54 protein-coding genes (1 of these 54 cut by a window edge) are annotated in these 56,665 nt (G+C 62.1%); 25 read left to right on the forward strand and 29 right to left on the reverse strand.

Translation table 11 applies throughout. From position 1 onward, the window contains the following. Positions 1–238 precede the first annotated feature (238 nt). Positions 239–1,699 (forward strand): NADP-dependent succinate-semialdehyde dehydrogenase, encoded by a 1,461-nt coding sequence (gene gabD / locus KHO23_RS16100; protein ID WP_211612222.1) that lies wholly within the window; start codon positions 239–241, stop codon positions 1,697–1,699. Between the two features lie 171 nt (positions 1,700–1,870). Here the strand turns inward: gabD and KHO23_RS16105 are convergent, their stop codons facing one another. From KHO23_RS16105 to mdlC, 4 genes are all read right to left on the reverse strand, one after another. After that, a complete protein-coding gene (locus KHO23_RS16105; RefSeq protein WP_211612223.1) occupies positions 1,871–3,007 on the reverse strand; it encodes a porin in 1,137 nt (378 codons plus the stop codon). Positions 3,008–3,217: 210 nt separating this feature from the next. After that, a complete protein-coding gene (locus KHO23_RS16110) occupies positions 3,218–4,636 on the reverse strand; it encodes an MFS transporter (RefSeq protein WP_211612224.1) in 1,419 nt (472 codons plus the stop codon). Positions 4,637–4,844: 208 nt separating this feature from the next. Next, positions 4,845–6,296 (reverse strand): aldehyde dehydrogenase, encoded by a 1,452-nt coding sequence (locus tag KHO23_RS16115; protein WP_211612225.1) that lies wholly within the window; start codon positions 6,294–6,296, stop codon positions 4,845–4,847. Positions 6,297–6,349: 53 nt separating this feature from the next. After that, a complete protein-coding gene (mdlC, locus tag KHO23_RS16120) occupies positions 6,350–7,969 on the reverse strand; it encodes a benzoylformate decarboxylase (RefSeq protein WP_211612226.1) in 1,620 nt (539 codons plus the stop codon). Positions 7,970–8,055: 86 nt separating this feature from the next. Between mdlC and KHO23_RS16125 the strand changes: the two genes are divergently transcribed. Beyond that, a complete protein-coding gene (locus KHO23_RS16125) occupies positions 8,056–8,964 on the forward strand; it encodes a LysR family transcriptional regulator (RefSeq protein ID WP_211612227.1) in 909 nt (302 codons plus the stop codon). Between the two features lie 161 nt (positions 8,965–9,125). Here KHO23_RS16125 and KHO23_RS16130 read toward each other — a convergent pair whose 3' ends face one another. Beyond that, positions 9,126–9,452 (reverse strand): DUF4148 domain-containing protein, encoded by a 327-nt coding sequence (locus KHO23_RS16130; RefSeq protein ID WP_211612436.1) that lies wholly within the window; start codon positions 9,450–9,452, stop codon positions 9,126–9,128. Positions 9,453–9,600: 148 nt separating this feature from the next. After that, positions 9,601–10,641, reverse strand: coding sequence for a GlxA family transcriptional regulator (locus tag KHO23_RS16135; protein ID WP_236066876.1), 1,041 nt, complete (start codon positions 10,639–10,641; stop codon positions 9,601–9,603). 351 nt (positions 10,642–10,992) lie between these two features. Here KHO23_RS16135 and KHO23_RS16140 point away from each other — a divergent pair, with 351 nt between their 5' ends. The 5 genes from KHO23_RS16140 to KHO23_RS16160 all read left to right on the forward strand — a co-directional run bounded on the left by KHO23_RS16140 (position 10,993) and on the right by KHO23_RS16160 (position 15,548). After that, positions 10,993–11,946, forward strand: coding sequence for a choline ABC transporter substrate-binding protein (locus KHO23_RS16140; protein ID WP_211612228.1), 954 nt, complete (start codon positions 10,993–10,995; stop codon positions 11,944–11,946). Positions 11,947–12,018: 72 nt separating this feature from the next. Beyond that, positions 12,019–12,948, forward strand: coding sequence for a BKACE family enzyme (locus tag KHO23_RS16145; RefSeq protein ID WP_211612229.1), 930 nt, complete (start codon positions 12,019–12,021; stop codon positions 12,946–12,948). A 77-nt stretch (positions 12,949–13,025) separates the two neighbouring features. Continuing rightward, positions 13,026–13,991 carry an L-carnitine dehydrogenase gene (locus KHO23_RS16150; RefSeq protein ID WP_120294443.1) on the forward strand — a complete coding sequence of 322 codons (966 nt, stop codon included), beginning with the start codon at positions 13,026–13,028 and terminating at the stop codon, positions 13,989–13,991. Positions 13,992–14,089: 98 nt separating this feature from the next. Next, complete coding sequence (locus KHO23_RS16155) at positions 14,090–14,590, forward strand: thioesterase family protein (protein WP_211612230.1); 501 nt, start codon at positions 14,090–14,092, stop codon at positions 14,588–14,590. Between the two features lie 10 nt (positions 14,591–14,600). Then, positions 14,601–15,548, forward strand: coding sequence for an alpha/beta hydrolase (locus tag KHO23_RS16160; protein WP_211612231.1), 948 nt, complete (start codon positions 14,601–14,603; stop codon positions 15,546–15,548). 9 nt (positions 15,549–15,557) lie between these two features. Here the strand turns inward: KHO23_RS16160 and KHO23_RS16165 are convergent, their stop codons facing one another. Further along, on the reverse strand, positions 15,558–16,400 hold the full coding sequence (locus KHO23_RS16165; RefSeq protein ID WP_211612232.1) for an alpha/beta hydrolase: 843 nt from the start codon (positions 16,398–16,400) through the stop codon (positions 15,558–15,560). Between the two features lie 221 nt (positions 16,401–16,621). Further along, complete coding sequence (locus KHO23_RS16170; RefSeq protein WP_211612233.1) at positions 16,622–17,398, reverse strand: NAD(P)H-dependent oxidoreductase; 777 nt, start codon at positions 17,396–17,398, stop codon at positions 16,622–16,624. Between the two features lie 70 nt (positions 17,399–17,468). Here KHO23_RS16170 and KHO23_RS16175 point away from each other — a divergent pair, with 70 nt between their 5' ends. Continuing rightward, on the forward strand, positions 17,469–18,383 hold the full coding sequence (locus tag KHO23_RS16175) for a LysR family transcriptional regulator (RefSeq protein ID WP_211612234.1): 915 nt from the start codon (positions 17,469–17,471) through the stop codon (positions 18,381–18,383). A 21-nt stretch (positions 18,384–18,404) separates the two neighbouring features. Here the strand turns inward: KHO23_RS16175 and KHO23_RS16180 are convergent, their stop codons facing one another. Further along, a complete protein-coding gene (locus KHO23_RS16180) occupies positions 18,405–19,409 on the reverse strand; it encodes an aldo/keto reductase (RefSeq protein ID WP_211612235.1) in 1,005 nt (334 codons plus the stop codon). A 62-nt stretch (positions 19,410–19,471) separates the two neighbouring features. Then, the gene (locus tag KHO23_RS16185) at positions 19,472–19,816 is read right to left on the reverse strand and encodes a carboxymuconolactone decarboxylase family protein (RefSeq protein WP_211612236.1); all 345 of its coding nucleotides are present in this window, start codon (positions 19,814–19,816) and stop codon (positions 19,472–19,474) included. A 153-nt stretch (positions 19,817–19,969) separates the two neighbouring features. Here KHO23_RS16185 and KHO23_RS16190 point away from each other — a divergent pair, with 153 nt between their 5' ends. Further along, on the forward strand, positions 19,970–20,887 hold the full coding sequence (locus tag KHO23_RS16190) for a LysR family transcriptional regulator (protein ID WP_211612237.1): 918 nt from the start codon (positions 19,970–19,972) through the stop codon (positions 20,885–20,887). A 43-nt stretch (positions 20,888–20,930) separates the two neighbouring features. On the opposite strand, the gene KHO23_RS16195 is transcribed toward KHO23_RS16190, so the two are convergent. Then, a complete protein-coding gene (locus tag KHO23_RS16195; RefSeq protein WP_211612238.1) occupies positions 20,931–21,800 on the reverse strand; it encodes an aldo/keto reductase family oxidoreductase in 870 nt (289 codons plus the stop codon). Between the two features lie 106 nt (positions 21,801–21,906). Here KHO23_RS16195 and KHO23_RS16200 point away from each other — a divergent pair, with 106 nt between their 5' ends. From KHO23_RS16200 to KHO23_RS16210, 3 genes are all read left to right on the forward strand, one after another. Further along, positions 21,907–22,800, forward strand: a complete 894-nt coding sequence (locus KHO23_RS16200; RefSeq protein WP_211612239.1) for a LysR family transcriptional regulator — start codon at positions 21,907–21,909, stop codon at positions 22,798–22,800. A gap of 541 nt (positions 22,801–23,341) precedes the next feature. After that, positions 23,342–25,177, forward strand: coding sequence for a S10 family serine carboxypeptidase-like protein (locus KHO23_RS16205; RefSeq protein WP_211612240.1), 1,836 nt, complete (start codon positions 23,342–23,344; stop codon positions 25,175–25,177). A 61-nt stretch (positions 25,178–25,238) separates the two neighbouring features. Beyond that, positions 25,239–25,631 carry a 2-oxoglutarate dehydrogenase gene (locus tag KHO23_RS16210; protein ID WP_236066877.1) on the forward strand — a complete coding sequence of 131 codons (393 nt, stop codon included), beginning with the start codon at positions 25,239–25,241 and terminating at the stop codon, positions 25,629–25,631. 97 nt (positions 25,632–25,728) lie between these two features. Here KHO23_RS16210 and KHO23_RS16215 read toward each other — a convergent pair whose 3' ends face one another. Beyond that, entirely contained in the window at positions 25,729–26,136 is a 408-nt protein-coding gene (locus tag KHO23_RS16215) for a hypothetical protein (RefSeq protein ID WP_211612454.1), read from the reverse strand. Next, complete coding sequence (locus KHO23_RS16220; protein WP_211612242.1) at positions 26,133–27,074, reverse strand: hypothetical protein; 942 nt, start codon at positions 27,072–27,074, stop codon at positions 26,133–26,135. Before KHO23_RS16220 ends, KHO23_RS16215 begins: the two co-directional genes overlap by 4 nt. Positions 27,075–27,428: 354 nt before the next feature. Between KHO23_RS16220 and KHO23_RS16225 the strand changes: the two genes are divergently transcribed. Beyond that, on the forward strand, positions 27,429–28,895 hold the full coding sequence (locus KHO23_RS16225) for a metallophosphoesterase family protein (protein WP_211612243.1): 1,467 nt from the start codon (positions 27,429–27,431) through the stop codon (positions 28,893–28,895). Positions 28,896–29,082: 187 nt separating this feature from the next. Then, on the forward strand, positions 29,083–31,413 hold the full coding sequence (locus KHO23_RS16230; protein ID WP_211612244.1) for a patatin-like phospholipase family protein: 2,331 nt from the start codon (positions 29,083–29,085) through the stop codon (positions 31,411–31,413). A gap of 22 nt (positions 31,414–31,435) precedes the next feature. Here the strand turns inward: KHO23_RS16230 and KHO23_RS16235 are convergent, their stop codons facing one another. From KHO23_RS16235 to KHO23_RS16245, 3 genes are all read right to left on the reverse strand, one after another. Then, a complete protein-coding gene (locus KHO23_RS16235) occupies positions 31,436–32,566 on the reverse strand; it encodes an ATP-binding protein (protein ID WP_211612245.1) in 1,131 nt (376 codons plus the stop codon). A 334-nt stretch (positions 32,567–32,900) separates the two neighbouring features. Beyond that, positions 32,901–33,686: an alpha/beta hydrolase gene (locus tag KHO23_RS16240; protein WP_211612246.1), complete on the reverse strand. Its 786-nt coding sequence runs from the start codon at positions 33,684–33,686 to the stop codon at positions 32,901–32,903. A 173-nt stretch (positions 33,687–33,859) separates the two neighbouring features. After that, complete coding sequence (locus KHO23_RS16245; RefSeq protein ID WP_211612247.1) at positions 33,860–34,564, reverse strand: response regulator; 705 nt, start codon at positions 34,562–34,564, stop codon at positions 33,860–33,862. A gap of 277 nt (positions 34,565–34,841) precedes the next feature. On the opposite strand from KHO23_RS16245, the gene KHO23_RS16250 reads away from it, so the two are divergent. Further along, positions 34,842–35,846, forward strand: a complete 1,005-nt coding sequence (locus tag KHO23_RS16250; RefSeq protein WP_211612248.1) for a DUF535 family protein — start codon at positions 34,842–34,844, stop codon at positions 35,844–35,846. Positions 35,847–36,093: 247 nt separating this feature from the next. Beyond that, complete coding sequence (locus KHO23_RS16255; RefSeq protein ID WP_211612249.1) at positions 36,094–36,474, forward strand: DUF2917 domain-containing protein; 381 nt, start codon at positions 36,094–36,096, stop codon at positions 36,472–36,474. A 123-nt stretch (positions 36,475–36,597) separates the two neighbouring features. Here the strand turns inward: KHO23_RS16255 and KHO23_RS16260 are convergent, their stop codons facing one another. The 8 genes from KHO23_RS16260 to KHO23_RS16295 all read right to left on the reverse strand — a co-directional run bounded on the left by KHO23_RS16260 (position 36,598) and on the right by KHO23_RS16295 (position 44,937). Next, positions 36,598–37,170, reverse strand: a complete 573-nt coding sequence (locus KHO23_RS16260) for a hypothetical protein (RefSeq protein WP_211612250.1) — start codon at positions 37,168–37,170, stop codon at positions 36,598–36,600. Between the two features lie 557 nt (positions 37,171–37,727). Further along, the gene (gene pcaF / locus KHO23_RS16265) at positions 37,728–38,930 is read right to left on the reverse strand and encodes a 3-oxoadipyl-CoA thiolase (RefSeq protein WP_211612251.1); all 1,203 of its coding nucleotides are present in this window, start codon (positions 38,928–38,930) and stop codon (positions 37,728–37,730) included. A gap of 465 nt (positions 38,931–39,395) precedes the next feature. Continuing rightward, positions 39,396–40,376: a D-erythronate dehydrogenase gene (gene denD / locus KHO23_RS16270; RefSeq protein ID WP_211612252.1), complete on the reverse strand. Its 981-nt coding sequence runs from the start codon at positions 40,374–40,376 to the stop codon at positions 39,396–39,398. Beyond that, the gene (otnI, locus tag KHO23_RS16275) at positions 40,373–41,182 is read right to left on the reverse strand and encodes a 2-oxo-tetronate isomerase (RefSeq protein ID WP_211612253.1); all 810 of its coding nucleotides are present in this window, start codon (positions 41,180–41,182) and stop codon (positions 40,373–40,375) included. The genes denD and otnI overlap by 4 nt, the downstream gene beginning before the upstream one ends. Before the next feature lie 102 nt (positions 41,183–41,284). Next, on the reverse strand, positions 41,285–41,947 hold the full coding sequence (gene otnC, locus KHO23_RS16280) for a 3-oxo-tetronate 4-phosphate decarboxylase (RefSeq protein WP_211612254.1): 663 nt from the start codon (positions 41,945–41,947) through the stop codon (positions 41,285–41,287). Continuing rightward, positions 41,944–43,254 (reverse strand): 3-oxo-tetronate kinase, encoded by a 1,311-nt coding sequence (gene otnK, locus KHO23_RS16285; protein ID WP_211612255.1) that lies wholly within the window; start codon positions 43,252–43,254, stop codon positions 41,944–41,946. The genes otnC and otnK overlap by 4 nt, the downstream gene beginning before the upstream one ends. A gap of 14 nt (positions 43,255–43,268) precedes the next feature. Continuing rightward, positions 43,269–44,159 (reverse strand): L-threonate dehydrogenase, encoded by an 891-nt coding sequence (ltnD, locus tag KHO23_RS16290; RefSeq protein WP_211612256.1) that lies wholly within the window; start codon positions 44,157–44,159, stop codon positions 43,269–43,271. 73 nt (positions 44,160–44,232) lie between these two features. After that, positions 44,233–44,937: a FadR/GntR family transcriptional regulator gene (locus KHO23_RS16295; RefSeq protein WP_211612257.1), complete on the reverse strand. Its 705-nt coding sequence runs from the start codon at positions 44,935–44,937 to the stop codon at positions 44,233–44,235. Positions 44,938–45,142: 205 nt separating this feature from the next. On the opposite strand from KHO23_RS16295, the gene KHO23_RS16300 reads away from it, so the two are divergent. Beyond that, complete coding sequence (locus tag KHO23_RS16300) at positions 45,143–45,967, forward strand: IclR family transcriptional regulator (protein WP_211612258.1); 825 nt, start codon at positions 45,143–45,145, stop codon at positions 45,965–45,967. 62 nt (positions 45,968–46,029) lie between these two features. Here KHO23_RS16300 and KHO23_RS16305 read toward each other — a convergent pair whose 3' ends face one another. Beyond that, positions 46,030–47,220: a M20 aminoacylase family protein gene (locus KHO23_RS16305; RefSeq protein WP_211612259.1), complete on the reverse strand. Its 1,191-nt coding sequence runs from the start codon at positions 47,218–47,220 to the stop codon at positions 46,030–46,032. A gap of 130 nt (positions 47,221–47,350) precedes the next feature. Between KHO23_RS16305 and KHO23_RS16310 the strand changes: the two genes are divergently transcribed. Continuing rightward, positions 47,351–48,259 (forward strand): LysR family transcriptional regulator, encoded by a 909-nt coding sequence (locus KHO23_RS16310; RefSeq protein ID WP_211612260.1) that lies wholly within the window; start codon positions 47,351–47,353, stop codon positions 48,257–48,259. 17 nt (positions 48,260–48,276) lie between these two features. On the opposite strand, the gene phnN is transcribed toward KHO23_RS16310, so the two are convergent. From phnN to phnF, 3 genes are read right to left on the reverse strand one after another with little or no spacing between them, the layout of a single operon-like run. Beyond that, on the reverse strand, positions 48,277–48,831 hold the full coding sequence (gene phnN, locus KHO23_RS16315; protein ID WP_211612261.1) for a phosphonate metabolism protein/1,5-bisphosphokinase (PRPP-forming) PhnN: 555 nt from the start codon (positions 48,829–48,831) through the stop codon (positions 48,277–48,279). A gap of 2 nt (positions 48,832–48,833) precedes the next feature. After that, positions 48,834–49,556: a DUF1045 domain-containing protein gene (locus KHO23_RS16320; RefSeq protein WP_211612262.1), complete on the reverse strand. Its 723-nt coding sequence runs from the start codon at positions 49,554–49,556 to the stop codon at positions 48,834–48,836. Next, positions 49,553–50,311 (reverse strand): phosphonate metabolism transcriptional regulator PhnF, encoded by a 759-nt coding sequence (gene phnF / locus KHO23_RS16325; protein WP_211612263.1) that lies wholly within the window; start codon positions 50,309–50,311, stop codon positions 49,553–49,555. Before phnF ends, KHO23_RS16320 begins: the two co-directional genes overlap by 4 nt. A 181-nt stretch (positions 50,312–50,492) precedes the next feature. Here phnF and phnG point away from each other — a divergent pair, with 181 nt between their 5' ends. The 7 genes from phnG to KHO23_RS16360 all read left to right on the forward strand — a co-directional run bounded on the left by phnG (position 50,493) and on the right by KHO23_RS16360 (position 56,535). After that, complete coding sequence (gene phnG / locus KHO23_RS16330) at positions 50,493–50,978, forward strand: phosphonate C-P lyase system protein PhnG (protein WP_211612264.1); 486 nt, start codon at positions 50,493–50,495, stop codon at positions 50,976–50,978. Next, positions 50,978–51,649, forward strand: coding sequence for a phosphonate C-P lyase system protein PhnH (phnH, locus tag KHO23_RS16335; protein WP_211612265.1), 672 nt, complete (start codon positions 50,978–50,980; stop codon positions 51,647–51,649). Before phnG ends, phnH begins: the two co-directional genes overlap by 1 nt. Beyond that, positions 51,649–52,812 carry a carbon-phosphorus lyase complex subunit PhnI gene (locus KHO23_RS16340; RefSeq protein ID WP_211612266.1) on the forward strand — a complete coding sequence of 388 codons (1,164 nt, stop codon included), beginning with the start codon at positions 51,649–51,651 and terminating at the stop codon, positions 52,810–52,812. Before phnH ends, KHO23_RS16340 begins: the two co-directional genes overlap by 1 nt. After that, complete coding sequence (locus KHO23_RS16345) at positions 52,809–53,732, forward strand: alpha-D-ribose 1-methylphosphonate 5-phosphate C-P-lyase PhnJ (protein ID WP_211612267.1); 924 nt, start codon at positions 52,809–52,811, stop codon at positions 53,730–53,732. Before KHO23_RS16340 ends, KHO23_RS16345 begins: the two co-directional genes overlap by 4 nt. Continuing rightward, positions 53,729–54,499: a phosphonate C-P lyase system protein PhnK gene (phnK, locus tag KHO23_RS16350; RefSeq protein WP_211612268.1), complete on the forward strand. Its 771-nt coding sequence runs from the start codon at positions 53,729–53,731 to the stop codon at positions 54,497–54,499. Before KHO23_RS16345 ends, phnK begins: the two co-directional genes overlap by 4 nt. An 8-nt stretch (positions 54,500–54,507) precedes the next feature. After that, the gene (gene phnL / locus KHO23_RS16355) at positions 54,508–55,299 is read left to right on the forward strand and encodes a phosphonate C-P lyase system protein PhnL (protein WP_211612269.1); all 792 of its coding nucleotides are present in this window, start codon (positions 54,508–54,510) and stop codon (positions 55,297–55,299) included. 102 nt (positions 55,300–55,401) lie between these two features. Beyond that, the gene (locus KHO23_RS16360; protein ID WP_211612270.1) at positions 55,402–56,535 is read left to right on the forward strand and encodes an alpha-D-ribose 1-methylphosphonate 5-triphosphate diphosphatase; all 1,134 of its coding nucleotides are present in this window, start codon (positions 55,402–55,404) and stop codon (positions 56,533–56,535) included. 8 nt (positions 56,536–56,543) lie between these two features. Here the strand turns inward: KHO23_RS16360 and KHO23_RS16365 are convergent, their stop codons facing one another. After that, positions 56,544–56,665 carry the final stretch of a hypothetical protein gene (locus KHO23_RS16365; RefSeq protein WP_211612271.1) on the reverse strand. The gene runs 169 nt beyond the window's last position, so the window shows 122 of its 291 coding nt (coding positions 170–291); the start codon falls outside the window, past its right edge — the gene reads right to left on this strand; it ends in the stop codon at positions 56,544–56,546.

The following is a 56,665-nucleotide window of genomic DNA, read 5'->3' on the forward strand; positions in this document are numbered from 1 at the left end:
ATGCGCGCAAAATGCTCCCTGCCTCTGACACTTGCTACCTTGAGCACCTGTTCGCCGCTTGACTTCCAATACGGTTGCTTTTCTTTGCGGCAGGCAAAGAAAAGTAGGTGCCGCCCCGCACAGGGGCGACGCTAATAGACCAATAAGAAAACAAGGAAAGGCCAACGCCAAAGGCACACAGCCAACAAGCGCCGCGCAGGCAAAACCCCTACATTTAAAAACCAGGAGCAAACCCAAAATGCCGACGCCGATCCTAAAAGACCCCTCCTTACTAAAAACAAAAGCCTACATAGCAGGCGAATGGCAATCCGCCGACGACACCTCAACATTCGAAGTAAAAAACCCAGCCACAGGCGAGACAATCGCCACAGTGCCCCGCATGGGCACAACCGAAACCCGCCGTGCAATCGACACAGCCAACGCCGCATGGCCAGCATGGCGAGCCACCACTGCCAAACACCGCGCCACGATCCTGCGAAAATGGCATGACCTGATGCTGGAAAACGCCGACGATCTGGCCAAAATCCTGACCACAGAACAAGGCAAACCCCTAGCCGAAGCCAAAGGCGAAATCCTGTATGCCGCCTCGTTCCTGGAATGGTTCGCGGAAGAAGGCAAACGCGTCAACGGCGACACCATCCCCACGCCGGCAGGCGACAAACGCATCGTCGTGACGAAAGAGCCGATCGGTGTCTGCGCGGCCATCACGCCGTGGAATTTCCCGGCGGCCATGATCACGCGTAAAGTCGGCCCGGCACTCGCAGCAGGCTGCCCGATCATCGTCAAACCGGCCGAAGCCACGCCGCTCTCGGCGCTCGCCCTCGCCGTGCTGGCCGAACGCGCCGGTGTGCCGCGCGGCGTCTTCAACGTCGTCACCGGCGAGCCGAAAGCGATCGGCGCGGAAATGACCGGCAATCCGATCGTGCGCAAACTGTCCTTCACCGGCTCGACGCCGGTAGGCCGTCTGCTGATGGCGCAGTGCGCACCGACGGTCAAAAAAGTGTCGCTCGAACTCGGCGGCAACGCGCCGTTCATCGTCTTCGAAGACGCGGATCTGGATGCGGCCGTCGCCGGTGCCATCGCATCGAAATATCGCAATAGCGGCCAGACCTGCGTCTGCACGAACCGCTTCTACGTACACGATAAAGTCTACGACGCATTCGCCGAAAAACTGCGCGTCGCCGTCGAACAACTCAAGGTCGGCCGCGGCACCGAAGATGGTGTCACCCAAGGTCCGCTGATCAACGAAGCCGCCGTGCTCAAGGTCGAATCGCATATCGAAGACGCCCTCGCCAAAGGTGCGCGCATCGTTACCGGCGGCAAGCGCCATGCGCTCGGTCACGGCTTCTTCGAGCCGACCGTGCTCGCGGATGTCACGCCCGCCATGAAGGTCGCGCGCGACGAAACCTTCGGGCCGCTCGCGCCGCTGTTCCGCTTCTCGTCAGACGAAGAAGTGATCCGCCTCGCCAACGATACGGAATTCGGCCTCGCCTCGTACTTCTATAGCCGCGATATCGGCCGCGTCTGGCGTGTCGCGGAAGCGCTCGAATACGGCATGGTGGGTATCAACACCGGGCTGATTTCCAACGAAGTCGCGCCGTTCGGCGGCGTCAAGCAATCCGGTCTCGGCCGCGAAGGCTCGCACTACGGTATCGACGATTACGTCGTCATCAAGTACATGTGCGTCGGCGGTATCTAAGCAAAAAAGGCCACGTCGGAATGTCCGGCGTGGCCTTTTTGTCTTGAGCATGAACGAAACGACTGGTACTTAACTTGCGCTATAGCATGCAGCACGTCGCCCAGAACACGTGACGAATGCCGAATATCCGCCCCACGTCTGCCGCAGGTCTGCCCCAGATTACTGCATCGCTCAGAACGAATGGCGAATACCCGCCATCACACCGAGTTGCCCGATGCCCGGCGCCGGTGTCGTACCCCCGCCGCCCTGGCTCACCGTATAAGCGGCATGCGGACTGTTGAACAGATACGCGCCTTGCAGATAAACCGCGGAACGCTTCGATAACAGATACGTGGTGCGTAGCGCGGCGATTGTGCCGCGGGTGTCGTCAGCACGATTGATGATGCGGTACACGCCGCCGTCGAAGATGAACGCAGGCGTCACGTTATAGGACGCGGTCACGTAGTACAGATTCGAGCGCACGTCCGGCAACGCCGGGGACACCGTTTCGACGTGACGACCCAGCCACCCCGCCCCGAGTTTCACCGGCCCGATGTGTCCGTAGCCGTTCAACTGCATCCGCACGTCCTTGTCGCCAGGTTGGGTCAGCGCAAAAGGCGCCGTGCCATCGAACATATTCGCGGCCGCGCCCGGGCCACCGCGTTGTTCGTCGTAGGCGCCCGCCACGCCGTAGCCGTTCATGTCATAGCGCAGCATCGCCGACCATTCGCGGCAACTCTGCGAACTGCCCGGAATCGACCCAACACAGGTGCCCTGCCCCGGCGAATTGCCCGTACCGGCTGAATCGCGGCCGAATGAATACGTCGCGCCGAACGTGACGCCCGAGAACGTGCCCTTGTAGGCAATCGTGTTGTCGCTGCGCGCGCTCGGCATGTACTGATCGAACGACCCCGTACCGCCGTATATATCAGGGCCGAGCAAATCGGAATCGAGTATCGCCCAGTACGTCATCGTGTACTGGCGGCCGAATGTCAACGTCCCATAGGGGCTCTCGAACCCTACATAGGCTTGTCGCCCAAACAACCGGCCACCTTGATTGAGCGTGCCGCCCTTGGTGTTAAAGCCGCTTTCCAGCACAAATACCGCGGACAGCCCACCACCCAGGCCTTCCTTGCCGCGAATCCCCCAACGCGACGGAAATTCACCCGTAATGCCCGGCATGCGCACAACGCGATCACCTGCCGCGTTTGCATGCGTCACCAGTTCGATGCCGGTATCGATGATCCCGTACAACGTTACGCTGCTCTGCGCAAATGACGAAGCGCTGAGTCCGAGCAACATGCCGCCCAAAGCGAGTTTGATTTTCATTATCTCTGTGTCTCCATGACCTGTGCTTTGTGTGAGCGCACACCAATCTACATGCAACTCAAACGCGGCATTTTTATGTAGTGATACTAATGACAGGCGTGACGATGCGGACCGCTGTTCAAGCCGCCCCGCACACTCACAATTGACTGCTTCAGATAGCGGCGATCAACGTCTCGCGCCCAATCGCCGTGATTCAGGACATGGCGCCCCTCAAACACTCGGCTTCGGAATATGACGCTTGACCACCATCAGCGCGACCATCACGACCAGCATCGCGATCCCGAGCATCCACAGATACGACGATGCGCCGCCGGCCGTAATCACCACCGCGCCCGCGAATGCGCTGGCAATCGCGCCAAGCCGGCCGAACGCAAGCGCCGATGCGGTGCCGGTTGCACGCACACGGGTCGGATAGACGTAAGCGCACAGCGCAAACATCGTCGACTGGACCGCGTTGACGAACAGGCCGTGCACGCCGAGACCGAAGATCAGCAAGCCAGTGTGCTCGGAGATGTTCACGCCGAGCAGCAGCAATGCGCTCGCGGCACCACCCGCGCTGCAGAGAATCAACGGCCAGCGCGAACCCGTGCGAGCAATCACCACGGCGCACAGCAACGCGCCGACCACGCCCCCGAGGTTGTATGCGGTGAGCCCCGCACCCGCCACCGACACCGACAAACCCTGCGTGCTCAGCATGGTCGGCAGCCAGCTGAACGCGCTATAGACGGCCAGCAGGCATAGGCAGAACGCGCACCAGATCGCCACCGTATCGAGCGCCAGGCCCTCGCGGAACAACGCGGTAAAGCCCGTATGTTTTTCAACGGCCTGTTCGCGCGAGTCGGTGAATACGCAGCCGCTCGCCACCGGACGCGACATCCGGCCAAGCAGGCGTTTGAGTTCGGGCCAGCGCTGCGGCCGACGAGCGAGAAAGCGCGGCGACTCGGGCAACGTGAACAGCAGCAACACGCCGAGCACGAGAGGCATCACGCCGCCGATCATGAACAAGCCGCGCCATCCGTACGTCGGCAGAATTTCATGCGCGAACAGCCCCGCCACCATGCCGCCAAGCGGCACGCAGACGATCGTCGCGGTGACCGCCAAGGTGCGGCGGCGAGCCGGTGTGAATTCGGCGGTCATGGTCGTCGAACTCGGCAACGCGCCACCGATGCCGAGACCGGCGATAAAACGCAGCACGGCAATCGTCACGATGTCGGGCGCGAAGCAGATGCCGCAGGTGGCGGCGCCGAACACCAGCACGCTGCCGATCACCGCCCAGCGGCGGCCGAAGCGATCGGCCAGCAGCCCGGCACACGCACTGCCGATGCCCATGCCGATCAAACCGGCCGCGACCACCGGCGCAAAAGCCGCGCGCGTGACGCCCCATTCCTTGATCAACACTGGAATCGCGAAACCGATCAACTGGCTGTCGAAACCGTCCAGAACGATCGACAACGCCGCGAGAAACACCACAAGCTTCTGCATGGTGGTGTAAGGGCCTTCGTCGAGCGTGCGGCCGATGTCGACTGTGTGACGTCCCTCATCGATTCCTGCCTGATGGCCGGCGAGCGGCGCACCGGTCGCACCGGTTGCCACGTTGGCCGGGCCGGCCGGTGGTACATAACTGGTCATGAAGCTGTCTCCTGGTTTGTGTGCGCGATCTGAGCGCCGCGCTTTCTGTGTCACGCTTTTGAGTTCAGTATGTGAGCGAGCGACCGCCTACTGACATTGCCGTTTCGCGCAAAAGCCATGACATGTAGGCATGGCTTGAACGACGCGCGTATCGCCGCCATGAATCAACGTGCAGCGATATGCAGCGAACGGAACGACACTCGCCCCTTCAGAACGGATAATGACGCGGCGTGGTTTGCACGGTAATCCAGCGCAAATCCGTGAATTCAGCGATTCCCGCCTGACCGCCGAAGCGTCCAAAGCCGCTGCCCTTCACGCCGCCGAACGGCATTTGCGCTTCGTCGTGAACGGTCGGCCCGTTGACGTGACAGATGCCCGATTCGATACGCCTTGCAACATTCATCCCGCGCGCCACGTCGCGGCTGAACACCGCCGACGAAAGCCCATACTCGTTGTCGTTCGCGCAGTCGACGGCTTCCTCTTCGTCGTTGACGCGCACAATGCCCTTCACGGGACCGAACGATTCTTCGCCGTAGATCCGCATGGCGGGTGTCACATGGTCAAGCAGCGTGGCGGGCATCAAGGTGCTGTCCGCTTTTCCGCCGCAGACGAGCGTGGCGCCTTTGGCGAGCGCGTCGTCAATCAGCGCGTTGCAGCGTTCCACCGTGGCCATATCGACGACCGACCCCAACACCACAGGCCCTTTGCGCGGATCGCCGAGCGGCAAGCCGCGCGCTTTCTGCGCGAGCCTGGCAACGAACGCGTCGGCGATACGCTGATCGACGATGATCCGTTCCGTCGACATGCAAATCTGCCCCGAGTTAGCGAACGCGCCGAATGCAGCAGCATTGACGGCCGCATCGAGATCCGCATCGTCGAGCACGATCAACGGCGCCTTGCCGCCGAGTTCCAGCACCGACGGCTTCAGATAGCGCGCGCACGTGGCCGCGATGATCTTGCCCACGTGCGTGGAGCCGGTGAAATTGACACGCCGGACTTTCGGATGCGCGATCAGTGCCTCGACCACCGCGCCTGCATCGGCCGGTGCGTTGGTGACGAAGTTCACCACGCCCTTCGGCAAGCCCGCTTCCTGCAAGACTTCGATAATCAGGCCGTGCGTGCCGGGGCAAACTTCCGAACCCTTCAGCACGACCGTGTTTCCGCATGCGAGCGGTAACGCAATCGCACGCACCGCGAGAATCACCGGCGCATTCCATGGCGCGATGCCGAGCACGACGCCGGCCGGCTGACGCACGCCCATCGCGAGACTGCCGGGCACGTCGGACGGAATCAGCTCGCCGCCGATCTGCGTCGTGAGCGCTGCCGCCTCCATCAAACCACCGGCGGCGAGATGCACATTGAACCCCGCCCACATTGCCGATGCGCCTGTCTCCGCCGCCATCACCGCCGCGAACTCGGCGCTACGCGCTTCCAACGCATGTGCTGCTTTCATCAACAGCGCGCGGCGCTCGCTCGGCCCCAGCGCGGACCATGCCGGAAACGCCGCTGCCGCGGCATCGGCGGCAGCGACCGCGTCGGCGACCGTCGCCGCGGGGGCACGCGTCGCGACTTCGCCATCGAGCGGATTGCGGCGTTCGAAGGTGGCGCCATTGCTCGCTTGCACTGCCGCGCCATTGATCAGCATCGAAATACTCTGCATCGGGTTGTCTCCTGCGGAAAATTTATGAATGCGGGCGTGGCGCTCGCTTGAGGTCAAGCCACGATAACTTCGACGAGCATCGGTCCGGACGACGCTAACGCATCGCGCAGTACGTCATGCAAGCGTTCAGCATCGGTCACGCGCGTGCCGGGGCAACCCATCCCCGCAGCAAGCGCCACGAAGTCGAGTCCCGGCAGATCGGTGCCCTGCACAGGATCGCCCGGACCAAAGCCGAATTCCGGTGCAAAATCCTGCAATGCGGCATAGCGTGAATTGTTCAGGATGACGAATGTGATCGGCAACTTCATCTGCACGGCGCTATAGATGGCCTGGATCGAGTACATGCTGGAGCCGTCGCCGATCAGGCCGATCACGCGCGTGCCGGGCTTCGCCAACGCCACGCCGACAGCAGCCGGCATGCCATAACCGAGGCCGCCGCTATCCATCGTGTAGAAAGTGCCGCTGCGCGTGAACGGCAGGTAGTTCTGCATCACCGGCCGTGAACTCGGTGCTTCCTCGACCACGATGTCGTCCGCATGGCGCACCTCGGCGAGGGTCTGCAACGCGAACGCCACCGACATCGATGGCGACGGTTCCGCGCGCGGACGTGCCGCGCGTGGCGCGGGCAAGGGACGGGATTTCGGCGCGGGCCGCGACAACAGATCGACTACGCCGAGGCGAATATTGCCGACCACCGCGGTCCCCACCGGCGCCCACGCAGCGATAGCCGGGTCGTCGATCAACTGGCACAGCGTTGCGCCGGCAGGCAGATGCGGGCCGTGCCCTTCGACGTGATACGTAAAGGCCGGCGCGCCGATCACAAAGATCAGGTCATGCCCGCCGAGCAGTTCGACGATCTTCTCGCGCATGGCCGGCAAGAATCCGGCGAACAGGCGATGGTCTTCCGGGAACGCGCAGCGGCCTGTCATCGGCGCGACGAACACGCGGGCGTTGTGGCGTTCGGCGAGATTGACGACTTCGTCCCAGGCGCCGGCCCGGTCGACCGCGCCGCCCACCACGAAAGCCGGCCGTTCGCACGCATCAAGTGCAGCGCCGATCTGCTCCAGCACGAACGGCTCCGGCCGCATCTCCGTGCTAACTACGCGTGCCGGCACCGGCTCCGCAGCGCGGTCCCAATCGTCGACGGGAATCGACACCAGCACCGGCCCGCGCGGCTCCTGCATCGCCACGTGATAGGCGCGCGCGATTGCGAGCGGCACGTCTTCGGCGCGCGCCGGTTCGATGCTCCATTTGACGTATGGCTTCGGCAATTCGGTAGCCTGGGTCGACGCGAGGAAAGGGTCGAACGGCAGAATCGAGCGGGCCTGCTGGCCGGCGGTGATTACGATCGGCGTGCGGTTACGGAAGGCGGTGAAGATATTGCCCATTGCATTGCCCACGCCCGCGGCCGAATGCAGATTGACGAATGACGCGTTGCGGGTGGCCTGCGCATAACCGTCGGCCATGCCAACCACCACTGCTTCCTGCAGACCTAGCACGTAACGGAAATCTTGCGGGAAATCGCGAAACAAGGGCAATTCCGTCGAGCCCGGGTTGGCGAACACCGAGGTCATGCCGAGGCGACGCATGAGATCGATGACGGCGTGGCGCACGGTGAACGATGCGTGTTGAGAGGATCCCAATGTGTCTGAGCGGGGCGCGTTGCTGGTCATCCATGTCTCCTGTCGATGGACACATTATCGGAAGCTCGAGGTTGATTGAAAATTGCCTTTTTTGAGAAAAGGCATTACTTTTGCGCATGACTTTCAATCTTCAACAATTGCATGCGTTCGCAACCATCGTCGCGAGCGGCAGCCTGGGCCGTGCCGCCGAAGTGCTGCACGTCACGCAGCCCGCGCTGAGCCGCACCATCAAGCGGCTCGAGGATCAGGTCGGCGCACCGCTGTTCGAACGGCACTCGAAGGGTATGCAGCTTACTGCGATCGGCAGTGCGCTGCTGCCGCACGCCACCCTGCTGCAACGCGAAGCCGATCACGCGCGCGAGGAGATCGACGCGATGCGCGGCCTCGCGAAAGGGACGATTCGCGTCGGCGCGGTGGCGAGTATCGCAACACTCGTGCTGCCGCTCGCGGTGAGTGGCGTGCTCGCGCGCTGGCCGAATCTGCGTGTGGAGATCATGGAGGGGGTGTGGGACCGGCTTGCGGATAGTCTGATGAAACACGAGATCGATCTCGCGCTCAGCATGGCAGTGCCCGACACGGACGAGATCGCCGCGATTGCCGATTGCAGGTGGGAAGACACGAGCTATGTGGTCGCCGCGCTCGATCATCCGCTGCGAAACAAAACGGATTTAACGCTTGTCGACACGCTCGATCAGCAATGGTGTGTGCCCCCGCGCGGGACGGGTCCGTTCGAGCATATGCAGCACGTATTTGCCGAGCACGGGCTCGGCATGCCGCAGATTGCCGTCGAGACGCGCTCAATTACAGTGCTGAAAAGCCTGGTGACGCGTGCGGGATTTCTGAGCTGGATGGCTACGCCCATGTACGACACCGAAAGCGCGGCCGGCGTGTTCGATACGCTGCCGATTCCGGGTTTGGTCGGGCGCCGCACGTTGACGGCGTTTCGGCGCCGCCAGGGGATTTTGCCGAGTCCGGCGGTGAAGCTGCTGGAGCAACTCAGGCAGCTAACCGCCGTCAACGAATAAAAGCGCCGGTTGCCCCGTCCGGTGTTCAATCGTATAGCGGCCCTGCTTTCACTTCGAAGTGAAAGCAGGGCCGCTCTACAACGATACGAACGATGCGAATCAGGCGGGCGCGAGACTTCGACTCACCAACTCACCAACTCACGCCGCTACCTCGTTGCCTATTAGTGACCGAAGTTCGCAACCGGAGCCGAATAGGAGCTCGGCGTCGTTTCGGTGCGGCTGCCTGCTTGCGAAGAACCGTTCGTCGCCGTGCCATAACCGCTGGCTTGAGCGGCGCCGTTTTGTGCAGCCACACGCGCTTCGGCTGCCTGAATGTTTGACGGGTAGTCGTCGGCGTTCGAGATCGACGGGTTGTAGCCGGCCTTTTCCAGTTGCACAAGCTCAGCGCGCACCTGGGCGCGGGTCACCGGCTGGTTGGATTGAGCAAAAGCAGCGAGCGGCGCAGTGATGAGAGCAGCGATAGCAACAGCTTCGATCAGGGATTTCATGACGACTACCTCCAGAGATTGTTTTTTGCCGTGCTGCAAACCTGTTTGTTTGCAGCCAGTGATGACAGTCTAGGAGTCAGGCGATATAGGGTAAACCCCTAATTAACGAATTCACTGTTGCTAGAAACGGCCCAATCGTCGTGAAAGTTTATTGGAAGCTCGGCGATGGAGCCAATGCCCGCGTTACCTCGCCCTCGCCTCCGCCCTCGTCCTCGCTCGACGACACCCCCGCATCGCCATTTCTGCCGCCCGTCACCTGCCGGTCGCTTCTCGGACTCACGCCGAACCGCGCGCGATACGTCCGCGAAAAATGCGAAGGCGACTCGAATCCGCAGGCGACGCAAATCGACGTGATCGACATGTCGGTCTGTTGCAGCAACTCGCGCGCACGGGTGAGGCGCAGTTGCAGATAGAAATGCGTCGGCGTGTCCTTCAGCGACGCGCAGAACAGCCGCTCCAGTTGCCGCCGCGTCACGCTGATTTCACTGGCGAGTTGGTCGGGTGTGAGCGGCTCTTCCATATGCTGCTCCATCGCGCCGATCACCTGAATCAGCTTGCGGTTATGCACGCCGTACCGCGCCGCGATTTCCATACGCTGATGGTCCGAACGCTGCCGGATCCGGCTCACCACAAACTGTTCCGATACCGCCGAGGCCAACGCCGCGCCGTGCTTGCGGCCGATCAGGTCGAGCATCATGTCGATCGACGCCGTGCCGCCCGCACACGTGATGCGTCGCGCGCCGATTTCGAATAGTTCCTGGCTTGCGTTCAGCGAGCCATAGCGCTCGCGAAACGCCGACAATGCTTCCCAATGGACAGTCACGCTATCCGACGCGCTGAGGAGCCCGGCTTCCGCGAGGATGAAGCTGCCCGTATCGATGCCGCCGAGCGTCGCGCCGGCGCGCTCGAGCCGCTTCAGGCAGTCGCCGAGCACGCGCGTATAGCAGGCGAGCGGCTCGAAGCCCGCGACGACGAACACAGTCTGCGCCTCACGGACATCGGCGATGGCTGCCTCCGCGTTGATCGAAATGCCGTTGCTCGCCGCGACCGGCGCGCCGTCGAGACTGAGAATGCGCCAACGGTAGAGGTCGCCGCGAAAGCGGTTCGCCACGCGCAACGGCTCGACCGCCGACATGAAGCCGATCGCCGAAAAGCCCGGCAGCAGCAGGAACGACATATCTTCGGGCATCTGGCACTGACTCGATCAGGAACACAAACCGCAAGCGGACGCGGGATTCCGGGCGAGCGTAGCAAGCAGCGCGCAAGCCGGCAAGGCGCACCAAAATTCGCCGCGCATATCAATGCTGCACTGCAATGCGAACGATGCTGGTTTTCCCTCGTTGTCGCGTGGAAGCAAGAACGGGTCGCTGACGGTCGCTTTGGAAGGAATATGGGGCATTAACGTTGCGTCATTCGTTACGTCATTCGTGCAGTTCAGGCATCACTCAAGCCGTATCGCGCATGTCCGGGAACCGCTCTGCCAGTTCAGCCGCGGCCCGGTTCAAAACACGCTGTTCAACGTGTCCGAAGGGGGAACGTCATGAAGTTACGCGTCAAATCCTTGTTTGCCCACCTTGCCTGTCTGACGGCCGTCGTGGCTGCATCGCCGGTGTTTGCACAGGATCCCGCCGCCTGCCGCGCGGTGCATTTTGCCGACATTGGCTGGACAGACATCACCTCGACCACGGCGCTCGCCTCGACCGTATTCGAGGGACTCGGCTATCAGCCGGTGACGACCGTGGCCTCGGTGCCGATTTCGTTCGCCGGCCTGAAGAGCAAACAACTCGACGTGTCGCTTGGTTACTGGTGGCCCGTGCAAGAGAAGGCGATTGCACCGTTCGTCGATTCGAAATCGATCCAGGTGCTGCAACCGCCTAACCTGACCGGTGCCAAAGCGACCTTCGCCGTGCCGGGTTACGAATATGACGCAGGCCTCAAGACATTCGCCGACATCGCCAAACATCGCGATGAGCTCGACGGCAAGATCTATGGCATCGAACCGGGCAGCAGCGCGAATGCGGCGATTCAGAAAATGATCGCCAACAATCAGTTTGGCCTCGGCGGTTTCAAGCTGATCGAATCGAGTGAAGCGGGCATGCTGGTTTCGGTGGATCGCGCCATTCGCGCGAAAAAATGGGTGGTATTTCTCGGCTGGGAACCGCATCCGATGAATATCCAGATCGATATGAAATACCTCACCGGCAGCGAGGGCGTATTCGGCCCGAACGACGGCGAGGCACGCGTTTATACGCTGACGTCCCCCGATTTTCTGACGCGTTGCCCGAACGCGGGCAAGCTCGTGAGCAATCTGCGCTTCTCGACGCAACTGGAGAACGTGGTGATGCAATCGGTGATGAACAAGGAGAAGCCCGCCGATGCCGCCAAAGCGTATCTGAAGAAAAACCCGCAAGTACTGGATGCGTGGCTCGCAGGCGTGAAAACCTATGACGGTAAGGACGGCTTGCCCGCGGTGAAAGCCTATCTTGGGCTTTGATGCGGTTGACCTAAACGCGGTCCGCTTTGCATCCATTCAGTTGCGCATTTCAATCCACAGGAACTAGCACGCATGAATCATGAAGTCATCGTGACCTGCGCGGTCACCGGCGCGGGCGATACGGTCGGCAGGCATCCGGCCATTCCCGTCACGCCCAAGCAGATCGCCGAAGCCGCTATCGAAGCCGCGAAAGCCGGCGCCACCGTGGCGCATTGCCATGTACGCGACCCGAAGACCGGCCGAGGCAGCCGCGATCCGCAGTTGTATCGCGAGGTCGTCGACCGGATCCGCTCCTCAGGCACCGACGTCATCATCAATCTGACGGCGGGCATGGGCGGCGATCTCGAGATCGGCGCCGGCGAAGACCCGATGCGCTTCGGCGCGGGAACGGACCTCGTCGGCGGTTTGACGCGGCTCGCGCACGTCGAGGAACTGCTGCCGGAAATCTGCACGCTCGATTGCGGCACGCTCAATTTCGGCGACGGCGACTACATCTATGTGTCGACGCCCGCGCAATTGCGCGCCGGCGCGCAGCGTATCCAGGAACTCGGCGTGAAGCCGGAACTGGAGATCTTCGATACCGGCCATCTATGGTTCGCGAAGCAATTGCTCGCGGAAGGCCTGCTCGACGCACCACCGCTGTTTCAGATCTGCCTCGGCATTCCATGGGGTGCGCCGGCCGATACCACGACGATGAAAGCGATGGCCGACAACTTGCCGCCCGGCGCGCAATGGGCCGGATTCGGCATCGGCCGCATGCAGATGCCGATGGTCGCGCAGGCGATGCTGCTCGGCGGCCACGTGCGTGTCGGCCTCGAAGACAACATCTGGCTCGACAAAGGTGTGCATGCAACGAACGGCACGCTGGTGCAACGCGCGGTCGAGATCATCGAACGGCTCGGCGGGCGGGCGCTGACGCCCGCCGAAGGTCGCCGCAAACTCGGTTTGCCCGCGCGTGGCGAGCGGCAGTTAGAGCGGCGCGCGGCTGGACAGTACGCTTAACTATTTGGTGTATCCGATGCGCTTGATAACGCGCGCTTCGGAACCTGAGAACTCATCGGCAAAAGGAAACATCAGCAATGGCAGTGATCGTCGATATCAAAACATTTGCGGCAATCGGCGTGGGCGTGATCGGCAGCGGCTGGATAGCGCGCGCGCTCGCGCATGGGCTCGACGTCGTCGCGTGGGACCCCGCTCCCGGCGCGGAAAAACAGTTGCGCGAGAACATCGCGAATGCGTGGCCGGCTTTGGAGCGCGTCGGTCTCGCCGAGGGCGCCTCTCCCGACAGATTACGTTTCGTCGATACGATCGAAGCCTGTGTCGAACACGCGGATTTCATTCAGGAGAGCGCGCCCGAACGCGAAGAATTGAAGCTCGCCTTGCATGAACAGATCAGTCGTGCGGCGAAAGCGGATGCGATCATCGCTTCGTCCACTTCCGGCCTGCTGCCGAGCGATTTCTACGCACGGGCGGTGAATCCGCAGCGTTGCATCGTCGGGCATCCGTTCAATCCGGTGTATCTGCTGCCGCTCGTCGAAGTGCTCGGCGGTGAACGCACCGCACCGGCAACCATCGACGCCGCGATGCAGATTTATCGTTCGCTGTCGATGCGACCGCTTCTCGTGCGCAAGGAAGTACCCGGTTTTATCGCCGACCGATTGCTCGAAGCGTTGTGGCGCGAGGCGCTGCATCTGGTCAACGAAGGCGTGGCAACCACGGGCGAAATCGACGACGCCATCCGCTTTGGCGCCGGCATCCGCTGGTCGTTCATGGGCACGTTCCTGACGTACACGCTGGCGGGCGGCGATGCGGGAATGCGGCACTTCATGCAACAGTTTGGACCGGCTTTGGAGCTGCCGTGGACTAAACTGGTAGCACCGCAGCTTACTGACGAACTGATCGATCGCGTGGTGGACGGAACGTCTGAACAGGTCGGACCGCGCTCGATCAAACAGCTTGAACGCTATCGGGACGATTGCATTACGAGTGTGCTGGCGGCGATTGGAGAAGCCAAGGCGCGGCACGGCCTGCTTCCCACTGAGTGAGTGATGCGGCTACGTGCCGACAGACGCACTGCGGCGTGAGTCCAGTGCGTCCCCGCAGCGGCCGGTGCGGCCCAAACTGACCAAGGAGACAATTGCATATGCCGGACCCCGCTTCGCTGCCCTGCTATCGCGATACCGTGCGTGCCGAGTGGGTCGACTACAACGGCCACTTGCGCGACGCGTTCTACATGCTGATTTTTAGCTTTGCGACCGACGCGTTGATTGACGAAATCGGGTTGCCTGATCCGGTGCGCAAAGAACGTGGCCGCTCGATCTATACGCTCGAAGCGCATATCAACTACCTGCATGAAATCAAGGAAGGCGCTTCGGTTCGCGTCGATATGCGCGTGCTTGGGCATGACGCGAAGCGGCTGCATCTTTACCTCGAGATGTTTGCCGATGATGGCGTCGAACCGGTTGCAGCGGGCGAACAGATGCTGCTGCACGTCGATACCAGCGGCCCGCGCGCTGTTGCCTTCGATCTCGATGTCGCGACGCGCGTTCGAGCATTGGCGGACGCGCATGCCGTGTTGCCGGCGGCCGGCTTCGCGGGCCGCGTGATCGGATTGCCGCGCAAGGCGCCGCGTAGTGAAGGTTAAGGGAGCGAGCATGCTTGAACCGGAGATCGCCGCATTCATCGAACGGACCGCTGCCATCTATGCGGGGCATTCGACTGCATTGCCGCCGAGCGAGCAGCGCGCGATTTACGAGCGCTATGCAGCTGCACTTACGCCGCCTTTACCGCCCGATGTGATAACCGAAGACGCTGTATTCGGGGCAAGCGCCGGGCATCCGATCAAGTTGCGGTTGTATCGGAATCGTAGAAAGCCAAACGGGACAACCGGTGGCGCCGTCCTGTACTTTCATGGTGGCGGATTCGTACTCGGCTCATTAGAGAGCCATCAGATCGTGACGGCGCGTATTGCCGCGGATACCGGCCTCGATGTGATTGCGGTCGATTACCGGCTTGCGCCTGAACACCGCGCGCCGGCCGCTCATGACGATTGTCTGGAGGTCACGCTCGCGGCATTGGAAGGCCGGCTGCCGTTTGATCGGCTAGCGGACAACGCGTTGCAATTGGCGGGCGACAGTGCCGGCGCCAATCTCGCTGCCAGCGTTGCGATGCGGTTGCGCGACGACGGCGTTCAGGGCGTACACGGACTTGTGCTGGTTTATCCGATGCTCGGTACCGAGCCACAAATGCCCGCGCGCGAAAGCGAAGCGCACGCGCCAATGCTGACGCTTGCCGATGTCCTTGCGTTTCGCGATCTGTATTGGGGCAAACGCGAGGACGAAGACGCGCGCTATCCTGCGTGGACGATTCCGCTCGAGGCTACGCGCTTCGACGGACTCCCGCCCACACTTGCCATCGGTGTTGAACACGATCCGCTACGGGACGACGCGAGAGTGTTTGCCGAACGCGTCAATGCGGCCGGCGGACAAGCCCGGTTGTGGATTGGAACCGGGCTCGTGCATGGGTGCTGGCGTGCGCTCGAATCGAGTCCCGGTGTAAAGGCCTTGCATCGCACGGTCTGCGGGTTTCTAGACGCGAACTGAATTCACGTCTCACGTCTGCGCCGCGCCCCCACTTCGCTTGAACGAACTCGCAAAAAAGAGCACCTGGTATTGCACGGCATTCGCCCAATACTTCCACGTATGCCCGCCAGGACGCTCCGCATAATCGTGCGGCACGCCCAACTCGACAAGCCGGGCATGCAGCATCCGGTTCGACTGAACGAGCGAGTCATTCACCCCACAGTCGATCGTCAGCGCAATATGCGCGCTTGCCAGACTACGGGCGTTTTCAACAATCGCCTCGTTGTTCCAGAAGTCTGCGTGACGAGTCGGATCTCCGAACACCTGATCGATTCCCGGCTCATCCTCGCACCCGCGCGGATCGACTGCTCCGCTAATACTTCCCGCGGCGCCGAATTCGTCCGGCCGGTCCAGCGCGATATGCAACGCTCCGAACCCGCCCATACTCAAGCCGGTAATCGCACGCGCCTGGCGCGTCGCAATGGTGCGGAAATGCGTGTCGATATAGCCGACAACTTCTGTACCGACATAGGTTTCATAACGACTGTGCGAATCGACAGGGCTATCGATATACCAGCTCTCATGCCCACCGTCCGGCATGACGAGGATCACGTGATAGCGATCGGCGAGTTTGCCGATAGGTGAATTCGCGGTCCAGTCGGTGTAGTCGCCGCCTGAGCCGTGAAGCAAGTAGACGACGGGGTACCGATCGGCTGCTTTGCCGTGCGCATATTGATCAGGCAGCACCACAGTCGCCCCAAGCGACTTATGCATGGCCGCGCTGGGAATGGTGACGACCCTGGACTGAAACGCCCAGACCGGGTTCGTGAACAACAACGTCAGAATGAGCCAGAACGCACGATGCATTTTCATGGTTTGTCGCTCTCCCCTTTCTATGTGCCCGAAGGACACTGTCTGGCATCTGGCGGCAAAATTCTGACAACGACTCTAACAACGGCGACTTACAACCAAATTTCAACGAAGCATACGGTCCCGTCAGCTTGGCGCCGCTCCGCAGGGAGCCTGGAGCGGCCCAAACCGAACGTCGGTTCAACGGATATGCCCGGCATGCGAATGCAGGGAAGGCGATGCGTCTATTCAATATGTGCTGAAAAGCCGATCCGATCGGGCACAACCTCAGGCCGCAAGGTGAGCGCCGGGATGTCATACGCTCCAGCGTTCTGCCGGCGAAACGGGATCGGCGCAGTCGTCCACAGATCGTCGAGACGTTGTCCGAGCGTGTCGCAAACCTCCGAGTACCGTGCTTCGTCGACCCGGCTGGTCCGATGAATAACGAACGGTGGCAGCACGTCGAAACCGGGGTAATACAGAACGCCATGCTGAATCGGGAACAACACGTCGTCGATCGGGCCGTTGATACCGCGCGGGCCGTAATGAGACGCCCATCCCCCTGTTGTCACGATCAGCATTGCCCGCTTGCCTGCCATCGTGCCTTCCCCGTAACGGTCACCCCAACGCGCGTCGGAGTGCTCGCCTACGCCATACGCGAACCCATAGGCATAGACGCGCTCCACCCAGCCCTTCAGGATCGCCGGCATCGAGAACCACCACAGCGGAAACTGCAGAATCACGGCATCCGCCCACTTCAGCTTCTCCTGTTCAAGCGCGATGTCCGGACTTTGCCGACCGTCCGTGAAAGCACGCTTCGAGTCGAGAGAGGGGTCGAAACGCGCGCCGGCTTGCCTGTCCAGGTTGTCGTTTGCGTCGAGCGATGCTTTCCAGTTCATTGCGTACAGATCGGATACCTGCACGACGTGCCCGGCGTCTTGAAGACGCTTTACCGAAAAGTTCTTGAGAGACCCGTTCAACGACCGGGGTTCCGGGTGTGCATAGACGAGAAGAACATTCATGACCTGACCTCCATTGCGAGAAAGAAACACAATAGGTTTCCATCCGGTATATTGGAAATGAATTGCCAATATGTCAGGTATAGCCATGAATAATCTCAGAAGACTGGACCTCAACCTGCTGGTGACACTCGATGTTCTGCTGTCCGAACACAATGTGACCCGTGCCGCGGAACGTTTGAACTTCTCTCAACCCTCGGTGAGCGTGCATCTTGCCAAGCTGCGCGATGTCTTTGGCGACCCCTTGTTGCTGCCGGGGCCACGAGGTATGCGGCCCACCGCAAGGGCCGAAGAATTGCGCGAACCTTTGCGCCAGGCGCTCGATGCGCTTGAAAACGCGGTGGCGCCGGCCAGCCCGTTTAATCCGGCCGAAGCGAACCATACGTGGCGCGTGGCCGCTACCGACTATGCCGAATCGACGATCCTGCTGCCCACGCTCGCCGGTTTGCGCGCGGCGGCGCCCGGCACCCGGCTCGCAATCGTGGAAGCTGTGCCGCCACGCATCGCGAGGCAAGCGGAACGAGGCGACATCGATCTGGCCTTTCATACCAGCGAAGGCGCGCCGCCCGAGTTGCGCGGGCGCCTGCTTTTCAAGGAACGATATGTGCTGGCAGGCCGCGCGGATCATCCGCGCCTGAAGCGGCGGCCAACGCTTGCGCAGTTCTGCAAACTGGAGCACGTGATCGTTTCGCCGGATGGCGGCGGATTTAGCGGCGTCACAGACAACGCGCTGGCCGAGGTAGGTCTTACGCGCAGGGTTGTGCTCTCGGTTCCGCACTTCCTGTTCATGATGTCAGTTCTCGCGAACACCGACCTTGTAGCGATGCTGCCTGCGCGGCTGGTGCGTGGCAACAACGCGCTCAGGGTCGTCGAGGCGCCGGTTGAAGTGCCGGGCTACGAAATGACGATGCTCTGGCATGAACGCTCTCATCGCGACCCAGCGCATCAATGGCTGCGGGAATGCATCGTGGACTCGGTGGCGACGTGAAAACGCGTGCTCAGCGCGTGTTCAAATGACGCGCCGCCCTTCAACCGGGTATCCAGGATCGGTATAACCCAGCGTCGAAGCATGACCCGGCGCAACGAGGCTATCCACCAGTTTCTCGTCGTCCGGTCCGAGCTGCAATTTCAACGCATCGACGTAGCTGTCCCACTGCGCTTCGGTACGCGGTCCGGCAATGGTGCTGCTAACGAGCCGATTCTTGAGGACCCACGCCAGCGCGAATGCAATCGAAGTCGTGCCGCGCTCCGCCGCATGCCGGGCAATCGTCTGCGCGATCCTGAGCGACTCCGGCCGCCATTCGGTCTGCTGGATTCGCTTATCGCCGCGACCTGCGCGCGAATCGGCCGGGGGCGTTCCATCTACCGCATATTTGCCGCTGAGCACTCCGCGTGCGAGCGGGCTATACGAGACGACACCCAGACCGTAGTGATGCGCCGCGGGCAATTGTTCGACTTCCGCCGTGCGGTCGACAATGTTGTAAAGCGGCTCGCTTGCAACCGGCCGGTCGATACCGATCTGATCGGCAAGACGCGCGATTTCGGCAATGCGCCAGCCCTTGAAGTTGGATACGCCAAAGTAGCGGATCTTCCCCTGGCGGATCAGATCGGCGATGGCGCGCACGCCCTCTTCCATCGGCGCATCGGTCAACGAGCGGTGAAAGTAGAGGATGTCGATGTAGTCGGTACCAAGCCGCTTCAGGCTTGCTTCGACAGACTGGATGATCCACTTGCGCGACTGGCCTTGTTCGTTCGGACCCTGTGAGGTCGGAAAACCGAACTTCGTGGCCACGACCCAGTTGTCCCGGCGTTCCGCGATGGCCCGCCCGACGATTTCTTCCGAACGGCCCGCGTGATAGACGTCAGCCGTGTCGATGAAATTGACACCCTGCTCGTAGGCTTTGTCGATGATCCGCTGCGAGCTCGCCTCGTCAGTCTCGCCGCCGAACATCATGGCGCCGAGACACAAAGGCGAAACCTTCAGGGCGCTGCGGCCGAGATACCGATAATCCATTATGTGTGCTCCGTTCAGGCTGCGCCTGAGATAAAAATGCTGAAAGACTCAAAACCGGCCGGTCAGGCGTCGCGGCTTTCGAACACTCGCCTCGCGATCGGCAGCGCTGTGCTGGCCGTCGGCCAGCCCGAGTAAAAAGCAAGATGAGTGATCAACTCGATCAATTCGTCACGGGACACACCGTTGTCCAGTGCCTTGCCGATGTGAAAGGGAAGTTCGTTGTTGCGGTAAAGGGCAACGAGGGTTGCGACGGTGATCAGACTACGGTCGCGCGGCGAGAGCCCCGGACGTGCCCACACGTCGCCGAACAGCACCTTATCGGTGTAGTCCGCGAGTGCGGGCGCCAAATCGCCAAATGCCTTGCGTGCAACGGTGGGTTCAGTGGGTTCGGTGGGTTCATTAGCCATGAAGTCATCTCCGGGTCAGATCCAGATCACGATCTGCCGGACGGACGCCGCGCGCCCATGCCGGCTCAATCGCCTACGACGCTCAATTTACTGGCTGCGCGGGCAGGTGACTAGACGGTAGAATCGGCAAACACCTATGAGTGAAATTCATGAATGGCACGCGAAAACCTGAACGATCTGCTTGCATTCCTCGCGGTCGCGCGCGAGCGCAGCTTTACCAAAGCCGCGGCAAAACTGGGCGTATCGCAGTCGGCACTGAGCCACACCATTCGCGGGCTGGAATCGAGGCTCGGCATCCGTCTGCTGACCCGGACAACGCGAAGCGTTGCGCCTACGCCTGCCGGCGAGCGACTGCTGGCCACCGTGGGACCGCGATTCGATGAGATCGACGAAGAAATCGCCGCATTGAGCGAGCTTCGGGACAAGCCCGCCGGCACCATCCGCGTGACGACCGACGAACACGCGGCGAACTCGATCCTTCAGCCGAAGCTGACACAACTTCTGTCCGAGTATCCGGACATCAAGGTCGAGGTTATCGTCGATTTTGGCTTGACCGATATCGTCGCGCAGCAATATGACGTTGGCGTGCGTCTCGGCGATCAGGTGGCGAAAGACATGATCGCGGTACGCATTGCGCCTGACATGCGCATGGCGGTCGTCGGCGCGCCCTCCTACTTCGCGAAACGCTCGCGGCCCAGGACACCTCAGGACCTGACCGATCACAATTGCATCAATCTTCGGCTTCCGACCCACGGTGGCCTCTATGCCTGGGAGTTCGAAAAGTCCGGTCACGAACTGAAAGTGCGCGTGGAAGGCCAGCTCGTGTTCAACGGAACAAACCAGATGCTCAACGCCGCGCTGGCCGGTTGCGGTCTTGCCTATGTTCCGGAGGATCTGGCGCGACCGTACATCGCCGACGGGCAGCTCAGGCAGGTTCTCAAAGACTGGAGCCCGACCTTTCCGGGCTACCACCTTTATTACCCGAGCCGCCGTCAATCATCACGAGCCCTGGCTGTACTGGTCGATGCGCTACGTTACCGGGCTAGCCCGTCCGCGCGAGCACATCGATAGCACCGGGCCGATGCGAATGCCATGCGCAATTGCCTATGCGCGATCACGCTGCACCAATCGCATCCAGTTCAGCGCGTACCTCATCGGTCAGGATCAAGCGTGAAGCCTGCATATTTTCACGCAGATGCCCAGGCGACGAGGTACCCGGAATGAGCAGGATGTTAGGCGCGCGATGCAGGAGCCAGGCGAGCGCCACCTGCATCGGCGTCGCACCGATCGCTTGCGCGACCGTGGACAGCGCTGACGACTGGATCGGCGTGAATCCGCCAAGCGGGAAGAACGGAACATAAGCGATCCCCTTCTGCGCAAGTTCATCGACCAGCGCATCGTCTTCCCGGTGAACCAGGTTGTAATGATTCTGTACGCAGACGATCTCCGCGATACTCTGTGCCTCGGCGATCTGGGTCGCGGTCACGTTGCTCAAACCGACATGGCGAACCAGGCCGCGCTGTTGAAGTTCGGCAAGCGCCGCGACCTGCTTTTCAATCGACCCTTCGGCAGGAGCATGCACACTGCCCATGATCCGCATATTGACGACGTCGAGCGCGTCGACCCCAAGATTGCGCAGGTTGTCGTGAACGCCGCGCTCGATATCTTCGGGCTCGAGCGCCGGCAGCCACGAACCGTCGTTGCCGCGTACGGCACCGACTTTGGTGACGATGACGAGATCATCCGCATAAGGATGCAGTGCTTCGCGAATCAACTGGTTGGTGATGTGGGGCCCGTAAAAGTCGCTCGTATCTATGTGATTGACACCCGACGCCACCGCTTCGCGCAGTACGGCGATCGCTGCGTCACGATCTTTCGGCGGCCCGAATACGCCGGGCCCGGCCAGTTGCATGGCGCCATAGCCCATGCGTCGCACAGGGTGGCCAGCCAGCGAAAATGTGTCCACGGGGGTGAAGTTCGACATAGCGCTCTCCTTGATGTGAGGGGTTGAGCGGCAGTATGACGGGGATTGCATTGTTCGATAATCCGGCCTAGATTGCACGGGTTGTTAAACATTTTGAACAACGGCCATGGAATTCAACGATCTTGCCGCCTTCGTTTCGGTCGCTCGAGCAGGCGGCTTTCGCGACGCTGCGCGCGTCAGTGGCGTCTCCGCTTCCAGTCTAAGCATTGCCGTGCGGCGTCTCGAGTCGAAGCTCGGGTTGCGCCTGCTCAACAGAACCACGCGCAGCGTCGCCCCGACCGAGGCCGGACTGCGTTTGATCGAAAAGCTAACGCCCTTGTTCAGCGAAATGGAAGCCGCGCTGGATGTCCTGAACAGGTTCAGGGACAAACCGAGCGGCACACTCAAACTCAACGTGCCGTCGAGCGCCGCGCGCATCGTGTTGCCGACCATCATTCCCCGGTTCCTGAAGGCCTATCCCGACATACGTGTGGAGGTGGTGGTCGAGGATGGCTTTGTCGATGTGCTGTCAATCGGCTGCGATGCAGGCATTCGCTACGATGAGCGGCTTGAGCAGGACATGATCGCGATTCCGATCGGGCCACGTGCGCAGCGTTTTGCCACGGCCGCGGCGCCGGCGTATCTCGACACCCATGGCCGACCCGAGCATCCGCGCGACCTGCTCTTTCACGCGTGCTTACGTGGACAATTCGCCGGCGGCGCTACGCCGACCTGGTATTTCGAGCGCGACGGCGAGGTGATCCAGTTGAATCCGTCGGGACCGCTCCTCGTGAGGCCCGGTGCGGCAATCGACCTTGCAGTCAGTACAGCAGTCGCGGGCGTGGGCGTGATTCACCTTTTCGAGGATATGCTGCGCCCGCATCTCGATAGCGGCGCGCTGGAGCCGATCCTGGAGCCGTGGTGGCAGCCCTTTTCAGGGCCCTTTCTTTACTATCCGGGCCGCCGCCATTTGCCGGCACCGTTACGTGTGTTTGTGGATTTCCTGAAGGCGGGTGGTTAGGCGGATACGGCGGTCGCTTGAACGGTCTGCAACGAAACTAGCGAATGAACAGGCAACGCATTCGCACGCCGGTGCCGCGCGCATTGCGTAAACATTCGAGATCGTTTTCTGACATTCAATTATTACGATTAACAAACAAAAACATTTTATTTAGTAATAAATAACCGATTAACTCACACCGGTCCCGCTCCCGGACCGATCGACTCACACACGAATTCAATCGCAACTTTCCGAAGTTGCAATTACGGAAATTCGGCACGTCCTTGACAAACCTTGTTGGTGTCACCTATTTTTCATCTGCCGCCAATATACGAATATCCGACTAAGGAATGCGTATCCCGAAAGAACCGGAATATCCAATCCAGATATTTAGTTATTCTACGCATACTGCATAGAGATGCAGTTCTATGCTCTTTGAAGCAGGTTGGTCTCAACCGTTGCGCGCCGAAAATGCACCATTAATATTTCGAACTCCGATACATCCTGATCGGCGGCAGCGGCCTTTGTGAAACGGTATCTGAACCCACCACCAAGGATAGAGATGAAACGAGACGAGCGTCTTACCGGCCATAGCCACTATCGCCATAGCAGGCTGCCGGGCATGGGAACCTTAGCGGTCGCGATCATGCTTCTCGGCGGTTGCGGCGGAGGGGACGGCGGTTCTTCCTCAGGCACGGCTGTGAGCATGAAGCAGACTGCAGCGAATCAGCAACTCACCGCACAACAAGCCGCACAATCGCAAACACCCGCAGGCAATCAAACCTATATCGACCCGGTCGCCTATTCGGGCAACGCCACGGACGGCCTCGCGCCGGCTCAGGCCTCCGAGAAGGCCGCGGTCATGCACTACCAGTGGACGCAAGGCAGAACGCCGATCAACTACACCACGACGACCGGCCACTTGACCGCCGCCGATTCGAGCGGCAACCCCGAAGCCACGATGTCCTACGTCGCGTACACCGTGCCGAGTACGAACGGCTCGCCGCGGCCTGTCACGTTCGTCTACAACGGCGGCCCGGGCTCCTCTTCCATCTGGCTGCGGCTCGGATCGTTCGCGCCGACGCGGGTCGCCACGCCCGATCCGGTATTCGGGAACTGGCCGAACTATCCACTCGTCGACAATAAGGAAAGCCTGATCGACACCACGGATATGGTCTTCATCGACCCGCCGGGAACCGGTCTTTCAGAGGCGATTCTGCCGAATACGAACCAGAAGTACTGGACGACCGACGCGGACGTCAACATCATGCGCGACTTCATCCAGCGCTATCTGACGGTCAATAGTCGCAGTACTTCGCCGATCTATCTGTATGGCGAGTCGTACGGCACGCCTCGCACCGATATGCTCGCATTGGCGCTCGAATCGGCCGGCGTGCATCTGACCGGCATCGTTCTTCAGTCTGCAATCCTGAACTATTTCGCGGATGCGATCGAAGCCGTCGCCATTACCAACTCGACAAGCGCGCTGGCATTGGATACGGATACGTTGGCCGGCTATTTCCCCGGCTACGCCATGGTTGCGGCTTACTACAACCAGGTGTCGCCGGCCCCGCTCAATCAGGACCTGTATGCATACCAGGCGGGCCTGTTCGTCACGGCGGAGTACAACCGGTTCAGGCGGTATTCGCAATCGTGGGTGCTCAGTCAGCTAGGCATACCGGATGCTTTGGGCACGCCGGTGTTTCCCAACGCCAAAACGCTTCAGTCCTGGACCTTGCCATCCAGTCTGACCGTGCAGGCGCTGCAGGGCTATTTCGGCGCCAACCCGTTCTCGACAAGCCTTCTGCCCGGCACGACGATCGGCCGGTACGACGGACGCGTGTCATTACCGAATTCGGACCCCCGTCTGCAAAACGACGGTGACCCGTCCGACATCCTGATCTCCCAGCCGTTCACCACGGCGCTGGCAACGCAGATGCCTGACTACCTGGGGTACACGGCGCCGAACGCGACCTATTTGCCGCTGAACGACAACATCATTCAGGTATGGGATTTCTCGCATGACGGGCAGCCCTTGCCCGACACGATCCCGGATCTGCTCGGCGCGCTGACGCTTAACCCGCAACTCAAGGTGCTCGCGGAAAACGGCTTTCATGATCTGGCCACACCGTTCTTCAATACCGAGAAACAACTGGCGCGGTTGCAAACGGTGCCGGGTCTGAATCCGGACTTGCAGGTGAATTTCTTCCAGGGCGGACATATGATCTATCTGGATGACGTCGCCCGTCCGCTGATGAAACGGGATCTGGTGCGCTTCTATCGCGGCACGCCGCTTCCGGATGCGCTCGCGCTCTGGACGCTGCCGGCACCGTGGCGCGACGAGAGCCCCGCCAGTCAGCCGACCGCTACCGCCACGGCGCAAGCCACGGCGCCCTGACTGAACTGACGCGATGTGCTTCCTTCGCGATACTCTATTCACTCAAACAATGCGAGTCATCATGTCTCTTTTCGATATGTTGCGGCGTGTTTCCCCGTTGATCGTCCTCAGTTGCCTGATTGGCAGCGCGCATGCGTTACCGCCGCAAGCGGTCGCGCCGGCGACGCCGCCAAACGGGGCCAGAGGCGTCGACGGTCCGTTCTTCCCTCAAAACCGCGCGGCTCCCGTCGCGCCGTCGACCGGCACTGCCCTGCAGCAGGAAGCCCAGCAGCGGCTTGAAGCGCGGCTGGGAGCGAATACGGCTCTTAGCAATGGCGCGGCGGTCACGAAAACTCAGGCTCAGACCGCGGGGCTCGGCTATGTCGCCAAGCACTTCGATCAGATCGATACAAGCCATAAGGGAAGTGTGACCATGAGCGACGTCAGGCAGTATCTTCAGCAGCAGGGCCGCTAGCGGCCGGTCATTGCTCATTGGCGAGGGCATCCCTTCCTTGCAGGACCGCCTTTGACAAGCGCGAATGGCCGCTCCGGCCATTCGCGCTTCTACCCGACTACCCGGCCCCGGCGTTCCTGCCGGCCGGCAAACATTCACTCATTGCGCCACCGCGATCGCTCAGCCCCCGCACCACAACCTCGGACGATTTGCCGTCACGTCTGGCCAATTCGGCGAGGTCGAGCAAGGCGACGTATTTCGCCGAACAGTCCTGTTGGGGTTCAATCGCTCGCTGCACCGCAGGCGTGTCAGTGTTGATGACGCCCTCACCCAGCGCAATCACTACACCTGCGGCAACGATCATCGTTGCCAACGCGCCGACCTTGCATAACGTCCGCGTGCGAATCGCGTTGAAACCCGACCGGACCACCTGCGCACTTGCCTGTGCACTTGCCTGCCCGCTCATCCACGACGGACTTCGCTGCCCGGCCTTGTCGCCGGTTCCAGTTCGCAGGTTTTCACTCATGACCAGTGCGCCGGCACCCAGACATTGCCCACCCAGTGCCCCGGCACCCACACGACCGGGCGCGGCGCAGGCGCGACATAGACAACACGCGGTGCAACATACACGGCAGGCGGCGGGGGCGGCGGAACATAAACAACCGGAGGCGGCGGCACATACACTGCCGGCGGCGGTACGACAACAACCGGCTTCGGCGCAACCACTACCGTCGTGCTGCCTGTCGTGACAACGCCGGTGGTCGTGACCGTCCCGCTTGTCGTCACCGTGTGGCCGTACGTACCCGTCGCGCTCGTCGACGTCGTCACAACGCCCGGTGCAACGCGCGTGGCCGTACCGGAGTGATTGACGGTGCCACCATCAGACCCCGTCACCGTGCCCGAACGTGAACACGAAGCACCCGCGCAGTTGGTCGAGGCCGAGTGGTTGACCGTGTTGCCGTTCGAGCCGGTGATCGACCCGGACGACGAATACTGGCCAGGCGCGGTCTTAGTCACATCGCCGGAGGTCGTGGCTGTTTTGCCGTCCGGTCCGGTGAGGTTGCCGGTATGCGAGCAGGTGCCGCCCGCGCAATTGGTGTCGCCCGAATGCTGGACCTGGTTGCCGTAGCGTCCCGTCGCGGTGCCTGAATTCGAGAACTGACCGGGGGCGTTACGGGTCACCGTGCCGGTGTTGGTTGCCACGCCACCGTAGGGGCCAGCCACGCCGCCGGCATGCGAGCAACTGCCGCCGCCACACGAGCCGTAACGCGCGCCGTTGTAAGTGCCACGTGACGTGTAGGCGGTGCCATGTTGCGACCAGGCGAAAGCCGACGCGCTGCCAAGCGCGAGTACGGCGACGGTTGCGCTCAGCGCGAGCTTGCGAAGCGCGCTGCGTACAGATACGACGGTCGTCACGGAGGCAGGGGAAGCGGCGGCACGGACGATGAACGAACGGTTTTTCACGGTATGTCCTTCTTGATTTCGGGCCACTTTTGCGCACTGCGGCGTGGCGACAAACGGACTATAGAAGGACACCAGGATTTAATCAGCAGCGAAGATATGTCACCCTGTTTCACCGTGGCAGAGTCCCGCTGGATAAGGGTTTGCGGACGATTCGAACGGTCCGCGACATAGGGCGACATAAGTTGTTACGGGCTGCGCCCCATCCGGGCTGCGCGTGGGGTCAAACGCGGCAGCGAGACCTGTTCGACACCGCCGTGACACTTTTCTGAAAAACGCCTGTCGTAGGGTTCGATGAATGCAGCGGCGCAAGCCGCTTACTTGTCACCCCGCTTACTCTTCCTTCAAGAGGCGCTCATGTCGACAAAACGCGAGTCGAAACCCAAAGCCAGGACGAAAGAAAGCACGGCGAAAGCAGAAGCCAAACGAAAGCCTGCCGCCAAAGCCGCGGCATCCGGCAAAAAAACAACCGCGCTCGCCAGCGGCGCGAACCAGCCTGCGGGCACGGCCACCGCGGCAGCGTTCAGTCCGCGGATACTAGACACGCCCGTTTTCGCGCAGCCTCAGCCAACCGCGGACCCAACGGTGTTCCGTGTACCCCATCCATCGGACGATGCGGCCTATAAGGAAATCGACAAGCTCAATGCGGAGCACAAACTGTTTCCGTTGCCGTTTCCCGCGCCGAGAGGCGGCGTGGAGCCCCGGCTCACCCTGGCCGAGGTCATGGGCGGCAATGCAGCGGCCATCGACAGAATCACGGCCGCCGGACAACTGGTCTTTCACGCACTAGGCGATTGCGGCAGTACGAAAGGCCCGGTGACCCAAAACGAAGTAGCCGACAAATTGACCGCCGACTTCAACGAAGCCGAAGCCAGCGAGGTGCCGCAGTTCGCGCTGCTGCTCGGTGATGTCGTCTATAGCTTTGGCGAGAGCCAGTACTATTACGATCAGTTTTACGAACCCTATCGGGACTATCCGGCACCGATCCTCGCCTGCGCCGGCAATCATGACGGCATGGTTTCACCGGAAGCGCACGCCACGAGTCTCGCTGCGTTCCTCCGGAATTTTTGTGCGGAGACCTTCGTCGTGACGCCCGAAGCCGGCGGATTGTCGCGTACCGCGCAAATTCAGCCCGGCGTGTTCTTCACATTCGAGGCACCGTTCGTGCGCGTGCTGGCGATTTACAGCAATACGCTTGAAGATCCCGGTGTGATTTCAAATCCCACGATCGGCAGTACCCAGCTCGATTTTCTCGACGCCGCACTCAAGCGTGTCAAAGCGGAGCAGTTCAACGGCGCACTGCTGATCGCGGATCATCATCCGCCGTACTCCGCGGGCGGACACGGATCGAGCGTCGATATGCTGGCGCAGATCGACAAGGTCTGCGAAGCGAACGGCGTGTGGCCGCACGCGTTTCTTTCCGGCCATGCCCACAATTATCAGCGCTTCACGCGCACACGAAATGCGGACGGCACGCAGATTCCCTACCTCGTGTGCGGCAACGGCGGACACGGTTTGATCAAGCTCGCCTCAAAGGGGGCGGCTGCCATCCGTGCGCCGCAAGTCATGCAGGCGGCCTCGGCCACCGCCGATCAGGTCGTGCTGGAAAACTACGATGACACCAACTATGGCTATCTGCGTGTCGTCGTCACCGCGTCGCAATTGCGTATCGAGTATCACTCGGCATCCGACGGTCTCAACACGAAGGCGCCGAACGACTACGTGACGATCGACCTTGCCGCGCGCAAAGTGGCTCATTTCGTTGCGCAGGATATGGGGCATCCGCTGGCGGCGAGGGCCGTGCGTGCTTTGGTGCGCAGCTAGCGATGGCGACGCGGGACGTCGCGCCGTCCGCTCAGCGCCGGCACACTTCGTCCGGACACCACGCATTGAAGCGAGGCTCGAGGCGTTAGGACTACGCTTTTCCGTAAACCCGCGTTTACACGAAATCACCTGTTTTTGCCGGGGCAAAACCATGTAATCTCTCGTCTTTCTTCCTGCATCAAAACAGATGAGTCGAGCGTTGGCGGACGAACAACTACAACAAACAGCGGCGCGCACTCGGCGCCGGCCTATCGTTCTTCGCTTGCGGTGCACGGCAGTGCTGCTGGCGTGGGGGATCGCCACCTTCGCACGATCCGCTCACGCCGCCGAATCCGCGTGCAGCGCCGAAGCCGGCCCGGCGGGCCGGCCCTCGGTCGGCCTCGTGCTGTCAGGCGGCGGTGCGCGCGGCTATGCACATCTCGGCGTGTTGAAGGTGCTCGAGGAAAACCGCATTCCGGTCGACTGCATCGCAGCCACCAGCATGGGCTCGGTGGTCGGCGGCCTGTACGCGAGCGGTATGACGGCGCAGGACATGCAAAACCGCCTCACCGGGATCAACCTCGCGGACATCGCCTTCGACGTCACCGACCGCGCAGACCTGCCCCAATCGCGCCGCGAAGACGAGCGGCTGTATGTGAACAGCCTCTCGCTCGGTTATGGCGCCAATGGCTTCCGCTTGCCGGTCGGGCTCGTTCAGGGCAATCGCCTGCAAGCGTTGCTGCAGGACTGGACCTCCGCCGTGCCGGGCAACGTTTCGTTCGACCGGTTGCCGATTCCCTATCGCGCGATCGCCACCGATCTGAGCACCGGCCAGAAGGTGGTGCTCGACCACGGTTCGCTGCCCCAGGCGATTCGCGCCAGCATGGCGTTGCCCGGCCTGTTCGCGCCGGCCGATATCGACGGGCGCACCCTGGTGGACGGCGGCATCGTCAGCAATCTGCCGATCGAAACGGCGCGCGACATGGGTGCGAACGTCGTCATCGCCGTGGATATCGGCTCACCGCTGCGGCCGCTGGATGCGCTCGCTTCGCCCGCCGACGTGATGCAGCAGATGATCGGCATTCTGATTCACCAGAACGTTGCGCGCCAGCGTGAACAGTTGCAAACCGGCGACGTACTGATTGAACCGGCGCTCGGCTCGCTGAGCTTCACCGATTTCGCCAACGCGAGCCAGGCGATCGCGGCCGGTGCCGCCGCCACGCGCGCAGCCATGCCGCAGCTTCAGCATCTCGCGCTCTCGCCCGCCGACTACGCCGCGTGGCGCGCCCGGCACGGTGCACCCGCAATGCGTCCGGTGCGGATCACGCAGATCGAGATCGCCTCGCCAGGCGCGGTGCCCGAGGCACGCATCCGCGCCGCGTTGCACGTCAAATCCGGTGACGTGTACGATCCAGCCACGCTCAACAAGGACTTGCTGGCGCTCTCCACCACGGGCGACTTCGACAGCGTGAGCCAGCAACTCGTCAACGAGGGCGACGAACACAAGCTCGTCGTCTCCGCGCAGCAGAAACAATGGGGACCCAATTTCCTGCTGTTCGGGCTCGGTTTATCGAGTAGTTCGACGGATGAAGGCGGCTTCCGGCTGCATCTCGGTTATCGCCGGCCGTGGCTTACTTCGTCAGGACTCGAAGGGCGAGTGGACGCGACCGTCGGCAGCGATCTGCTTAACCTGCATGCGGAGCTGCGACAGCCGCTGTCGAGTTCTTTTGGCTATTACGTCGCGCCCTATCTCGAGTTTCAACGCCGTTATGCCAACCTCTACGACGACTCCGGCAACGTCAAGGTCACGCAATACCGCTTGCAAACCGAGGTCGCCGGGCTCGATTTCGGCGTACCGCTCGCGCGTCTCGGCGACTTCCGTATCGGCGTGGCCTACGCGCACGGCTTCGCGTCGCCCCAATACAACTTGCCGCTTGACGATGGTCTCAACTCGCCGCTGCTGTTCCCCGACATCTACGGGCGGCAGCTTAGCGCGCGCGCACGTCTTGTGATCGACCAGCTCGACGATCCGCTGTTTGCGCGCAAAGGTTACTTCGGCGAACTACGCGTAGAACGGTCGTTGTTCGCGGGCAGCGACAGCTTTACCGAGGTGTACGGCAAAGGTCTTGTCGCGGCGAGCTATGGACGGCACAGTGTCAACGCAAGCATCGAAGCGGGTAACGATTTCGGCGGCACCAACCTGACGAATCCGTTCGGCTTCACGTTAGGCGGCTTCCAGCATTTGTCGGCTTACGCCGCCGACCAACTGTCCGGTAACTCGATGGTGTATGGCCAGGTCACGTACATGAATCAGCTTGCCACGTTCAACGCATCGCCGATTCGTGGCCTGTTTGCGGGCTTAAGCGTTGAAGCCGGCAACGTCTGGACCCGCGATTCGCAGTTCGGCAGCGGACCCCTAAAGCGCAGCGTGACGATTTTCACCGCGCTGACCAGTTCATTCGGACCGATGTATCTGGGCGTAGCGTTCGCACCGGGCGGGCGCAGTAACTTTTACTTCCAGTTGGGACATACCTATTGAGGCTGCGCGGGCATGGCGTGTTTCACGTCAACGCGCCCACCGGCCAGCTCATTTCAAAGCGCGCGCCGCCGAGCGTCAAGGGATCGGTGACGGCAATGCGGCCGTGATGCGCGCGCAGCACCTGTTGCGTAATCGCGAGACCCAGGCCGTAGCCGCCAGTCTGACGATCGAGCCGCACGAAGGCGTCGAAAATGCGCTCGCGCTGCTCGGGCGGCACGCCTGCGCCGTCGTCTTCCACGTAAATTTCCACATTGCCGTGCTTCACGCTCAGACCGATCTTGATGCGCGAATGCGCGTATTTGCTGGCGTTGCGCAGCAAGTTTCGCATCGCGTAGGACATGAGGCGCTTGTCCATCACGACGCGTAGCGACGGGTCGACGTCGACTTGCGGGACGAGTTGCTTGTCCGCGTAAAGCAGCGTGGCATCGGTGATCTGGCTGTCGAACCATGCGGCCAGCAAGGTGGAATCCAGGTTCGATTGCAGGGAGCTGTATTCGAGGCGCGCGTAGGTCAGGCTCATGTCGATGAGCTCGTCGAGTTCAGTGACGTCCTGGTCGATGCTTGCCAATGCGCTGTTGTATTCGGCCGCGGAAGCGGGTTCGCGCAGGTTTTCGAGTGCGAAGCGCACGCGGGCCAAGGGCGTGCGGAGTTCGTGGGAAATGCCGTTGGTGAGTTCGCGCTGCGCGGCGATCAGGCGCTCCATGCGCTCGGCCAGCGCGTTTAATGTGCGGGCCAAAGGGCCGATGATGACGCTGTGGGATTCGCGGGCGCGGGTGTTGAAGCGGCCGCCCGTGAAGTCGATGGCGCGTTCGCGGACCATGACCAGGTCTAGCCAGACTGGGCGCATCCAGCGGTAGGCTGTTATTGCCGGCAGCAGTAGGGTTGCTAATGCGATAGGTAGTGAGGCTTTGGCTGTTGTTAAGGTTTGCCAGATTGATGGCGTTGTTTTTAATGTCAGGGATAAGGTTGTTATTGAGGCTGCCAGTACTAGCACCGTTAGCGTTAATAGCCGCGTGTAGACGCGGACGTATAGCCTCGACCAGCTCGGGATTCTGTCCGCCCTCGTGTCCGTCCAGGAACGGCGGAAACGGTGCCAGCGCCATTTTCCATATCGGTAAGGGGTTAGCTTTTTTTGCTCCGCAAGGGGTGGCATTTTTCTCTCTTCGCTTCTTTTCGTGCGTTTTTGGTCTATTAGCGTTGCCCCTGTGCGGGGCGGCACCTACTTTTCTTTGCCTGCCGCAAAGAAAAGTAGGCAAAAGAAAGCGGCTCACACCGCCAGCTCTTAAGCGGGTCCCCCGCGCAGTTGCGGTAGTGGTGCATCTGGAATCTGGGTTCTCGCACATTCGGCCCCGGTGACAAGGCTGTCATTCTTCCGGCGGCGCTGCGCGCGCCGAAACCCTCTTCCTGGAACCAGTGGCAGTTTAGCTTGGTTTCTTCGCTGTGCCGACGTGGTTTGATTCGCTTAGTTCCGCGTTTCCCCCTGACTCTTACGCCCTCCGCACGAATTCCAATGTTCGCTCCGCTACCGTGTCACGCTCGTTGTCCAGTGTGATCATGTGGTAGCTGTCGGTCAAGCGTACGAACGTCACCGAACGGCTTCCCAAATGCTCGCATACGAATTCCGCGGAGCGGATGCTCGTCACCTCGTCTTCTTCCGAATGCATCACCAAGGTCTCGCAGGTTACGCGGCCCAAGGCGCGCCTCACCGCGAAACGCATCCAGTCAACCTGTTCGATCGCCGCCAACGGGACGTACGGATAGTGAACGCCACTCCCCTTCTGCAAGTGCCGGCGGATCAGGTTGCGGATGCGCGCGTTCTTGATGCCAAACGGCTCGCCCTCGGGTACGCGAATCAAACGGCGTAGCCCCGGCACGCAGTACATCAGATACCGCAGCGGACGCAGACGTGAACCGCCCCAGCCGTCCAGGAATAACGGTGGCGACAACAGAATCAGGCGCCCCGTCGTCATGCGCTCGCGCGCACTCAGCATCAATGCAAGCAGTGCCCCCATCGAAATGCCCGCGACATCCACGCGCTCGTAACGCGTCATCAACTCGCGGTATGTGCGGCTCAGCATTTGCATGTAGTCGCTCAACGTCACCCGGCTCAATGCGTCAGGGTTCGAGCCGTGGCCCGGCAGCGACGGTAAATGCACGTCGCAACCGATCTGCTCGAACTTGCGGTCGAGCGCGCCGAAATCATGGCGCGTGCCGCCCAAACCGTGAATCATCAACACGGCATGGCCGGAAAGTGGGGAAACGCGAGCGGACATCGCTAAGCCTGTCGTTGCACAAGCCTGCGATGCTAATCGTCCCCGTCTCCGATGACTGTCGATTTGCTGCCGCGTTTGTGGAGTTTTGTCGGCCGATATTTCGACGTATTACGCAATCGAAACTCAACGCCAACTCACCCGAACCTAAATCTCAACCTCAACGGCAAGCACCGTCAATTCCATGCCAGCTTGCTGAATTGATAGCCCTTGCCGCGCACCGTCTTGATGCGCTGCGGGGTGCCGGCGTCATCATGTAGCTTGCGACGCAGCTTGGAAATACCGCCGTCGATCGTACGGTCAAGGCCGTCGAACTCGATACCGCGCAACTGTCGCATCAACTCGTCGCGGCTCACCACCTCGCCCGCGCAACTCACCAATGCCCACAGCAAATCAAATTCGGCCGAGGTCAGTTCGGGCAGGCTGCCGTCCGGAAGCTTGACCGTGCGGCTTGCCCGGCTGATCTCGAACTTGCCGAAGGTGTAGCTCTCGGGTTGGGCCGCCTCCGGCGTGCGCGCGGTCACGCGGCGTAGCTGCGCCTTGATGCGCGCCAGCAGCACGCGCGGCTCGACAGGCTTATGCACGTAGTCGTCCGCGCCGAATTCGAGTCCCAGCACTTCGTCGAACTGCTCGTCGCGCGCGGTCACCATGATGATCACGCCGTCGAATTGCTCGCGCGCCTCGCGGCAAATCTGGAAACCGTCCTTGCCCGGCAGGTTGACGTCGAGAATCACCAGGTCCGGGCGGCGCTTGAGAATGGCCGGCACGGCGTCGTTGCCGTGCAGCACAGTCTCGACTTCGTATTCGTGTTTGCGCAAATAACCGGCGACCAGCGCGGACAAGCGATCATCGTCTTCGACAAGCAGGATCCGGAATGGCATGGGGCAAATCGTTCAGGGCTGACTGTTCAATAGCGGCGGGCAACGGTGTAGCGCGGTGCACGGCCTGCAAGCGATGGTGCATCGCTACGTGCAGATCCGCACGGCGAGAGACCGCACTGGCACCGGCCGGACGAGCCGGTTCGACGCACAGCATAGCGGATGCGCCGCACATCGTGCGACACGCTCGACAAAACTCGACAAACGCCCAGGCATTTCGACACGGACGCGCAATCCGCGCGGCTAGCATCCCCCGGTTGAAATAGCCCAAGGATCCGCCGTGACGACTGTTTCCAACGAAGGGACTCGCGCCCGCTCGCCGTGGTTCGCGAGAGCCACTGCGTCCTTTGCGGTGATTCAGCAAGCCGCTCATGCACTCTATCCCGGCACCAGCGTGTTTCATCGCTGGCGCAGGATGCGCATGTGGCTGCGCTCATTGATGTCGTGGCGCTCCACGCAAGTATGGCTCAAACGCTGCGCCATTTCGCCGTTGCGCGATCTGGTGCAACGTCATCCCACCGCGCTCGAACGCATGCATCGGCCGTTCCTCCATACCCGCTTCAGCCCGCGCGAACGCCTCACGGCGAGCCTCGATCATCATGCGCTGACGCAGCAACGCGTGCCGCAACTCGCCGCGCGCATCGCCGCCGTCGGCTCGGCGCCGATCGCTTCGTTCGGGGTGGGCGCCGAGCACTGGCATGTGTCGCTCGAGTCGATCGAACAGTTTCAGAAGGAAGGCGACTGGACCTTATGCATCCGCGATGCGCGCGACCAGCGCATCGTCTCCTGCACGTTCAGTCTCGCCTATCTCGGCGGCAAAGTGCGCCGCCCACGTCTTTGCATCGGCTCCGTGCAGGGTCCGGACAGTTCAGTAAACGGCCGCGAACTGTTTCGCGCGCTCACGAGTCGCTGGTATGGCCTACGGCCGAAAGTGCTGGTGATTTACCTCGCGCAATGTGTCGCCGCGGCGCTCGACGCGGGCGGCACCTTCATCGTCTCGAAGCAGGCGCACGTCTATGCCAACTGGCGCTATTGCCTGAGAAAGCGTCGCGTGGCAGCGGACTATGACCGGCTCTCGATGGAATGCGGAGCGCTCGCGCGCTGGAACGGCTGGTTCGTCCTCGCGCCACCGGCGCGTTATCTGGCCGAACGCGAAGGCGACGGTACCGGCAACGCAACCCGACGCAAGCGTTACGCATTGCGAAGCGCACTCGCCGTGCAGATTCGCCGCAACGTCGCGGCAAGCAAGACAGAGCGACTCTACGCACCTCGCGTTGTCGCTTGAATCCATTGCAATTTTTTATTGACAAGACCTGCGGCAAAACGGCACACTCGTTCTCATGTTGACGCACACCCCCATCCCCGTCGCGATTAAAAATCGAACAATGCATGCCATGATCGGCAGGCATTTGGGAGCACGTGCGCGTTAGCAGTCTGAATCTGCAAACAAGACCCAAAGGCCCCGCCGGTAACGGAAGGGGCCTTTTGTTTTGTGGGTACCTCTGTCCGCCGGCTCGATAACGGAGAGCAAGATGGATCAGGCAAGCCCGCAGTGCATGGATGAAGACTCAAGTCTGTCTGCCTGGCGACGGGACGAGCGTCTGCCGAAGGTCGTGCTACATTTTTCCGTAGTGCCAGGCACAACGCTGACATGGCGTGTCGTCGCCGACAGCACACTGCGCGCGCACGGCGCGCGCCTATGGCTCACGCGCGTCAACTCGCCTTACGATCACTGGCTCGAACCGGGCAGCGAGTTCCGGCTGCAACGCGGTGAACGCGTGTGGATCAGCACGGATGGCGAACGCACCGCGCGCGTGTCGTTGAGTTGCGCGCTACCCGCCCGACGTGGTTTCGTCACGCGTTGGCTGGGGCGGCTCGCATGGTTGAGTCTGGGGCCGCCGATGACCCGATAGCGTGCCCCGTAATAACTCGACGGTCGCGCTTTCGTACAGCACAAAAGCAAACACCCCTGCGATGAGGGGTGTTTGCCGATCAGCCGTGCCGAGTACCCGCATGGCATTCACTGCGAATGTCAATTATTGCGGTGTCACCTGCACAGCCGCTGCCGAAACGAATACCGCGTGGATCGTATCGCCGACCTTGACGCCCTTCAGATCGACGTCCGGTCCGACCTCGAGCGTTTGCGTCTGGTAAGCACCGCGCAGCGTGACGAGGCGTTTCTTGTGATCGATCTTCTGCACGGTGGCGAGCACTTCGACCTGACGCGCGGATTCAAAGCCACCCGAGGCCGGCGCATAGACCTGCGTATCGACGCGTTCACGAATGCCCTTGTCCGCACCGGTGACCCTGTCGGCCTTCAACAGCAATGCATTCTTGTACAGCACGTCCACCCGATCGCCGATCTTGAGTTGATCGAAGCCGGCAACTTGCTGGCTCACCAGCACGACCACCGCGTTGCCGCCGGGCCCTTTGAGCGTGAGTGTGCGGCTGCCCGGGTCGATACCGACGATCTGCGCCTTCACATGCACCGGTTGCACCGCGCTGACGATGCCCTGCGCGGCACTGGCCATCGCATCTTGCGCCCACGCCGGCTGCGCTGCGGCGAAAGCCGCTACCATTAACGCTGCTCCAATCGTCGCTGCCTTCATTTACCTTCTCCTCGAGAAATTGTTCGATCTGACGCTACGGCGATCTGAAACCGCGGGATGCCGATTATCGCCACGAATGCATACAGCTTCAGGGTTTCACTTGTTAAAGCGGTATGGCGCAACGATTGTACATGGCTCACGAGAAACTACTATTATTGATATTGCGACTTTCAAATCAGCGGACGGCGTCATGCTAATTGTCGCGGCGCACCGTCGCGGCGGCATCTTGCGGATTGACAACAGCGCGTCAATCTTGCCGGCCATTCATATACGGCGACGGTACATGGTATGCGCACAGCATTAAACGCATACTGCATGACAGCCCGATGATTCATTAATCTTTTTATCGACAGTATTCGCCACAATGCAATCGGAATCCGTCACTTAAAACGATTAAACACACATTCAATAGCCGCCGAATCCATTCGCCGCACAAAATAAAACGGCCCCGTCGCCTGAGCGAAGAGGCCGTTCATCATGCGGCAATGGGAGTAGCTATACGCGCCGTGTCGACTGCTAGCGAGGCTGCGGCGCCTCCCTGCACACGCTCCAAACCATTACACACGCTCAATCGCGATCGCGATGCCTTGACCGACGCCGATACACATCGTGCACAGCGCAAAACGGCCTTGCGTGCGATGCAGTTGATACATCGCGGTCGTGACCAGACGCGCGCCGCTCATGCCGAGCGGGTGGCCGAGCGCGATCGCGCCGCCGTTCGGATTCACGCGGGCGTCGTCATCCGCGACACCCAAAGCGCGCAGCACAGCAAGACCTTGCGAGGCGAATGCTTCGTTCAGTTCGATCACGTCGAATTGATCGATGGTCATGTTCAGGCGAGCCAGCAACTTCTGCGTGGCGGGCGCCGGGCCGATGCCCATTACGCGCGGCGCGACACCTGCCGTTGCGATACCCAGCACGCGTGCGCGCGGCGTGAGGCCAAAGCGCTTCGCGGTGTCTTCATTGGCAAGCAGCAAAGCCGCCGCGCCGTCGTTCACGCCCGAAGCATTACCTGCCGTGACGGTGCCGTCCGGGCGCACCACGCCCTTCAGTTTGGCGAGCGTTTCAAGGCTGGTTTCGCGCGGATGTTCGTCTTGCAATACGGTGATCGGATCGCCCTTCTTCTGTGCGATCGTCACGCCGACGATTTCCTGTGCGAGCGTGCCGTCACGTTGTGCACGTGCGGCTTTCTGCTGACTGCGCAGCGCAAACGCATCCTGATCGGCGCGGCTGATCCCGTAGTCGGTTGCGACGTTTTCGCCCGTCTCCGGCATCGAATCGACGCCGTACATCTGCTTCATCAGCGGGTTCACGAAGCGCCAGCCGATCGTCGTGTCGAAGATATCGGCCTGGCGCGAAAACGCGCTGGTGGCCTTGCCCATGACGAACGGCGCGCGGCTCATGCTTTCGACACCGCCCGCCAGCATCAATGCAGCCTCGCCCGACTTGATCGCGCGCGCGGCGATGCCGACGGCGTCCATGCCCGAGCCGCACAGGCGGTTCACCGTGGAGCCCGGCACGCCTTGCGGCAATCCGGCCAGCAACAACGACATGCGCGCGACATTGCGGTTATCTTCACCGGCCTGGTTCGCACAGCCGTAGATCACGTCGTCGATCGCGTTCCAGTCGACGTCTTTATTGCGCTCCATCAGCGCTTTGAGCGGCACTGCGCCCAGATCGTCGGCGCGAACCGACGATAGCGAACCCGCGTAGCGGCCGATCGGGGTGCGAATCGCGTCGCACAGGAATGCTTCGGTCATGTGATGTCTCCAGTTGGTGTGCTGCGTGCGCTGTGCTGCCAGCGGATACCCGTTAGCGGCGCTGACCGCTTGCGCTCCACACGAGCCGGCTGCTCCGCAGCCTCGACCCGGCGAATGCAATGGGAAGCAGCCGTCTAGCGGCCGTCGCTTCAATTCAGCTTAGCGCAGGATGGTGAACGATGGACCCGGAATTGCGGGGATTTGTTCTATATACGAACATGCGGTCATATACCGAACAATTAGACACGATAATAGGCGCGTGGCCGAAACCATGTCAAGCGAAGCGGGTCCCGGACCAGGGAATACGTGCAGGCGGGCGGCCCTTTTGCAATCGGTGTGCAAAGGATCTGAAGATTGGCACGCTTGTGCCGGCAGGCGTGCCTTAGGTCTGCCGGCGCGCGGCTTTGGACCATTCCACGGTCCACGGACGGTACCCTTGAAACACCCACCTCGGCACGCGCGCTTTCAGCGGATCTGAATACCCTCGTCGGCGATATAGTTGCGAATCACGTCGGCAAAGCTGCGCTCGCCGGTCAACCCGAGCCGTTCAGCACGCGAAGCATCCCACTGCCCCGGCCAGCTGCCGACAATCTTCTCCACCCGCGCATCCGGCGCCCACACGATCCGGCTTGCGGTTTCTTCGCCCGCCACCTCGCGCAGCGCCGCCACCATCTCGTCGACGCTCACCGAAATCCCCGGCAGATTCAATACACGCTGGTTGCCGAGCGCAGCGGAATCGAGTTCGAGTCCGGCGATCAGGCTTTCGATTGCCTTTCGCGGCGACAGCAGCCACACGCGCGTCGTGCCCGCTACCGGACATACCGCGGTCTCGCCGTTCAGCGGCTCGCGAATGATGCCGCTCGCGAACGACGAGGCTGCCGCGTTCGGCTTGCCCGGTCGCACGCTAATGGTGGGCAGCCGCAGCACCCGGCCGTCGACGAAGCCCCGCCGCGTGTAATCGTTGAGCAGCAACTCCGCGATCGCCTTCTGCGTGCCGTACGACGATTGCGGATTCAGCACGGTATCGTTCTGCACGATCTCGGGCAGATCGCCGCCGTACACGGCCACTGAACTCGTGAACACTACCCGCGGCGTATGCCCACGCTGCCGGCAGACTTCCAGCAGCAAGCGCGACGCGTCAAGATTGATGCGCATGCCGAGATCGAAATCCGCCTCGGCCTGGCCACTCACGATCGCGGCAAGGTGGAAGATCGCCTCGGTCCGGTCGTCGACCAAGCTCTCGAGCACACCGCGCTCAGCGATGTCGCCCACCTCCGGCCGCACGCGGCTGTCGCCGAAATCGCTTGCGCGCACCACGTCGAGCAACACCAGTTCGGTAATCGCTTGCGGCTTGCCATGCCCATCTTTCACAGCGCCACGCGCCAATAGCTCGCGCGCGAGACGCTGACCGAGAAAACCCGCGCCGCCGGTAATCAGTACTTTCATGAGGTCGTTCTACCTTCCAGGCGAGCGTTATGCAGATACGGCTTGAGCCAGCCGAGTCCTGACGACGTACCGGCCCGCGGCCGGTATTCGCACCCGACGTAGCCGTCATAGCCCAGGGTGTCGATCAGATCGAACAGATACGGATAATTCAGTTCGCCGATATTGGGCTCATGGCGCTCCGGCACGCCCGCGACCTGAATGTGGCCGATGCCCGCCATATCGCGTTTGAGCTTCACCGCAAGGTCGCCCTCGACGATCTGGCAGTGATAGCAGTCGAACTGCACCTTGAGATTCGGCGCGCCCACTTCCGCGCAAATCGCCTGCGCGTCGTCCTGGCGGTTCAGAAAGAAGCCCGGCATATCGCGCGTATTGATCGGCTCGATCACGACAGTGATGCCCTCCTCTTGCGCGGCATGGGCGGCATAGGCGAGATTCTTCAGATATACCTCGCGGTGCCTTGCGCGCGGCTGATCCGCACCGATCAAGCCGGCCATGACATGCAGCTTGCGATTGCCGAGCACGCGCGTGTAATCGAGCGCGGTTTCGATGCTGCGGCGAAACTCGTCTTCCCGGCCCGGTAGCGAAGCAATGCCGCGCTCTCCAGCGGCCCAGTCGCCGGGTGGCGCATTGAACAGCGCCTGGGTCAGATTGTTCGCTTCAAGCCGCGCCTTGATTTCCCCGGCGCGAAAATCGTAGGGAAATAGAAACTCGACTGCGTTGAAGCCGTCTTTTGCCGCTGCGGCGAAACGGTCGAGAAACGCGTGCTCGTTGTACATCATCGTCAGGTTGGCAGCGAAGCGAGGCATGGCGGTAACTCCCAGGAAACGGTTTGGTTCAGCACGCGAAAAGCAGCATCGAATGTGTTCTCCGCGCACAAGATTTCAATCTCGCGATGAAGGGGTGAGCGTCTACCACCGCGCACCGAATACCCTCCGAAGTTCTTCGAGCGCCGCATCGTCGAGTGGCGCGGGACGCGGGTTCGTCATCAGCCACAGGCGCGCGGTCTCTTCAAGCTCTTCGAGCACATAGGACGCCTGCGCCACTGAGCGCTCCCACACCACCGGGCCGAGGCGCTCGAGCAAAACCGCGCGGACGGTGCCCGCAAGCGCGGCGATCCGCGCGGCCACTTGTGGATCGCCGGGCCGTCGGTAAGGAATCAGGGGGACGTGGCCCACTTTCATCACGTAGTACGGAGTGATCGGCGGTAGCACATCGTTGTCGTGCCATACGCCGGCGAGCGTCAACGCCACCAGATGCGTCGAATGCGTGTGGACGATGCCGCGCGCCTCGCCGTTGCGCGCATAGATGCCCCGATGCAGCGTCAGCGTTTTCGACGGCTTGCCGCCGGACACCGCATTGCCGTCGGCGTCGACCTTGGCAATGTCGGCCGGATCGAGCCGGCCGAGGCAGGCATCGGTCGGCGTGATCAGCCAGCCGTCGTCGAGGCGCGCGCTGATATTGCCCGCGCTGCCCACCGTATAGCCGCGTTGATAGAGACTCGCGCCGGTCACGCAGATTTCTTCGCGGATTCGCGCTTCGTTCGTCGTGTGAAGGGCAGGCGTTGCGGTCATTGCACGCCTCCATCGAGGTGACGCAGTGCCTTTTCGAAAAAGTCGATCGTGCCGAAGTTGCCGGATTTCAAGGCGAGCGCAAGCGGCTCGGCGTCTGTCGTTGCGGTGGCGGGCACACCCGGATCGATCTGCGCGCCGATCCGCAACGAGCGCACGTCGAGCGCCTGCACCACGGCGCCCGAGGTTTCTCCACCCGCCACCACGAACTTGCGCACGCCGCGCTCGCGCAAACCGCGTGCGACCGACGCCAGCGTGGATTCGACCAGGTGTCCCGCCTCTTTGACGCCGAGCTCGCGTTGCACCGTTTTGACTTCGTCGGGCGTCGCGGTGGCGTAGATCAGCACGGCTTCGCTCCTATCCAGGTACTGCTGAGCAAAGGCCAGTGCCTGCTCGACCACCGGCTCGCCGCGCGCCGCTGCTAGCGGATCGATCCGGAACGCCGGCCGTGTTTCGCGCCAGGCCGCCACTTGCGTGTTGGTCGCTTTCGAGGCGCTGCCGGCCAGCACCGCGGACAATCCTTCGATGTGCGGCAATTGCGCGGCATTGTTGCTTTCCCCGAGCAAACCGGCGCGGCGAAAGTTACCTGGCAGACCTAGCGCAACACCGGAGCCCCCCGTGATCAGCGTGAGGTCGGCACAGGCCTCGCCGAGTACGTAAAGATCCGCATCCGATACGGCATCGGCGATCGCCATTCGCACGCCGTCACCGCGCAATGCATCGAAGGATTCGCGTACCGTCGACACGCCTTTCGCCACTGCGTCGTAACGCACCAGGCCGACTTTCGATCCGGTCTGCCGCTGAAGCACACGCACGAGGTTCGCATCGCGCATCGGCGTCAGTGGATGATTTTCCATGCCTGATTCGTTCAGCAACGTATCGCCGACAAACAGATAACCGCGATAGATCGTGCGACCGTTCTCAGGAAACGCAGGGCAGGCGATCGTGAAAGCCCCTGCTCGAGTTTCAGAAGACAAGGCATCGAGCAAGGCATCCGTGACCGGACCGATATTGCCGGCATCGGTCGAATCGAACGTCGAACAGTATTTGAAAAAGAACTGACGGCACCCTTGCTCGCGCAACCAGTCGAGCGCGGCGAGTGATTGGGCGATCGCATCGGCAGCGGGAATCGTGCGTGATTTCAGCGCGACGACTAAGGCATCGGCTTCGACGGCATCGTTCGACGCGGGCACGCCGATGGTCTGCACCGTGCGCATGCCGCCGCGCACCAGCATGTTGGCGAGATCCGTGGCGCCGGTGAAGTCGTCGGCGATACAGCCCAGCAGCGCGCGTCCGGACAACGTAGTCATGGCGGCCTCCGCGCTTACTTTGCCGCCGGCAAGTCAATGCCGGGAAAAATCTTGATCACCGCGGAATCGTCTTCGCCGCTATACCCCGCGGTCGACGCCATCATGAACATCTGATGCGCCGCCGCCGACAAGGGCAATGGAAACTTCGAGCGTCGCCCGGTATCGAGCACGAGGCCGAGATCCTTGACGAAGATATCGACCGCCGAGAGCGGCGTGTAATCGCCGCTCAGAATATGCGGCACGCGGTTCTCGAACATCCACGAATTGCCCGCGCTATGCGTGATGACCTCGTACAGCGCACCAGGATCGACGCCTTCGCGCAAGCCGAGCGCCATCGCCTCGGCGGCCGCCGCGATATGCACGCCGGCCAGCAGCTGATTGATGATCTTCACTTTCGAACCCGCACCGTGCGCCGGGCCCAGCCGATATACCTTGCCCGCCATCGCGGCCAGCACGTCCTCGCACGCGGCGTAGGCAGTGTCCGGGCCGGACGTCATCATCGTCATTTCACCGGACGCGGCACGCACCGCGCCGCCGGACACCGGCGCGTCGAGCATCTGCAAACCGGCCGCTTCGATTCGCTTGCCGAGTTCGATCGCGAAATCCGGCGCCACGGTCGCGCTTGCAATCACCACGCTGCCCGGTTTCATCGCGGCAACCGCGCCTTGCTCGCCGAATAGGACCGTTTCGGTTTGAGCGGCATTCACGACCAGCGTGACGACTACCTCGCACTGCGCGCCAAGCTCGGCAGGCGACGCACAGCCGATGCCGCCTGCCGCGACGAACGCTTGCAGGATCTCACTGCGCAGATCGCACGCGTGGACCTGAAAGCCCGCGCGCAGCAGCGAGCGCGCGGCGCCCATGCCCATCGCCCCGAGACCGATAACGCCGACATTTCTGGACATGCCTGACCTCTACATTGATTAGCCGCGCGCGCCTCGCTGAAGCCCAACCCGTCCCAACGCGAGCCGGTTCGGTTCAGCTAATGCCCGCCTGCGCGAGCCGCCGCGCCGCGTTGTTCATATGGGTGCTCGCCGCAATGCGCGCCGCCATCGGATCGCCCGCCCGGATCGCCGCGACAATGGCCGCATGCTCTTCGCGCACCTGACGCGAGAAGTCATCGCGCAGCGCTTCGTTGCGGCGGGTGACCAGAGTGCCGGCCTCGAGGTACTGATTCAGGAAGGTGAGCGTCTTGAGGAAATAGGGATTGCCGGTAGCAGCGGCGATCGCGCGGTGGAAAGCGACATCTTCGGCAACACCGTTCTCGCCGTCGGCCTCCGCTTCGTCGATCCTGGCGAGGGCGGCGTCGATCGACATCATCTCCGCGTCACTGCGGCGCACGGCGGCTTCCGAGGCAACTTCCGCCTCGATCGCCCGCCGCAACGCAAGGATTTGCAGCACCGAGCCCGCTTCAACCGCCTCCGCGTAGTCGATGCGCAGCGGCCGGATTGCACCGTGTGCGGCAATGAACACGCCGCTGCCCTGCCGCGGCTCGACCACGCCTTCGTTCTTCAGGCGCGAAATCGCCTCACGGATCACCGTGCGGCTCACGCCGAACTGCTGCGCCAGCACCGCCTCGGTCGGCAGCTTGCCGACACGCGCGAAGGTGCCCTTGTCGATCTGCTTGAGCAACTGCTGCGCGACGGTATCGCTCATCGCACGGGCAGGAATCTTGTCGAACATGGATTACCCGATGGATCATGTTGTCGGGTCATCATACAAATTTGAGACTTCGGCAGCATCCATGCAAACCCTGAGTGTTTTTGGCAAAAGCGCTCAAAGTTGGCGAAACAGAAGGCTTAAGCTATCGTCACGCCTTTGCGCAGCATCGCGCCGGCTGAACCGCGCGAGCGCTGTGCGCCCTTCTTCGAACGCATTTTCAAGGTCCATGAGCAAAGCCCTGCCGCCGTCTTCTGTCGATCCTGTCAGTGCCGAGCCGGCCTCGGACAAACCGGGCGACTCGTATGTGCAGTCGTTCGCGCGAGGCCTCTCGGTGATCCGCGCGTTCAATGCCGCGCGTCCCGAACAGACGCTCACCGACGTCGCCACCGCCACCGGCCTGACACGCGCCGGCGCACGCCGGATCCTGCTGACCCTGCAGACGCTTGGCTACGTGGAGGCCGAAGGCCGCCTGTTCCGCCTCACGCCGAAGATCCTCGACCTCGGTTTCGCGTATCTGACCTCGATGCCCTTCTGGAATCTCGCCGAACCGGTGATGGAAAGTCTGTCGGCGCAGGTTCACGAGAGCTGCTCGGCGGCCGTGCTCGACCGCACCGAGATCGTCTACGTGCTGCGCGTGCCGACGCACAAGATCATGACCATCAACCTGTCGATCGGCAGCCGCTTGCCGGCATATTGCACGTCGATGGGCCGTGTGCTGCTATCCGCGCTCGACGACGAAGCGCTCGACGCGACCCTCGGTTCGACGCCGCTCTACGCGCACACGCCGCGCACGGTAACCGACAAGGAAGAGCTGAAAAAGCTGATTGCGCAGGTGCGCCGCCAGGGATGGGCGATCGTCGATCAGGAGCTGGAAGGCGGTCTGATTTCGCTGTCCGCGCCGATTCGCAACCGCCAGGGGCGCGTGATTGCGGCAATGAATATCAGCGGCAACGCCCAGCGCAATTCGGCCAGGCAGATGGTGAAGGCGTTTCTGGAGCCGTTGCAGCAGGCCGCGCAGACGGTCTCGGAGATGGTGGCGCGGCGCGGTTGAGTGACAGGCGGCGCACACGCTCAGCGTAGCGCCCCAAGCACCCAAAGCGCCCCATCACCCTCTCATTGCCCCAGATACCGCTCCACCAGCCGCGTCCAGAATGCCGCGCCGACCGGCAGATTGCGGTCGTTGAAGTCGTAATGGGGGTTGTGCACCATGCAACCGTCTTCGCCCGCACCGTTACCGATTCGCAGGAACGTGCCGGGCCGTTTCTGCAGCATGAAGGCAAAATCCTCGCTACCCATCAGGATGTCGGTCTGCTCGACCACCTTGTCCTCACCGACCAGTTCGCGCGCTACTTGCACCGCGAAATCCGTTTCGGCATCCGAATTGATCACTACCGGATAGCCTTCGATGTACTCCACCACCGCCTTGCCGCCATAGCTCGCGGCCTGGCTTTCCGCGAGTTCGGTGATGCGCTTTTTGAGCAGCGTACGCACTTCCGGGCTGAACGACCGCACGCTCAGTTCCAGCCTTGCACTGCTTGAAATCACGTTGTTCGCGGTGCCCGCGTGCATCGAGCCGACCGTCACCACCGCCGGCTGCGACGGGTCGACGTTACGCGCAACGATCGTCTGCAACGCCATCACGATGCTCGCCGCCACCACCACCGGATCGACTGTCAGATGTGGACGCGCCGCGTGGCCGCCCACGCCTTCGATCGTGATGATCGCCTTGTCGCCCGCCGACATGAACGGCCCCTTGCGGAACAGCATCACCCCCGGCTCCTCGCCCGGATGATTGTGCAGACCGAATACGGCGTCGCACGGAAAGCGCTCGAACAGGCCGTCGTTGATCATCTTCATCGCACCGCTGTCGATGCCGCTTTCTTCCGCGGGCTGAAAGTACAGATGCACGGTCCCCGAAAAATTGCGGGTGGCGGCAAGGCGCTGCGCGGCGCCGAGCAGCATTGTCGTGTGGCCGTCGTGGCCGCATGCGTGCATCTTGCCGTGGGTGCCGCTCGCATACGGCAGGCCGGTTTGTTCGATGATCGGCAGCGCGTCCATGTCGGCGCGAATGCCGATGCTGCGCGTGCCGTTGCCCACCTTTAGCGTGCCCACCACACCGGTTTGCCCGACGCCACGCGTGACCTGCCAGCCCCATTGTTCGAGTTTCTCCGCCACCAGGGCCGCGGTTCGCACTTCTTCGTAGGCCAGTTCCGGGTGGTGATGGATGTGATGGCGGATCTCGCGCAGGCTTTCGGCGGCAGGCACCAGGTCGGACACTTCAGTAAAACGCGCGGCTTCGCTCATCTATTGCTCCATGGGAAATCACGCCGCATCACGCGGCGAATAGGCAAGCACTATAGCCACGCCGTTTTGTTCGAATAAGATGCTGATTTTTTCACCCCGATTAACAAACGTTATATACGGGATTACCCTTATGAAGCTGCAGCAGTTGCAAGCGTTCGTCGCCGCCGCCCATCACCGCAGTCTGCGCGCCGCCGCGCGCGAGCTTGGCGTGACGCAACCGGCCGTCACCCATACGATCCGCGAGTTGGAGAGCGCACTGAATGCCGAGTTGATGGTGCGCAGCGTCCGCGGCATCGAGTTGACCGCATGCGGGCTTGCGCTGTTGCCGCGTGCGGAACAGTTGCTGGGCGATATGCGCCGCACTGTCGAAGCAGTCGAACAGGTGAAGGGGGAACTGGCCGGCAAGGTGAGCGTGGGCACCATGCCGTCGATCGCGTTGACCGCCCTGCCGCACGCGGTGTCGAAGTTTCGCCGCGCCATGCCGCTCGTGAATCTGCATCTGGAAGAAGTCACGATTCCGGACGCAGTCGCGCGTTTGCGTAACGGCGCGCTCGATATCGCGGCGATCCATCATGTGCAGGCACTCGACAGCGATCTGGTGCAGGCGCCGCTCTACTCGACCCAGTTCGTCGTCGCGATGCGCGCCGGGCATCCGCTCGCGAACGTCACACGTCTGCACGAATTGCTCGACGCGGAGTGGATCGTGACGGTGGGCGCGGATCACTTTCCGCATAGCGTGATGATGGCGATGTTCAACGCACACGGCTTGCCGGTGCCGAAGCGGCTGGTGCGGGCGCCCTCGTCGTTCGCGGTGACGCTCGGACTGGTCTCGCAAACGGACGTGATCGGCTGCTTTACGCGCCCACTGGCGCAGATGGTCGCGCCGCTTGGCATTCGCATTGCGCAGATTGAAGAAGCGCTGCCGAACTACGATCTCAGCATCATTTCGCGGCGTGATTTGCTGCCCACGCCCGCGGTGCTGCAGTTTGTGTCGTGTTTGCAGGAAGCGACCAGGGAACGGATGGTGGCGGCTGAGTAGGCGTGCTTGACTCGCGCTTATCGAACGTCGGCTTCCGCCTGCAAGAAGGCAACCAACGCGTGCCCCGCTTCTTCCAGCGCCCCGGAGTTATCGATCGTCGTGCACCGAACTCCATCAGGCAGCGAAAACGGCGCCCGCCGTGCGAGCCTGGCCGCAACCTGTTCCGCCGACTCACGTGCCCGCGCGCCGAGCCGTGCTTCGAGAATATGCGGAGCGGCGTCCACATGCACGACTTCCGTGTGCGGATAACGGACCAACGTGTGCTGCAAATGCTGACGCGATCCGTTGACAACGACCGTGCATCCACGTGCAAGCCATGCATCGAGTTCAATACCGATGCCGTAATGCAGTGAGTGGCTCGACCATTCGAGCGCGAACAGACCGAGTACCGAACGCGCCGCGAATTCCTCGATGCTCAACGCGACATGCGCTTCACCGTTGCCACTTGGACGCGTGATGTAGCGATGCGCAAACAGAATCGGCTCGCCCATCAGGCGGCTGCGCGCAAAACCCAGCAATGAATCCTTGCCCGCGCCGGACGGTCCCATTACATAGATAAAACGACCTGCCATTGTTAGTTCACCTCGTGATTCTGAAACGGCACACGCTGCCAAAGAACGAACGGCTCGCCGGGCGCGGGTTCGACAAAAAGTGCCGCATGATCGAGAGCTAGGGCCCCAAGCGCGGGCGTTTGCGCCTGCCACCATGCAACCAGCGTCGCGCGTTCGTCGGCATCGGCAAGCGAACTGGATAGCGTCATGTGAAAACGGAATTCATCCAGGACGTACGGATAACCCCATTCGACCAGCAATGCGCGCTGCCGTTCGCTCAATGGCGCAGCAAGACGGCGCGCGAGGTCAGCGGCGGACGGCTTGGCGCGCAGTGCATCGAGTGTTTTCAGCGCACTGGACGCCACGTGACGAATGTTCGCCTCGCCGTACGAATCAGCAGGGCGTAGTGCCACAAAATCGCCAAGCGTCGCCGCTTCGACAGCTAGTGAAAATGGGGTTTGCGTGCCGGCCCATTCGCGCGTTGCTACCAGCAGATCTTGCTGGGTCACGCCTTGCGAAAGACGAAACGGTGCAACCAGCGTGCCATGCCAACCATAGCGACGCGGTGCTTCGGTCAGGTCGGCCAGCGGACGCGCCAGGTCCTCCGGTTGAGGCGACATACATTGCTCGCCGCTTTCCGCATCGCGCCCGAGCCACGCCGAACCCGCACGCCACCATGCCGATTCGCGCGACGGCGCGTAATACACCGCGAAACGTGCCCCGGCGCCCCAAACCGCGCCGCTCATACGTCCTGCTCCACCAGCAACTGCACACGGTCCGCCGCAAAATGCGTGAACCCGTATTTAACCGGCGTGCCTTCCAGATCGACGTCGACGTTTTCGACCCACAGCACCGGCTGCTGACGGTTGATATTCAAACGCCGCGCCACTTCCGGCTCGGGCAACACGCTGCCGATACGGCTCCACTTGCGCAGATAGTCGGTCACGCCATACTCGGCCATCGATTTGGTGATGCTGCCGGTGCGCCCCAGCACCTCCGGCAAGTCCGCAAAACGCGCGGCCGGATACCAGTTGCGCGCGAACGTGAGCGGCACTCCGTCCGATTCATGCAGCGTCTCGATCCGGTAAACCGACGCGCCTGCCCGCAGGCTGAGCGCCTTCGCGACGTTCGGCTCGGCCTTCACGCGCGAAGCCGACAACATCGTGCCCGCCGCAGCGTGATTCTGCTGCCGCAAGTTTTCTGTAAACCGCGTGCGCCGGCCAATCGAGTAGTCGATCGCACCGGGCTGCACGAACGTGCCGCGCCCCTGCTCGACGCTGACGAGGCCCAATGCGGCCAGACCGAGCATGGCACGGCGCACGGTATGCCGGTTCACGTCGAAACGTTTGGCCAGTTCGCCCTCGCTCGGCAAACGGCCTTCTTCGCCGAAGCCGCTTGCTGCGATCTCCGCCGCCAGAATCTGCTCGATCTGCCGCCAGACGGCAACGCCCGCACCGCGTTCGAGCAGCGTGCCCGACGTTGCGTTGTCGTTTGATGTCATGGTGCTGTCATTCCCTTGGGTTCAAATATTTGCTATGCCATGCATTGTAGTGCGCAAGCCGTGATGGAAATGTGAAATGACGGCCATGTGTGACAACACGCGACAAGCATACCCATAAACGTCTAGACGTTTAGATGAATAGATGGTCAAATGTCCACTCGCTGGATCAACAGGAATATCGATGAGTGCCACTTCCACCTCGCCTTCCTCCGCCATGCGGCGCGCATGGATGGCCGTGCTGGCCCGCACGCCGCGCGCCGATCTCGAAGCCGCGCTGAATTGCGCGCTGCAAGGCGTCCCGCCCCCGGCTTACGACTGGCTGCGGCCACCCGAAATCGGCCTCGCCATGGTGCGCGGCCGCGTGGGCGGCAGCGGCGACCCGTTCAATCTCGGCGAAGCCACCGTCACGCGCGCCACGTTGCGATTGCGCACCACGGGCGACACACCGGCAGCCGTTGGCGTTGCATGTCATCTGGGCCGCGACCGCCGCCGCGCCGAACTGGCGGCACTGGCCGATGCGCTGCTGCAAATGCCTGCGCATCACGCTGCCTTGCATCAGCAATTGATCGAGCCGTTTGCCGCACAGCAGGCCGCGGAACGTGCGGAGCGCCGGCAGGACGTGGCGGCGACACGCGTCGAATTCTTCACCATGGTCAGAGGCGACTGATGGAAAACTCCCAGATTGCATTGCCTGCTTCGGTGGCCACCTCATTGGCCACCTCTTTGGCCACCTCGTTGGCCACCTCATTAAGCACATTAACGCCCGGTTTCGCAGACCCGGTCCACGACACCCAGGCGGTATTCCGTACGTTGCTCGACACGCTGTCGCGTCCCGGCACGGTAGGCGTCGTCGAAAACGGTTTGCCCGAGGTACGGGAAACTCACGCCGCGCTCGCCGCATTCGCCGCGTTGCTGACGCTGTGCGACTACGCCACACCTGTCTGGCTCGCACAAGCCGATCCGGCGCTGGCGTCGGCACTGCGTTTTCATACCGGCGCGCCGCTCGTCGACGAACCGGGACTTGCCGCCTTCGCCTATATCCACGATGCAGGCGCGATGCCTTCGCTGGAAAGCTTTGCACTTGGCGCGGCGGAATCGCCCGAGCAATCGGTGACGCTGCTGATTCGCGTCGAAGCGCTGACGGGCGGCACGCCGGTCGCGCTGAGCGGCCCCGGTATTCAGCACACCGAGACAATTTCGCCAGTCGGCCTGCCTGAACACTTCTGGCGCGAACGCGCCGCCCTTGCGCCGCTCTTTCCGTGTGGCATCGATTGTTATCTCGTCTGCGGCAGCGCGTTGATCGGCTTGCCGCGCACAACTCAAGCGAAGGTGAACTGATGTACGTTGCCGTCAAGGGTGGAGAACGCGCGATCGAAGCGTCCTGGCGCCTGCTCGACAAGGCGCGCCGCGGCGATACGCGGCTGGCCGAACTCAGCGTTGCGCAGATTCGCGAGCAATTGCGCCTGGCCGTTGCGCGCGTGATGACCGAAGGCTCGGTCTACGACGAAGAACTCGCCGCGCTCGCGATCAAACAGGCCGCGGGCGATCTGGTCGAAGCGATCTTTCTGTTGCGCGCGTATCGCACCACGTTGCCGCGTTTCGGTTATACGCAGGCGATCGACACGGAAGCCATGCAAGTCGAGCGTCGCATTTCGGCGACGTTCAAGGACGTGCCCGGCGGTCAGGTACTCGGCGCGACTTACGATTACACGCAGCGTCTGCTGGATTTCGCCTTGCTCGCCGAAGGCGACGCCTCAACCGATGCGCTCGCGCCTCCTTCTTCCAGTCAAGCCGCTCAGTCCGCACCAGAGGCCATGCCACGCGTGGTCACGCTGCTCGACAAGGAAGGCCTGATCGAGCAGGAACGCCCCACGCCGCAAGCGCCCGAACCCGGCGACCTCTCGCGCGAGCCGCTCGCCTTTCCCGCGAGCCGCGCCACGCGTTTGCAGAATCTGGCGCGCGGCGACGAAGGCTTTCTGCTCGCCATGGGTTACGCCACGCAACGCGGCTATGCGCATTCGCATCCGTTTGCCGGCGAAATCCGCTTCGGCACGGTCGCCGTCGAAATGGAACTCGACGAGTTGGGTGAGACAGTCGAAATCGGCGATATCGATATCACCGAATGCCAGATGATCAACCAGTTCGCCGGCAGCGGCGACGTGCCGCCTACGTTCACGCAAGGCTATGGCCTCGCGTTCGGACACTCGGAACGCAAGGCAATGGCGATGGCGCTGGTGGATCGCGCATTGCGCGCCGAGGAACTCGGTGAAACGCTCGCCTCGCCGACGCAGGATATCGAGTTCATGCTCTCGCATAGCGATAACGTCGAAGCGTCCGGATTCGTTCAGCATCTGAAATTGCCTCACTACGTCGACTTCCAGTCCGAACTCGAACTCGTCAGACGCCTGCGGGCGCAACACAGCGCAGAGGATAACGATCAACGCAACGAGCCGGGCAACGATCAAGGCAAGGATCAGGATCAGCAGGAGCAAGCCGCATGAACGCGCCAGACACCTCCCTCACCACCGCTTCGTACGACAGCGCGGCGGACGGCTACAACTTCGCCTACCTCGACGAACAGACCAAGCGCATGCTGCGCCGCGCGTTGCTCAAGGCGGTCGCCGTGCCGGGCTATCAGGTGCCGTTCGGTTCGCGGGAAATGCCGTTGCCATACGGTTGGGGCACCGGCGGCATTCAGGTGACCTCGGCGATCATCGGCAGGAACGATACGCTGAAGGTCATCGATCAGGGCTCCGACGAAACCACCAACGCGGTCAATATCCGCCGTTTCTTCGCGCGCACCACGGGCGTGGCGACCACGCGCCGCACGACCGAAGCGACGATTATCCAGACACGTCACCGGATTCCGGAGGCGCCGCTCACCGACAAGCAGATTCTGGTCTATCAGGTGCCGATGCCCGAACCGCTATACAAGCTGGAACCGCGCGCTACCGAATGCAAGAAGCTGCACGCACTGGCCGATTACGGGCTGATCAGCGTGAAGCTGTACGAGGACATCGTCCATCACGGCAGCATCGCCACCACGTACGACTACCCGGTGATGGTCAATCACCGCTATCTGAGCTCGCCCTCGCCGATTCCGAAGTTCGACAACCCGAAAATGCACATGAACCCCGCGCTGCAATTGTTCGGCGCCGGCCGCGAGCGGCGCATTTATGCCATCCCCCCGTACACCGCCGTGCGCAGTCTCGACTTCGACGATCATCCGTTCGAAGTGCAGAAGTGGCAGCACGCGTGTGCGTTGTGCGGATCGACAGAAAGCTTCCTCGACGAAATGATCGTCGACGACGCGGGCAAGCGCATGTTCGTTTGCTCGGATAGCGACTACTGCCATGAACGCCGCGGCGATCAGGACCTCGAACTGCCGTCATACGAAGCGCGCAAAGGAGAAACCGCATGACGCCGCTGCTGAGCGCCCGTTCGCTTACCAAACAATTTGGCGGCCGCAACGGCTGCAGGAACGTCAGCTTCGATCTGTATGCGGGCGAGGTGCTGTGCATCGTCGGCGAATCCGGCTCGGGCAAGACCACGCTACTGAATGCACTCGCCCTGAAAACCGAAGCCGATAGCGGCTCGCTTCATTACACGGCCACACATGGCGAACAGCTCGATCTGCTCGCTTTATCCGAACCGCGCCGGCGCCTGTTGATGCGCACCGAATGGGGCTTCGTGCAGCAGAATCCGCGCGACGGCCTGCGCAGCGGTGTCTCCGCCGGTGCGAATATCGGCGAGCCGTTGATGGCCGTGGGCGCTCGCCACTATGGCGATATTCGCCACACGGCAACGCAATGGATGGAGCGGGTGGAACTCGACGCCACACGCATCGACGAATTTCCAGCGGCGTTTTCCGGCGGCATGCAGCAGCGTTTGCAGATCGCGCGCAACCTCGTCACCGGTCCGCGCCTCGTCTTCATGGACGAGCCGACGGCCGGTCTCGACGTATCGGTACAGGCGCGCCTGCTCGATTTGCTGCGCACGCTGACGTCCACGCTGCACCTGTCGGTGCTGATCGTGACCCACGATATCGGCGTGGCGCGCCTGCTTGCGCATCGCCTGATGGTCATGCAAGGCGGCGAAGTGGTCGAGTCCGGTCTGACGGATCAGGTGCTCGACGATCCGCAGCACCCGTACACGCAAACGCTGGTTTCCTCGGTTCTGCCGGTTTGAGGCTCACAATGCGATCCATTGAAACAAGCAAGGAATCACACACCGCTGAACGCGCGTTCAGCGAGAACAATGCACTGATGCTGCGCGCGGCCGGCATCGGCAAGACCTTCACGCTACACGGCCAGGGCGGCGTGCAGATCGAGGCACTCGCGGGCGTGTCGCTCGATGTCGAGCGTGGCGAGTGTGTCGTACTGATCGGGCCTTCAGGCGCCGGCAAGAGTACGCTGCTGCGCTGTTTGTACGGTAATTACCTGGCCAGTACGGGCTCCATTGCGATTCGCGACGCGGCGTCGGATGACGGGCCGCCGGTGTCGATCACGGGTGCCGAACCGCACGACGTGCTGCGCCTGCGCCGCGGCGTGGTCGGCTACGTCAGCCAGTTTCTGCGCGTGATTCCGCGCGTGCCGACGCTGACGCTCGTCGCCGAACCGCTGCTATCGCGCGGCGTGGCGGAAGACGAAGCCCTTGCGCGTGCTTCAGTCCTGCTGGCGAGGTTGAACGTGCCTGAGCGGCTGTGGTCGCTCGCGCCCGCCACCTTCTCCGGCGGCGAACAGCAGCGCGTGAACATTGCTCGCGGCTTGATCGCGGAGCATCCGGTACTGCTGCTCGATGAACCCACGGCCTCGCTCGACGCCGAAAATCGCGACGTGGTCGCCGATCTGATCGTCGAAGCACGCGAGCGAGGCGCTGCGATCGTCGGCATCTTTCACGACGAAGATACCCGCAACAAGGTGGCCACGCGCCGCCTCGAACTCCAGCCGCCGTTACGTCCGCCGTTACGTCCGCCGTTACGTCACTAATTGACACGAAACGGCACTAAACTGAACTGCTGAACCACTGGGTTGAAGCACCAGGTCAAAGCACTGCGGTGCGCCACCCAGGACAGACTACGGAGCAAGTCGATGTTGATCAGGAACGCTCGCATCGTGACGCGAGACGAAGTATTTACCGGTGTGATACGCATCGAAGACGGCGTAATTCGCGATGTCGAGCGCGGCACGACCTCGGCGCGCGAAGCGGAAGATTGGGACGGCGATTATCTGTTGCCGGGTCTGATCGAACTGCACACGGACAACCTCGAGAAGCATCTGGCACCGCGTCCGGGCGTGCTATGGAATACCGATGCCGCCTTCGTGATCCACGACGCCCAGGTGGCGGCGGCCGGCATCACCACGGTGTTCGATGCCCTCGCGATCGGTTCACGCACGAACGTCGGGCTGCGCGGCCGGGATCTGCAAACGCAATGCGCCGAATCCCTCATGCGCTTCGCCGAGCGCAAGCTGCTGCGCGCCGAACACTTTCTGCATCTGCGCTGCGAAATCGCCACCGCCGACGTGGTCGAAGTGTTCGATTCGTTGTGCGACCATCCTTTGCTGCGGCTTGCCTCGGTGATGGATCACACGCCGGGCCAGCGTCAATGGCACGATCGCGAACAATGGCGCCGCTTCCAGGAGCGCAACGGCAAGCTGACTGACGAACACGTGGCGACCGCGCTGGTCGAACTGAATGCCGAACAGGAACGTTACGCCGACGCGCACCGCCACGAGATCGTGACGCGTTGCAAGCGGCTCGGCATTCCGGTGGCAAGCCATGACGACACGCTGATCGAGCACGTCGAACAGGCCAAAGCCGAAGGCATTGTGCTAGCGGAATTTCCGACCACCCGCATCGCCGCCGAAGCGGCGCGCGAGCACGGTATTTCGACCATCATGGGGGCGCCGAATATCGTGCGCGGCGGCTCGCATTCGGGCAACGTGTCGGCGCTCGAACTGGCGAAGGCGAACTTGCTCGACATCCTGTCGTCAGACTACGTGCCTTCCAGCTTGATGACGGCCGTGTTCGAACTCGTCAGCAAGGCCGGCTGGACTCTGCCGCGCGCCATGGCGACAGTCTCAGCCGAACCGGCCCGCACGGCGGGCTTGCATGACCGCGGGGCGATCGAAGCGGGTTTGCGAGCGGACTTCGTGCGCGTCACGATGCTCGAGACACTGCCGGTGCCGCGCGCAACGTACCGCGCCGGCGTGCGGATCGTGTGATGATGTGTTCAGGCCTCGGTGGTGGCGGGCAGCAGCGGCTCCACCGCGGCCCAACGCGTCCAGCGAGGTGTCCGGTCAGGCGCTTCGACGCGCAGGGTGCGCGAGCCATCATCGAAAACGAGGGTTTCGA

Origin of the sequence: Paraburkholderia haematera (assembly GCF_905220975.1) — a bacterium.
Taxonomy (GTDB): domain Bacteria; phylum Pseudomonadota; class Gammaproteobacteria; order Burkholderiales; family Burkholderiaceae; genus Paraburkholderia; species Paraburkholderia haematera.

Bases quoted from the DNA above. Each gene is read 5' to 3' on its own strand.
- gabD (WP_211612222.1), top strand. From the start codon at position 239: ATGCCGACGCCGATCCTAAAAGACCCCTCCTTACTAAAAACAAAAGCC.
- KHO23_RS16105 (WP_211612223.1), bottom strand. From the start codon at position 3,007: ATGAAAATCAAACTCGCTTTGGGCGGCATGTTGCTCGGACTCAGCGCT.
- KHO23_RS16110 (WP_211612224.1), bottom strand. From the start codon at position 4,636: ATGACCAGTTATGTACCACCGGCCGGCCCGGCCAACGTGGCAACCGGT.
- KHO23_RS16115 (WP_211612225.1), bottom strand. From the start codon at position 6,296: ATGCAGAGTATTTCGATGCTGATCAATGGCGCGGCAGTGCAAGCGAGC.
- mdlC (WP_211612226.1), bottom strand. From the start codon at position 7,969: ATGACCAGCAACGCGCCCCGCTCAGACACATTGGGATCCTCTCAACAC.
- KHO23_RS16125 (WP_211612227.1), top strand. From the start codon at position 8,056: ATGACTTTCAATCTTCAACAATTGCATGCGTTCGCAACCATCGTCGCG.
- KHO23_RS16130 (WP_211612436.1), bottom strand. From the start codon at position 9,452: ATGAAATCCCTGATCGAAGCTGTTGCTATCGCTGCTCTCATCACTGCG.
- KHO23_RS16135 (WP_236066876.1), bottom strand. From the start codon at position 10,641: ATGCCCGAAGATATGTCGTTCCTGCTGCTGCCGGGCTTTTCGGCGATC.
- KHO23_RS16140 (WP_211612228.1), top strand. From the start codon at position 10,993: ATGAAGTTACGCGTCAAATCCTTGTTTGCCCACCTTGCCTGTCTGACG.
- KHO23_RS16145 (WP_211612229.1), top strand. From the start codon at position 12,019: ATGAATCATGAAGTCATCGTGACCTGCGCGGTCACCGGCGCGGGCGAT.
- KHO23_RS16150 (WP_120294443.1), top strand. From the start codon at position 13,026: ATGGCAGTGATCGTCGATATCAAAACATTTGCGGCAATCGGCGTGGGC.
- KHO23_RS16155 (WP_211612230.1), top strand. From the start codon at position 14,090: ATGCCGGACCCCGCTTCGCTGCCCTGCTATCGCGATACCGTGCGTGCC.
- KHO23_RS16160 (WP_211612231.1), top strand. From the start codon at position 14,601: ATGCTTGAACCGGAGATCGCCGCATTCATCGAACGGACCGCTGCCATC.
- KHO23_RS16165 (WP_211612232.1), bottom strand. From the start codon at position 16,400: ATGAAAATGCATCGTGCGTTCTGGCTCATTCTGACGTTGTTGTTCACG.
- KHO23_RS16170 (WP_211612233.1), bottom strand. From the start codon at position 17,398: ATGAATGTTCTTCTCGTCTATGCACACCCGGAACCCCGGTCGTTGAAC.
- KHO23_RS16175 (WP_211612234.1), top strand. From the start codon at position 17,469: ATGTCAGGTATAGCCATGAATAATCTCAGAAGACTGGACCTCAACCTG.
- KHO23_RS16180 (WP_211612235.1), bottom strand. From the start codon at position 19,409: ATGGATTATCGGTATCTCGGCCGCAGCGCCCTGAAGGTTTCGCCTTTG.
- KHO23_RS16185 (WP_211612236.1), bottom strand. From the start codon at position 19,816: ATGGCTAATGAACCCACCGAACCCACTGAACCCACCGTTGCACGCAAG.
- KHO23_RS16190 (WP_211612237.1), top strand. From the start codon at position 19,970: ATGGCACGCGAAAACCTGAACGATCTGCTTGCATTCCTCGCGGTCGCG.
- KHO23_RS16195 (WP_211612238.1), bottom strand. From the start codon at position 21,800: ATGTCGAACTTCACCCCCGTGGACACATTTTCGCTGGCTGGCCACCCT.
- KHO23_RS16200 (WP_211612239.1), top strand. From the start codon at position 21,907: ATGGAATTCAACGATCTTGCCGCCTTCGTTTCGGTCGCTCGAGCAGGC.
- KHO23_RS16205 (WP_211612240.1), top strand. From the start codon at position 23,342: ATGAAACGAGACGAGCGTCTTACCGGCCATAGCCACTATCGCCATAGC.
- KHO23_RS16210 (WP_236066877.1), top strand. From the start codon at position 25,239: ATGTCTCTTTTCGATATGTTGCGGCGTGTTTCCCCGTTGATCGTCCTC.
- KHO23_RS16215 (WP_211612454.1), bottom strand. From the start codon at position 26,136: ATGAGTGAAAACCTGCGAACTGGAACCGGCGACAAGGCCGGGCAGCGA.
- KHO23_RS16225 (WP_211612243.1), top strand. From the start codon at position 27,429: ATGTCGACAAAACGCGAGTCGAAACCCAAAGCCAGGACGAAAGAAAGC.
- KHO23_RS16230 (WP_211612244.1), top strand. From the start codon at position 29,083: ATGAGTCGAGCGTTGGCGGACGAACAACTACAACAAACAGCGGCGCGC.
- KHO23_RS16235 (WP_211612245.1), bottom strand. From the start codon at position 32,566: ATGCCACCCCTTGCGGAGCAAAAAAAGCTAACCCCTTACCGATATGGA.
- KHO23_RS16240 (WP_211612246.1), bottom strand. From the start codon at position 33,686: ATGTCCGCTCGCGTTTCCCCACTTTCCGGCCATGCCGTGTTGATGATT.
- KHO23_RS16245 (WP_211612247.1), bottom strand. From the start codon at position 34,564: ATGCCATTCCGGATCCTGCTTGTCGAAGACGATGATCGCTTGTCCGCG.
- KHO23_RS16255 (WP_211612249.1), top strand. From the start codon at position 36,094: ATGGATCAGGCAAGCCCGCAGTGCATGGATGAAGACTCAAGTCTGTCT.
- KHO23_RS16260 (WP_211612250.1), bottom strand. From the start codon at position 37,170: ATGAAGGCAGCGACGATTGGAGCAGCGTTAATGGTAGCGGCTTTCGCC.
- pcaF (WP_211612251.1), bottom strand. From the start codon at position 38,930: ATGACCGAAGCATTCCTGTGCGACGCGATTCGCACCCCGATCGGCCGC.
- denD (WP_211612252.1), bottom strand. From the start codon at position 40,376: ATGAAAGTACTGATTACCGGCGGCGCGGGTTTTCTCGGTCAGCGTCTC.
- otnI (WP_211612253.1), bottom strand. From the start codon at position 41,182: ATGCCTCGCTTCGCTGCCAACCTGACGATGATGTACAACGAGCACGCG.
- otnC (WP_211612254.1), bottom strand. From the start codon at position 41,947: ATGACCGCAACGCCTGCCCTTCACACGACGAACGAAGCGCGAATCCGC.
- otnK (WP_211612255.1), bottom strand. From the start codon at position 43,254: ATGACTACGTTGTCCGGACGCGCGCTGCTGGGCTGTATCGCCGACGAC.
- ltnD (WP_211612256.1), bottom strand. From the start codon at position 44,159: ATGTCCAGAAATGTCGGCGTTATCGGTCTCGGGGCGATGGGCATGGGC.
- KHO23_RS16295 (WP_211612257.1), bottom strand. From the start codon at position 44,937: ATGTTCGACAAGATTCCTGCCCGTGCGATGAGCGATACCGTCGCGCAG.
- KHO23_RS16300 (WP_211612258.1), top strand. From the start codon at position 45,143: ATGAGCAAAGCCCTGCCGCCGTCTTCTGTCGATCCTGTCAGTGCCGAG.
- KHO23_RS16305 (WP_211612259.1), bottom strand. From the start codon at position 47,220: ATGAGCGAAGCCGCGCGTTTTACTGAAGTGTCCGACCTGGTGCCTGCC.
- KHO23_RS16310 (WP_211612260.1), top strand. From the start codon at position 47,351: ATGAAGCTGCAGCAGTTGCAAGCGTTCGTCGCCGCCGCCCATCACCGC.
- phnN (WP_211612261.1), bottom strand. From the start codon at position 48,831: ATGGCAGGTCGTTTTATCTATGTAATGGGACCGTCCGGCGCGGGCAAG.
- KHO23_RS16320 (WP_211612262.1), bottom strand. From the start codon at position 49,556: ATGAGCGGCGCGGTTTGGGGCGCCGGGGCACGTTTCGCGGTGTATTAC.
- phnF (WP_211612263.1), bottom strand. From the start codon at position 50,311: ATGACATCAAACGACAACGCAACGTCGGGCACGCTGCTCGAACGCGGT.
- phnG (WP_211612264.1), top strand. From the start codon at position 50,493: ATGAGTGCCACTTCCACCTCGCCTTCCTCCGCCATGCGGCGCGCATGG.
- phnH (WP_211612265.1), top strand. From the start codon at position 50,978: ATGGAAAACTCCCAGATTGCATTGCCTGCTTCGGTGGCCACCTCATTG.
- KHO23_RS16340 (WP_211612266.1), top strand. From the start codon at position 51,649: ATGTACGTTGCCGTCAAGGGTGGAGAACGCGCGATCGAAGCGTCCTGG.
- KHO23_RS16345 (WP_211612267.1), top strand. From the start codon at position 52,809: ATGAACGCGCCAGACACCTCCCTCACCACCGCTTCGTACGACAGCGCG.
- phnK (WP_211612268.1), top strand. From the start codon at position 53,729: ATGACGCCGCTGCTGAGCGCCCGTTCGCTTACCAAACAATTTGGCGGC.
- phnL (WP_211612269.1), top strand. From the start codon at position 54,508: ATGCGATCCATTGAAACAAGCAAGGAATCACACACCGCTGAACGCGCG.
- KHO23_RS16360 (WP_211612270.1), top strand. From the start codon at position 55,402: ATGTTGATCAGGAACGCTCGCATCGTGACGCGAGACGAAGTATTTACC.